The organism is Streptomyces sp. PKU-EA00015 (assembly GCF_013387495.1).
Classification (GTDB): Bacteria; Actinomycetota; Actinomycetes; order Streptomycetales; family Streptomycetaceae; genus Streptomyces.
In genome coordinates, this window is record NZ_JABZEE010000004.1 from 172,169 (window position 1) to 229,839 (window position 57,671).

49 protein-coding genes (2 of these 49 running past the window's edge) are annotated in these 57,671 nt (G+C 71.2%); 15 read left to right on the forward strand and 34 right to left on the reverse strand.

What is annotated here, in order from left to right; translation table 11 throughout:
• A protein-coding gene (locus HW130_RS04540) for a C45 family peptidase (RefSeq protein WP_177148083.1) crosses the window boundary here: on the forward strand, nucleotides 1-777 show its 3' portion. The gene continues 306 nt to the left of window position 1, outside the view; the window shows 777 of its 1,083 coding nt (coding positions 307-1,083); its start codon lies beyond the left edge, outside the window; the stop codon is at nucleotides 775-777.
• Nucleotides 778-963: 186 nt separating this feature from the next.
• Here the strand turns inward: HW130_RS04540 and HW130_RS04545 are convergent, their stop codons facing one another.
• From HW130_RS04545 to HW130_RS04550, 3 genes are all read right to left on the reverse strand, one after another.
• On the reverse strand, nucleotides 964-1,791 hold the full coding sequence (locus HW130_RS04545) for an SDR family NAD(P)-dependent oxidoreductase (protein WP_177148084.1): 828 nt from the start codon (nucleotides 1,789-1,791) through the stop codon (nucleotides 964-966).
• 208 nt (nucleotides 1,792-1,999) lie between these two features.
• Nucleotides 2,000-2,134, reverse strand: coding sequence for a hypothetical protein (locus HW130_RS35645; RefSeq protein WP_256355848.1), 135 nt, complete (start codon nucleotides 2,132-2,134; stop codon nucleotides 2,000-2,002).
• Nucleotides 2,135-2,183: 49 nt separating this feature from the next.
• A complete protein-coding gene (locus tag HW130_RS04550; RefSeq protein ID WP_177148085.1) occupies nucleotides 2,184-3,413 on the reverse strand; it encodes an MFS transporter in 1,230 nt (409 codons plus the stop codon).
• A gap of 248 nt (nucleotides 3,414-3,661) precedes the next feature.
• Between HW130_RS04550 and HW130_RS04555 the strand changes: the two genes are divergently transcribed.
• Together HW130_RS04555 and pip are read left to right on the forward strand one after the other, a co-directional pair.
• Nucleotides 3,662-3,997, forward strand: a complete 336-nt coding sequence (locus HW130_RS04555) for a hypothetical protein (protein ID WP_256355849.1) — start codon at nucleotides 3,662-3,664, stop codon at nucleotides 3,995-3,997.
• Nucleotides 3,998-4,363: 366 nt separating this feature from the next.
• Nucleotides 4,364-5,329, forward strand: a complete 966-nt coding sequence (gene pip / locus HW130_RS04560) for a prolyl aminopeptidase (RefSeq protein ID WP_177148086.1) — start codon at nucleotides 4,364-4,366, stop codon at nucleotides 5,327-5,329.
• Nucleotides 5,330-5,391: 62 nt separating this feature from the next.
• Here pip and HW130_RS04565 read toward each other — a convergent pair whose 3' ends face one another.
• Genes HW130_RS04565 through HW130_RS04575 form a run of 3 tightly spaced genes read right to left on the reverse strand, consistent with a single transcriptional unit; the run spans nucleotide 5,392 to nucleotide 9,059 of the window.
• Nucleotides 5,392-6,432, reverse strand: a complete 1,041-nt coding sequence (locus HW130_RS04565) for an ABC transporter ATP-binding protein (protein ID WP_177148087.1) — start codon at nucleotides 6,430-6,432, stop codon at nucleotides 5,392-5,394.
• Nucleotides 6,429-8,033 carry an iron ABC transporter permease gene (locus HW130_RS04570; protein WP_177148088.1) on the reverse strand — a complete coding sequence of 535 codons (1,605 nt, stop codon included), beginning with the start codon at nucleotides 8,031-8,033 and terminating at the stop codon, nucleotides 6,429-6,431. Before HW130_RS04570 ends, HW130_RS04565 begins: the two co-directional genes overlap by 4 nt.
• Nucleotides 8,034-8,039: 6 nt before the next feature.
• A complete protein-coding gene (locus HW130_RS04575) occupies nucleotides 8,040-9,059 on the reverse strand; it encodes an iron ABC transporter substrate-binding protein (RefSeq protein WP_177148089.1) in 1,020 nt (339 codons plus the stop codon).
• Between the two features lie 277 nt (nucleotides 9,060-9,336).
• Between HW130_RS04575 and HW130_RS04580 the strand changes: the two genes are divergently transcribed.
• Nucleotides 9,337-11,880, forward strand: coding sequence for an AMP-binding protein (locus HW130_RS04580; protein ID WP_177148090.1), 2,544 nt, complete (start codon nucleotides 9,337-9,339; stop codon nucleotides 11,878-11,880).
• Nucleotides 11,881-12,014: 134 nt separating this feature from the next.
• Here the strand turns inward: HW130_RS04580 and HW130_RS04585 are convergent, their stop codons facing one another.
• The 5 genes from HW130_RS04585 to HW130_RS36945 form a co-directional block, all read right to left on the reverse strand.
• Nucleotides 12,015-12,608: a DinB family protein gene (locus HW130_RS04585; RefSeq protein ID WP_177148091.1), complete on the reverse strand. Its 594-nt coding sequence runs from the start codon at nucleotides 12,606-12,608 to the stop codon at nucleotides 12,015-12,017.
• Nucleotides 12,609-12,676: 68 nt separating this feature from the next.
• Nucleotides 12,677-12,811, reverse strand: a complete 135-nt coding sequence (locus HW130_RS35650; protein ID WP_256355850.1) for a hypothetical protein — start codon at nucleotides 12,809-12,811, stop codon at nucleotides 12,677-12,679.
• A gap of 20 nt (nucleotides 12,812-12,831) precedes the next feature.
• Nucleotides 12,832-13,089 carry a WhiB family transcriptional regulator gene (locus tag HW130_RS04595; RefSeq protein WP_309140319.1) on the reverse strand — a complete coding sequence of 86 codons (258 nt, stop codon included), beginning with the start codon at nucleotides 13,087-13,089 and terminating at the stop codon, nucleotides 12,832-12,834.
• A gap of 350 nt (nucleotides 13,090-13,439) precedes the next feature.
• Nucleotides 13,440-14,135, reverse strand: coding sequence for an NAD(P)-dependent oxidoreductase (locus tag HW130_RS04600; RefSeq protein WP_177148092.1), 696 nt, complete (start codon nucleotides 14,133-14,135; stop codon nucleotides 13,440-13,442).
• Nucleotides 14,136-14,280: 145 nt separating this feature from the next.
• Nucleotides 14,281-14,559 (reverse strand): hypothetical protein, encoded by a 279-nt coding sequence (locus tag HW130_RS36945; RefSeq protein ID WP_177148093.1) that lies wholly within the window; start codon nucleotides 14,557-14,559, stop codon nucleotides 14,281-14,283.
• Between the two features lie 467 nt (nucleotides 14,560-15,026).
• Here HW130_RS36945 and HW130_RS04610 point away from each other — a divergent pair, with 467 nt between their 5' ends.
• Nucleotides 15,027-18,401 carry a pyruvate carboxylase gene (locus tag HW130_RS04610; protein WP_218183135.1) on the forward strand — a complete coding sequence of 1,125 codons (3,375 nt, stop codon included), beginning with the start codon at nucleotides 15,027-15,029 and terminating at the stop codon, nucleotides 18,399-18,401.
• Between the two features lie 234 nt (nucleotides 18,402-18,635).
• Here HW130_RS04610 and HW130_RS04615 read toward each other — a convergent pair whose 3' ends face one another.
• Complete coding sequence (locus HW130_RS04615; RefSeq protein ID WP_177148094.1) at nucleotides 18,636-18,917, reverse strand: GlsB/YeaQ/YmgE family stress response membrane protein; 282 nt, start codon at nucleotides 18,915-18,917, stop codon at nucleotides 18,636-18,638.
• Between the two features lie 332 nt (nucleotides 18,918-19,249).
• Between HW130_RS04615 and HW130_RS04620 the strand changes: the two genes are divergently transcribed.
• The 4 genes from HW130_RS04620 to HW130_RS04635 all read left to right on the forward strand — a co-directional run bounded on the left by HW130_RS04620 (nucleotide 19,250) and on the right by HW130_RS04635 (nucleotide 22,232).
• On the forward strand, nucleotides 19,250-19,711 hold the full coding sequence (locus HW130_RS04620) for a hypothetical protein (RefSeq protein ID WP_177148095.1): 462 nt from the start codon (nucleotides 19,250-19,252) through the stop codon (nucleotides 19,709-19,711).
• Between the two features lie 254 nt (nucleotides 19,712-19,965).
• Entirely contained in the window at nucleotides 19,966-20,235 is a 270-nt protein-coding gene (locus HW130_RS04625; protein WP_177148096.1) for a hypothetical protein, read from the forward strand.
• A 97-nt stretch (nucleotides 20,236-20,332) separates the two neighbouring features.
• Complete coding sequence (locus HW130_RS04630; protein WP_177148097.1) at nucleotides 20,333-21,163, forward strand: PP2C family protein-serine/threonine phosphatase; 831 nt, start codon at nucleotides 20,333-20,335, stop codon at nucleotides 21,161-21,163.
• A 55-nt stretch (nucleotides 21,164-21,218) separates the two neighbouring features.
• Nucleotides 21,219-22,232, forward strand: coding sequence for an MASE1 domain-containing protein (locus tag HW130_RS04635; RefSeq protein ID WP_309140320.1), 1,014 nt, complete (start codon nucleotides 21,219-21,221; stop codon nucleotides 22,230-22,232).
• Nucleotides 22,233-22,332: 100 nt separating this feature from the next.
• On the opposite strand, the gene HW130_RS04640 is transcribed toward HW130_RS04635, so the two are convergent.
• Nucleotides 22,333-23,358, reverse strand: a complete 1,026-nt coding sequence (locus tag HW130_RS04640; RefSeq protein ID WP_177148098.1) for an STAS domain-containing protein — start codon at nucleotides 23,356-23,358, stop codon at nucleotides 22,333-22,335.
• 125 nt (nucleotides 23,359-23,483) lie between these two features.
• Here HW130_RS04640 and HW130_RS04645 point away from each other — a divergent pair, with 125 nt between their 5' ends.
• Complete coding sequence (locus HW130_RS04645; RefSeq protein WP_177148099.1) at nucleotides 23,484-23,843, forward strand: winged helix-turn-helix domain-containing protein; 360 nt, start codon at nucleotides 23,484-23,486, stop codon at nucleotides 23,841-23,843.
• A gap of 2 nt (nucleotides 23,844-23,845) precedes the next feature.
• On the opposite strand, the gene HW130_RS04650 is transcribed toward HW130_RS04645, so the two are convergent.
• From HW130_RS04650 to katG, 13 genes are all read right to left on the reverse strand, one after another.
• Nucleotides 23,846-24,175 carry a DUF427 domain-containing protein gene (locus tag HW130_RS04650; protein WP_177148100.1) on the reverse strand — a complete coding sequence of 110 codons (330 nt, stop codon included), beginning with the start codon at nucleotides 24,173-24,175 and terminating at the stop codon, nucleotides 23,846-23,848.
• 639 nt (nucleotides 24,176-24,814) lie between these two features.
• Entirely contained in the window at nucleotides 24,815-26,638 is a 1,824-nt protein-coding gene (locus HW130_RS04655) for a glycoside hydrolase family 15 protein (RefSeq protein ID WP_177148101.1), read from the reverse strand.
• A 110-nt stretch (nucleotides 26,639-26,748) separates the two neighbouring features.
• Nucleotides 26,749-28,698: a hypothetical protein gene (locus HW130_RS04660; RefSeq protein ID WP_177148102.1), complete on the reverse strand. Its 1,950-nt coding sequence runs from the start codon at nucleotides 28,696-28,698 to the stop codon at nucleotides 26,749-26,751.
• Nucleotides 28,699-28,722: 24 nt separating this feature from the next.
• Entirely contained in the window at nucleotides 28,723-30,102 is a 1,380-nt protein-coding gene (locus HW130_RS04665) for a glycoside hydrolase family 5 protein (RefSeq protein WP_218183108.1), read from the reverse strand.
• Between the two features lie 2 nt (nucleotides 30,103-30,104).
• Entirely contained in the window at nucleotides 30,105-30,977 is an 873-nt protein-coding gene (locus HW130_RS04670; RefSeq protein ID WP_177148103.1) for a carbohydrate ABC transporter permease, read from the reverse strand.
• Nucleotides 30,967-31,947, reverse strand: coding sequence for a sugar ABC transporter permease (locus tag HW130_RS04675; protein WP_309140321.1), 981 nt, complete (start codon nucleotides 31,945-31,947; stop codon nucleotides 30,967-30,969). The genes HW130_RS04670 and HW130_RS04675 overlap by 11 nt, the downstream gene beginning before the upstream one ends.
• Nucleotides 31,944-32,804, reverse strand: a complete 861-nt coding sequence (locus tag HW130_RS04680) for an extracellular solute-binding protein (RefSeq protein WP_177148149.1) — start codon at nucleotides 32,802-32,804, stop codon at nucleotides 31,944-31,946. Before HW130_RS04680 ends, HW130_RS04675 begins: the two co-directional genes overlap by 4 nt.
• Nucleotides 32,805-32,819: 15 nt before the next feature.
• The gene (locus tag HW130_RS04685; RefSeq protein ID WP_177148104.1) at nucleotides 32,820-33,239 is read right to left on the reverse strand and encodes an extracellular solute-binding protein; all 420 of its coding nucleotides are present in this window, start codon (nucleotides 33,237-33,239) and stop codon (nucleotides 32,820-32,822) included.
• A 25-nt stretch (nucleotides 33,240-33,264) separates the two neighbouring features.
• Nucleotides 33,265-34,860: an FAD-dependent oxidoreductase gene (locus tag HW130_RS04690; RefSeq protein WP_177148105.1), complete on the reverse strand. Its 1,596-nt coding sequence runs from the start codon at nucleotides 34,858-34,860 to the stop codon at nucleotides 33,265-33,267.
• Between the two features lie 84 nt (nucleotides 34,861-34,944).
• Nucleotides 34,945-35,997, reverse strand: coding sequence for a LacI family DNA-binding transcriptional regulator (locus HW130_RS04695; protein WP_309140322.1), 1,053 nt, complete (start codon nucleotides 35,995-35,997; stop codon nucleotides 34,945-34,947).
• Nucleotides 35,998-36,170: 173 nt separating this feature from the next.
• Nucleotides 36,171-37,247: a lactonase family protein gene (locus HW130_RS04700; protein WP_177148106.1), complete on the reverse strand. Its 1,077-nt coding sequence runs from the start codon at nucleotides 37,245-37,247 to the stop codon at nucleotides 36,171-36,173.
• A gap of 156 nt (nucleotides 37,248-37,403) precedes the next feature.
• Entirely contained in the window at nucleotides 37,404-37,982 is a 579-nt protein-coding gene (locus HW130_RS04705) for a Dps family protein (RefSeq protein WP_177148107.1), read from the reverse strand.
• Between the two features lie 273 nt (nucleotides 37,983-38,255).
• On the reverse strand, nucleotides 38,256-40,487 hold the full coding sequence (gene katG / locus HW130_RS04710; RefSeq protein WP_177148108.1) for a catalase/peroxidase HPI: 2,232 nt from the start codon (nucleotides 40,485-40,487) through the stop codon (nucleotides 38,256-38,258).
• A 311-nt stretch (nucleotides 40,488-40,798) separates the two neighbouring features.
• Here katG and HW130_RS04715 point away from each other — a divergent pair, with 311 nt between their 5' ends.
• A complete protein-coding gene (locus HW130_RS04715; RefSeq protein WP_177148109.1) occupies nucleotides 40,799-41,209 on the forward strand; it encodes a Fur family transcriptional regulator in 411 nt (136 codons plus the stop codon).
• A 46-nt stretch (nucleotides 41,210-41,255) separates the two neighbouring features.
• Here HW130_RS04715 and HW130_RS04720 read toward each other — a convergent pair whose 3' ends face one another.
• The 6 genes from HW130_RS04720 to HW130_RS04745 form a co-directional block, all read right to left on the reverse strand.
• A complete protein-coding gene (locus HW130_RS04720) occupies nucleotides 41,256-41,828 on the reverse strand; it encodes a GNAT family N-acetyltransferase (RefSeq protein ID WP_177148110.1) in 573 nt (190 codons plus the stop codon).
• Nucleotides 41,829-42,189: 361 nt separating this feature from the next.
• Nucleotides 42,190-45,210, reverse strand: a complete 3,021-nt coding sequence (locus HW130_RS04725) for a hypothetical protein (RefSeq protein ID WP_177148111.1) — start codon at nucleotides 45,208-45,210, stop codon at nucleotides 42,190-42,192.
• Nucleotides 45,210-47,072: an HSP90 family protein gene (locus HW130_RS04730; protein WP_177148112.1), complete on the reverse strand. Its 1,863-nt coding sequence runs from the start codon at nucleotides 47,070-47,072 to the stop codon at nucleotides 45,210-45,212. The genes HW130_RS04725 and HW130_RS04730 overlap by 1 nt, the downstream gene beginning before the upstream one ends.
• Before the next feature lie 293 nt (nucleotides 47,073-47,365).
• Entirely contained in the window at nucleotides 47,366-48,343 is a 978-nt protein-coding gene (locus HW130_RS04735; protein ID WP_256355851.1) for a hypothetical protein, read from the reverse strand.
• A 379-nt stretch (nucleotides 48,344-48,722) separates the two neighbouring features.
• Complete coding sequence (locus HW130_RS04740) at nucleotides 48,723-49,031, reverse strand: hypothetical protein (RefSeq protein ID WP_177148113.1); 309 nt, start codon at nucleotides 49,029-49,031, stop codon at nucleotides 48,723-48,725.
• Between the two features lie 130 nt (nucleotides 49,032-49,161).
• Complete coding sequence (locus HW130_RS04745; RefSeq protein WP_177148114.1) at nucleotides 49,162-49,584, reverse strand: thioesterase family protein; 423 nt, start codon at nucleotides 49,582-49,584, stop codon at nucleotides 49,162-49,164.
• A gap of 195 nt (nucleotides 49,585-49,779) precedes the next feature.
• Between HW130_RS04745 and HW130_RS04750 the strand changes: the two genes are divergently transcribed.
• Nucleotides 49,780-50,886 (forward strand): serine hydrolase, encoded by a 1,107-nt coding sequence (locus tag HW130_RS04750; RefSeq protein WP_218183111.1) that lies wholly within the window; start codon nucleotides 49,780-49,782, stop codon nucleotides 50,884-50,886.
• Nucleotides 50,887-51,040: 154 nt separating this feature from the next.
• A complete protein-coding gene (locus HW130_RS04755) occupies nucleotides 51,041-51,994 on the forward strand; it encodes an adenosine kinase (RefSeq protein WP_177148116.1) in 954 nt (317 codons plus the stop codon).
• 52 nt (nucleotides 51,995-52,046) lie between these two features.
• Here HW130_RS04755 and HW130_RS04760 read toward each other — a convergent pair whose 3' ends face one another.
• Nucleotides 52,047-53,258: a glycosyltransferase gene (locus HW130_RS04760; protein ID WP_177148117.1), complete on the reverse strand. Its 1,212-nt coding sequence runs from the start codon at nucleotides 53,256-53,258 to the stop codon at nucleotides 52,047-52,049.
• Nucleotides 53,259-54,061: 803 nt separating this feature from the next.
• Here HW130_RS04760 and helR point away from each other — a divergent pair.
• Nucleotides 54,062-56,209: an RNA polymerase recycling motor ATPase HelR gene (gene helR / locus HW130_RS04765; protein ID WP_177148118.1), complete on the forward strand. Its 2,148-nt coding sequence runs from the start codon at nucleotides 54,062-54,064 to the stop codon at nucleotides 56,207-56,209.
• 260 nt (nucleotides 56,210-56,469) lie between these two features.
• Here helR and HW130_RS04770 read toward each other — a convergent pair whose 3' ends face one another.
• Nucleotides 56,470-57,069, reverse strand: a complete 600-nt coding sequence (locus HW130_RS04770; RefSeq protein ID WP_177148119.1) for a TetR/AcrR family transcriptional regulator — start codon at nucleotides 57,067-57,069, stop codon at nucleotides 56,470-56,472.
• A 90-nt stretch (nucleotides 57,070-57,159) separates the two neighbouring features.
• On the opposite strand from HW130_RS04770, the gene HW130_RS04775 reads away from it, so the two are divergent.
• Nucleotides 57,160-57,671 carry the 5' portion of a DUF2867 domain-containing protein gene (locus HW130_RS04775; protein WP_177148120.1) on the forward strand. It continues 109 nt past the right edge of the window, so 512 of the gene's 621 nt are visible here — the first part of the coding sequence; it begins with the start codon at nucleotides 57,160-57,162; the stop codon falls past the right edge of the window.

Sequence of the window (57,671 nt, forward strand, 5' to 3'; positions counted from 1 at the left end):
GGCGCGCCCCGCGCCGGTGAATGCTCCACGCTGGTCCGCACCGGCACCCGGACCACCGGCGGCCAGTGCTGGGACTGGCACGAGGAACTCGCCGACGCCTGGCACATCCAGACCGTCAGCGGCGGCACCCGGAACTTCGCGGGCATCACCGAGCACGGCATCCTCGCGAAGATCGGTGTCAACGACGCCGGGGTGGGCGTGCTGTTCAACATCCTCGGTCACCGGGACGACGCGGCCACCGGCGTGCCCGTCCACCTCGTGGCCCGCCATGTCCTCGGCACCGCAGGGTCGTTCGAGGAGGCCGTCGGCATCCTCACCGGAGCTCCGGTCTCCGCCTCGACGGTCATGACCGTCGTGACCGCCGACCGCGCGGCGTCCGTCGAGACGAGCCCGGCGGGCTCCGCGGTGATCACGCCGGACGACCGAGGGTGGCTCGTGCGCACCAACCACTTCCTCGATCCCGCCCTCGCCACCGGTGAACTGCGCGGGCGGCGCGCGCCGGAGACCTACGACCGGCACCGCCTGCTCACGGCGCGGGTGCTCGGCCGTCCGGGTCCCGACGGGCCCGACGACCTCGCCCGACTGCTCACGGCCCACCGGGACGACGGCGCCGAGGTGTGCTGCCACGCACCGGAGGGAGGCGCGCTGGGCACCCGATGGGCGACGCTGGCCACCGTCGCGGTGGACCCGGCAGAACGGCGGCTCCAGGTGCACGAGGGCGGTCCGTGCTCGGCACGGCCGTCGGCGTGGACACCGGTCACCGCGCCGATGCCCTGAGCCGGCCGCACGCGAAGGAGCCGGTCCGCGGTGGCCCCGCGGCCCGGCTCGCCGGTGTGTCCGGGTCGGTGAGCGCCCCGGTCGGGTCCGGCACGCCATCGCGGCCCGTGTCCCGCCGCGAAACGAGTGATCGCGGCGAGCGTGGCCGGACGGGCGGACTTCGAGACCACCCGGGGGCCTCGGTGCTCACTCGGGCACGGACTGTCCGACCAGAGCGCGGGTCAGCTCCATGAGGCGACGCCGAGCAGAGCCGTCGTAGGCCTGCTCGTGCGCCCGGGCGTCCGTGAACTGGTCGAAGTAGCGGCCGGTCGTGGATTGCAGAGCCGGATCGGTGATCAGCCGGACGGTCGGCCGTACCCCCTCCTCGACGCCGGTCACAGGCGTGAGGCCGTATGCGCGTACGCCCTCGGTGTCCATCAGATGCGCCGGGTGAAGGGCGTTCACCGTGACACCGGTGCCGGCGAGTTCGGCCGCCAGCTCGAAGGTCGCCATGATCATCGCGAGCTTGCTGCGGCAATAGGCGCGCAGCCCCTCGTACCCGTGCTCCAGCATCACGTCGTCGAAGTCGACGGCCTCCTGGCCGATCGAGGCCACGTTCACCACGCAGGCCGGCGCGGACGCGGTGAGCAGCGGCAGCAGTTCGCGGGTGAGAGCGTACGGGGCGAGGTGGTTCACGGCGAAGCGCAGCTCGTGCCCCTGCCTGCTCACCTCGCGCCGCAGGGGCTCGGAACCGCCGCCGGCCACCGCGTTGTTGACCAGGGCGTCGAGCCGTGGCTCCCGCTCCCGCACGCCGGCGGCCATCGCGCGCACCTGGTCGAGGTCGGACAGATCCGCGAGGTAGATGCGGACGGGGGCGTCGGGGACGGTGGCGCGTATCTCGGCCGCGACGGCGTCGAGGCGGGCGCGGTCGCGGCCGTGGAGCAGGACGGTGTGTGCCTGAGCGGCGAGGTGGAGTGCGATGCCGCGGCCCAGCCCCTGGGTCGCGCCGGTGATCAGGACGGTGCGTCGGTTCATGGCGGCAGCCTGACAGGCGCGTGCGGGGCCCGGGAGTGTGTGCTGAGCCTGGTGTCGCCACCACCAGGCACGGCTGCCGGGCACCCGACGCACGCGGTCCGCTCGCTCCGGTCTTCGCCCAACTGCTGCGCGACGAAGGGCAGCGCACCCTGTTCACGGACGCACGTGCCATCGGCGCCCCGGTTCACAGAACCGGGGCGCCGACGGCTCAGGCGTCACCGTTGCGGCGACGGTCGAGGACGCGGCGCTCGGCCTCCTCCACGACGAGGCGTGCGGCCGGGTCCTCGTCGTGGGCCCGGACCGACGCCCGGACCAGCGCAGTTGGAACAGCGCGGGGGCGCACGGCGCCCGGAGGGGCTGCACGGGCTCCGGATCGGCCGGCGCGAACGCGTTCACGTGCCCGTCCCCTCCCCACCGACGGTGCGGGCGCGGGCCACGAACGGGCGCGACACGACGGTGATCGCCAGCGACACCGCGGCGAGGGCGGTGATCGCGGTGCCGGGGGCGACGTGGTGGGCGACGCCGCCGGCGACCGCCGCACCGAGACCCTGGCAGGTCATCCGGCCGGCGGACTCGACGCCCTGAACCTGACCGCGGACCGGGCCGGGCGTCAGCTCGAGGAGCTGCTCCTGCAGAGGCAGGGTGGCGGCGAAGCCGACGCCGGCGGCGAACACGGCCGCTGCCGCGACGGGCACCGGCGGATACGTCACGAACAGCAGGAACGGGGCGGCGAGCAGCAGCCGCAGGGGGAAGGCGCAGCGGCGTCGCCGGTCGGCGGTGAGCAGACGGCCCACGGTCAGGTCCCCGAGCAGCATGCCTGCCGATCCGGCGGCCAGGAGAGGGCCGGCACCGCGGGGGTCGTAGGAGATGAACAGGGCCTCGCAACCGACGATCAGCCCGTTGGGAACCCACAGGTTCAGCAGGAGCGCCCGTCGGCCGGAGTGGGAGAAGAGCGCGATGTTCGTGCTCCAAGTACGGCGCAGTCCGGGGCGCTTGGTGAGACGGATCGAGTGCTCCCTGACGGTGGCCGCCACCACGACGAGCCCGAGACCGTTCAGGACCGCGGCGACGGTGAAGAGTCCTTGGGGGCCGACGTGTCGCAGCAGCACGGCGCCGAGGGCGTAGCCGAGGATCGCCGTGCCGCCGGAGGTGATGTTCATGAGCGAACGCGCCGGAGTGTACGCGGAGGCCGGCACGACCTCCGCGAGCAGCCCCAGCCGTGTGCCGGTCGCCAGCGACTGGAAGAACCCCAGCACCAGCAGCAGTCCGAACCGGACGGTCAGTGGCAGGCCCGGAACCGCCTGCGCGGCGACGCCCGCGACCGAGGCGAACTGGAGCGCGACGACGGTCCGTCGCGGCCGCCTCCCGTCCGCGACCGACATCAGGGTCAGCGCTCCGAGCACCGTCGCGAACGTGGCGCCGTACATGCTCACGGCCGTCAGGAAGGGCGAACCTGTCTCGTGGTCGACCAGGGTGCCGAGTGCGAAGCCCGACAGGGTGCTCGCGGCGACCGACAAGGTGAAGCTGGAGCAGAGGCCGGTGAACTCGCTGTTGCGCAGCAGTTCGCGATAGCCGGTGGTGGGCACGGAGGGCGACGTGGGAGCGGGGGCGTCAGAGGGCATGAAAAAACCTCCGGACGCGTGCACTGCCGCGCCGAAGGCCAACTCACGTGATTCTAGCAGGCCGTTGGGGCGGTGGGTGGGTTCACACCGGGGGCGTGGCGAGCCGTTTGCGCCTCGCACACATATGTTTGTCTCTCATGTGACGAGATGTCATAGGGGGCATTCGGGTGGTAAACGGCCCGCACCGCAACTGCGCGAACCAGTCCGGCAGTCCTCCTCATCAGTTGCACGACACCGAGGAGGTACGCATGAACAGCGGACAGGCATCCACCATCGCTCCGGTCGCGAGCTCGGCGTTCGACCACTACCGCTTCCCCGGAGCCCTCGTCGACGACCCCGGGACGTCGCACATCTCCTACGACGGCCTGGATTCCGGCGACTACGTGCTGCCCGCCCCCGACCCCGGCCGGCGCGTCTCCCTGCCACTGGAGCCGGCGGACCGGCGTCGCCTGGACCTGCACGCCGCGCTGACCACCGCGGGCATCGCGCCGCTTCCGGGCGATCTGGCGGCGATCGAGGCACTGTGCACGCTGGACGACACCACCCACGCCGCACTCCAGCGGTGGATCACCCGCTGCCTGTGATCCGCAGGCGGGCATCCGCGCCGGACAGTGGGCGGACCAGGGCGCTGCGGGCCGGATCACCCTCCATGATCCGGCCCCGACGACCGGCAGCCGTTGCCGGCGGCCACGGCGCGAGTCCACACGACCGGCAGGCCCCCTCAGGCGGCGGTGGCCACGAGTTGCGCGGCCGACGGGCCTGATGCGCGACGGGACATGGACCGTCTGAGCGCTGTCGCCCGTCGCCCGTCGCCCGTCGCCCGCCGCCCGGCGAGCGACGCGCGACGCGCGACGCGCGACGCCGGCAATCTCCGTACCGTCGGCCAGTGGTCGGCTTGTAGTGTGGTCGGCTTGTGCCTGTCGACGCACGCGACGAAGGAGAGCCACGCCATGGCCGCGCCGTACCCGCCGATCGAACCCTACGACCGCGGCATGCTCGACACCGGCGACGGGAACCTCGTCTACTGGGAAGTGTGCGGCAACCCGGCGGGCAAGCCCGCCCTCGTCGTCCACGGCGGACCCGGTTCGGGGTGCACGGAGGGCTCGCGCAGGTCGTTCGACCCGGAGCGGTACCGGATCATCCTCTTCGATCAGCGCGGATGCGGACGCAGCACACCCCACGCGAGCGACCCCGCCACGGACATGGGGCTCAACACCACCGAGCACCTGATCGCCGACATGGAGCGGCTGCGGGAACACCTGGGCGTCGAGCGGTGGTTGCTCTTCGGTGGCTCGTGGGGGTCCACGCTCGGTCTCGCGTACGCCGAGCGGTATCCCGAGCGGGTGTCCGAGATCGTCCTCGTCGCCGTCACCAGCACCCGGCGGTACGAGATCGACTGGCTCTACCGGGGAGTGGGCCGGTTCTTCCCCGAGGCGTGGGAGCGGTTCCGGGACGGAGTTCCCGAGGCCGACCGGGACGGCGATCTCGTCGGGGCCTACGCGCGCCTCATGGAGAACCCCGACCCGGACGTGCGCGCCAAGGCGGCGGCGGACTGGTGCGCCTGGGAGGACGCGGTCGTCTCGGCGGAGCCCCAGGGCCGGCCCAACCCGTACGGCGACAGGCCGTCCCCGGCCAGGCTGGCGTTCGTGCGGATCTGTTCGCACTACTTCGCCCACGGGGCCTGGCTGGAGGAAGGCAGGCTGATCCGGGACGCGGGGCGTCTGGCGGGCATCCCCGGCGTCCTGATCCACGGCCGCCTCGACATGAGCGGGCCGCTCGACACGGCCTGGGAACTCGCCGGCGCCTGGCCCGGTGCGGAGTTGGTGGTCGTCGAGGACTCCGGACACCTGGGCAGTGCCGCGATGCGCACGGCGATGTACGGGGCGTTCGAGCGGTTCGCGCAGCCGGAGCGCTGAGCAGCCGCCCCGCGAACCACTGCCCGTTCCCTCGGGCCACCGCGCCGGCGGGGGCGACCGGGTCACGTGTGCAGGCTTGCCTCGCCCGTGACACGGACGCCCGTACGGTCCCCGGGACGCACGGCCACCGGCCCCGACACGCGTACCTCCACCGGCTCGTCGAGGCCGTCCACGTCCACGGTGACCATGGCGTCGTGGCCGTAGAAGTCGACCTGCGACACCGTGCCCCGGGCCGCTGCCGACTCCGGTGCGGTGAGTCGCAGTTGCTCCGGACGCAGCACCACGGTGCCGGCCGGCGCGCCGGGCGTGCGGGAGAGGGGGAGGCGCCCGAGCGGCGTCTCGGCGCAGCCGTCGTCCGCCGTGCCCGGCAGCAGCACGGCGTCGCCGACGAAGCCGGCCACCCAGGGGTCCGCCGGACTGCGGTAGAGCTCCTGGGGGGTGTCGCACTGGGCGACCCTGCCGCCCCGTACGACGGCCACGAGATCGGCCGTGGAGAGGGCTTCCTGCTGGTCGTGGGTGACCAGGAGCGCGGTGGCGCCGGTCGCCCGCAGGGCGGCGCGGACATCCGTCCGGACACCGGCCCGCAGGGCACTGTCGAGGGCGTTGAACGGCTCGTCGAGCAGGACCAGTTCCGGTTCCGGCGCCAGTGCGCGGGCGAGCGCGACGCGCTGCTGCTGGCCGCCGGAGAGCTCGTGCGGCATGCGGTCGCCGTATCCGCCGAGGCCGACCAGGTCCAGCATCTCCTCCGTACGCCGCCTCCGGGCCGTGCGGTCCAGCCCGGGCAGGCCGAAGGCGACGTTGCGTGCCACGGTCAGGTGCGGGAACAGGGCGCCCTCCTGCGGGACGATGCCGACCCGGCGGTGCTCCGGCGGCACATGAGTGCCCGGTGCCGTGAGGATGCGTCCACCGACCGTGACGGTCCCCGCGTCGGCGCGCAGGAACCCGGCGACGATCCTCAGCAACGTGGTCTTCCCGCAGCCCGAGGGCCCGAGTACGGCCGCGAACGCGCCACCCGGGACGGTGAGGTCCAGGCCGTCGAGGACAGGCGCACCGGCTTCCCGGTCGTACGCCTTGGACACACCGGTGATCTGAAGGCCGGTCATGTGCGGTGCCTCCCGAGGAGGTAGGAGGGGACGGCAGCCAGCAGAATCAGCGTGGCGGCGTAAGGGGCGGCCGCGGCGAAGGAGCCGGTCCCGGTCTCCGTCCAGAGCCGGGTGGCCAGGGTGTCCATGCCGGTGGGACGCAGCAGCAGGGTGGCGGGCAGTTCCTTCATACAGACCACGAAGGTCAGGGCGGCTCCCGCCGCGACGCCGGGAGCGGCCAGCGGCACGGTGACCTCGCGCAGGACCCGGAGGGGGCCGCGGCCGAGCGAGCGGGCCACGTCCTCCAGAACCGGCGGGGCCTGGAGCACCGCGGCGCGGGTGGCCGCCACCGCGACCGGCAGGAACAGCACGGCGTACGCGCCGACCAGCAGCGGCAGTTCCTGGTAGAGGGGCTCGGCGTAGCGGACGGCGAAGAAGACCAGCGACAGGGCGACGGTGATGCCCGGCAGGGCGTGGCCCGCGTACGCGGACTGTTCGAGCAGAGACGCGGTCCGGCCCCGGTGGCGGGCGGCGACGACCCCGACCGGCACGGCGAGCAGGGTCGTGAGTGCCGCTCCCGCGGCGCCGACCGCCAGCGTCGTGCCGGCGGTGTCGAGCAGGCCCGTGGGATCCCAGGTCGCGGAGTTGCCGACGGCCAGCCAGTAGGCGAGTGTCGCCAGCGGAATGACGACGGTGACCGCGGTGACCGCGGCGCACCAGGCGAGCGCGGGCGCCCGCCAGGGACCGAGCGGCACGGGGACGGCCGGACGCGCCGTGCCGGTGCCGGTCCTGGCATGACCGGCGCGTCCTCGGCTGCGTGCCTCCGCGGCGACGAGCGCGACCGTCATGATCACGAGGACCGCACTCAGCGCGGCGGCCGGGGTGCGGTCGAAGCTGGCCCGGTAGGACGTGTAGATGCCACGGGTGAAGGTGTCGTACCGCATGAGCGAGACGGCACCGAAGTCGGACAGCACGTACAGGGCGACCAGCACCGAGCCACCCGCCGCCGCGGGGCGCATCTGCGGCAGTGTGACCCGCACAAAGGTGCGCAGCGGCCCGGTCCCGAGCGAGCGGGCCACCTCCTCCTGCGCGGGATCGATGCCGCGCAGAGCGGCGGTGACGGGCAGGTAGACGTACGGGAAGCTCACCAGTGTGAGGGCCAGTGCGGAGCCCGTGAACCCGGAGAGTGCGGGGAACGCGGACAGCCAGGCGAACGCCGCGACGTAACTGGGCACCGCCAGCGGCAGGGTCACCAGCACCGACCAGGCCCTGGCACCCGGCAGCCGTGTGCGCACGGTCAGCCACGCCAGGGACACGCCCAGCACCAGACACACTGTCACGACGACGGCGGCGAGTCCCAGACTGCGGCCGAGCAGAAGCGCTGTGCGCGGGTCGGCGACGACGTCCCAGGCGAAGGCCGGTCCGCGGTCGAGTGCGCGCACCGCGAGGTAGCCGAGTGGCAGGAGCGCGAACAGCGCTGCGACGGCGGCCGGGACGACGAGGGCGGCGGGCGGTCTGCGCCCGGGGCCGGCCGCGGCACGCGGGCGTCGCCCGGCCGGCCGGAGAGGACCGGCCGGGCGGGCGACGGAATCCGTCGGAACGGAAGGTTCCGTGGTGTGCACGTCGACTCAGACCATCCCGACGTCCTGCAGCATCTTCAGGGTCTCCTGAAGCGACTCCAGCTGGCCGAGGTCGATCTTCGGCGACTCCAGTGACTTCAGGGGAGGCAGGCCCTTCACCGTGCTGGTGACCCCGGCGGCCAGCGGGTACTCCTTGGTCTCCTCGGCGAAGTAGGTCTGCGCCTGCTTCGAGAGGAGGAAGTCCACCGCCTTCTGCGCGACCGGTGCCTGCTTGCTGCCCTTGAGGATGCCGACGCCCGCCGCGTTGACGAGCGCGCCCGGGTCGCCGCCCGGAAGGAAGTGGATCTTCGCGCCGACCTTGTCCTCGCCCTTCTCGGCGACCTGCTCGTACCAGTAGTAGTGGTTGACCAGGCCGAGGGAGACCTCACCCTCGCCGACGGCCTCGAGCACCTTGAGGTTGTTCTCGTACACCTTGGCGTCGTTGGCCTTGAGTCCCTTGAGCCACGTACGGGTGGCGTCGTCGCCCTCCAGGACGCGCATCCCGGTCACGAAGGACTGGAACGAGGCGTTGGTGGGGACGTATCCGATCTTGCCCTTCCACTCGGGCTTCGTCAGTTCGTGGACGCTGTCCGGGGCCTTGGCCACCTTGCCCGGGTTGTACGCGATGACGCGCACGCGCCCGGACGTGCCCACCCAGTCGCCGTTGCCACCGCGGAACGCCGCCTCGACCCGGTCGAGCGACGCCTGCGGCAGCTTCTGCAGCCGTCCCTGCGTGGAGAGGGCTCCGAGAGCGCCGGCGTCCTGGGAGAAGAACAGACCCGCCTTGGTCTTCTCGCCCTCTTCCAGGATCTGCGCGGACAGTTCGGCACTGTCGCCGTAGCGGACGGCGACAGTGGTGCCGATGGCCTTCTCCAGGTCCTCGAGCAGCGGCTTCACGAGCTTCTCGTTGCGACCGGAGTAGATCACGAGCCCGGCGTCGTCTTCGTCACTGCCGCAGCCCGCGACCAGGGAAGCGAGTACGGCTGCCGCGGCGACCGCGGCGAGACGTCGGACCAAGGGGCGTCGCATGGGATGCCTTCCTGCATGGCTCGCTTCCGCCGCCGCGCGTCGCGTCGTCAGGGAGCGAGCGGCGTAGCGGTGCCGCGGAGGAACCTGTGAACGACCTATGAATAAGGTAAAGCTAACCTAAACGTCAAGAGGGGTGTTGTCTCGTTTCGGACGCGTCTTCTGACGTGATGTCAACTTGTGCGCCGGGAGGGCCAGATGTGTCCCGTGTGGCCCCTGTGGATCACCTGTGATGTTTCTGTGACTGTCAAAGAAAGTAAGGCTTTCCTAAGATGCGCACGTGACAGCCCCTCCCCACCTGCTCCCAGGCACCAGAACCGTCCCCTTCGCCGCCGGTCTCGCGGCGCACGGCGACCGAACCGCGGTCATCACCGCCGACGGCACGGTGTCCTACCGCGAACTCGCGGCCCGGGTGGAGACCACCGTCCGGCGGCTCGGCCCGTCCAGACGCCTGATCCTCCTCGTCGGCGCCAACACCCTCGACGCCCTCGTCGTCCATCTCGCCGCACTGTCGGCCGGACACCCGGTGCTCCTGGTCCCCGGCGACCACACCGCCGCCGTTCAGTCGCTGATCGACGCGTACGACCCCGATGTCGTCGCCCGCCCCGACGCGGGCGAGTGGGTCCTCGACGAGCGGCGCACCCACTCCGCGCACTCCCTGCACCCCGAGCTGGCGCTGCTGCTGAGCACCTCCGGTTCGACCGGATCGCCCAAGCTCGTCCGGCTGTCGCACGAGAACATCCAGTCCAACGCCGAGGCCATCGCCGGATACCTGGGTATCCGGGACACCGATCGCGCGGCGACGACCCTGCCCTTGCACTACTGCTACGGGCTCTCCGTCGTCCACAGCCACCTCCTGCGCGGTGCCGGCCTGATCCTGACCGACCTGTCCGTCGCCGACTCCTGCTTCTGGAAGCTGTTCCGCGACGGCCGGGGGTCGACGCTCGCCGGCGTCCCGTACACCTTCGACCTGCTCGACCGCGTCGGCTTCGCCACCATGGAGCTGCCCCACCTCCGCTACGTCACCCAGGCCGGCGGTCGGATGGCGCCCGAGCGGGTCGCGCGCTACGCGGCCCTCGGCCGGGCCGCCGGCTGGGACCTGTTCGTCATGTACGGCCAGACCGAGGCGACCGCCCGCATGGCCTACCTCCCGCCGGAACTCGCCGTCTCACGTCCCGAGGCCGCCGGTGTCCCCATACCCGGTGGCTCCATCCGGCTGGAGCCGCGGCCGGAATGGCCCGAGGACGACACCGGAGAGCTCGTGTATTCCGGGCCGAACGTCATGCTCGGCTACGCCGAAGGCCCCGAGGACCTCGCACTCGGCCGGACCGTCGAGGACCTCCACACCGGTGACATCGCACGGCGGGCGCCCGACGGACTGTACGAACTCGTCGGGCGCCGCAGCCGGTTCGCGAAGATCCTCGGCCTGCGGATCGACCCCCAGCAGGTCGAGACCATGCTCGCCGGGCACGGCGTCACAGCATGCTGCGCGGGTGACGACGACCGGCTGGTGGTGGCCGTAGTGGGGGAGGGCGCTGTCGACACCGGCCGCGTACGGCGCCTGGTGACCGGCGCCTGCGGCCTTCCGGCCCGAGCCGTACGCGTCGCCGTCCTCGCCGAACTGCCCCGGCTCACCACCGGCAAGATCGACTACCGGACCGTGCGCGAACTGGCCGTGCCGGAGACGGCCGCGCCGGTTCCGCCGACGGACGAGCCCGTCGACCTGTGCCGCCTCTACGCGACGGTCCTCGACCGGGACGACGTCACGGAGGACAGCACGTTCGTCGGCCTGGGCGGGGACTCCCTCTCCTACGTCGAGATGTCGCTCAACCTCGAGGAAGCGCTCGGCCGCCTGCCCGACGACTGGCACATCCTCCCCATCCGCGAACTCCGGCAGCAGTCCGGGCGGGCCGAGAAGACCCCCAGCCGCATGCGCACCCTGGAGACCGGAGTCGCTCTGCGCGCCCTCGCCATCGTGCTCATCGTCGGTTCGCACATCCACCTCTTCATGGTCAAGGGCGGCGCCCATGTGCTGCTGGGTGTGGCCGGGTACAACTTCGCCCGCTTCCACCTCACCGAGGCCCACCGCCCTGAACGCCTGCGGAACACGGCGCGGAGCATCGCCCGGATCGCCCTCCCGTGCATGGCCTGGCTCGCGCTGGTGGCGCTCCTCACCGGGGACTACGGGCCCACCAACGTCCTGCTGCTCACCAGCCTCCTCGGGACGCACGACGGCTTCTGGTTCATCGAGGCCCTTCTCTACACACTGGTCGTCGTGGCGGCGGTGCTCGCCCTCCCACAGGCGGACCGCGCCGAGAGACGGTACCCGTTCGCCGTTCCGATGGCCCTGACGGCACTCGGACTCGTCGGCCGCTACGACCTGTTGGGCCTCGACGCCCGAGGCCACGTCCCCCTGGCGGTCACCGTCTTCTGGCTGTTCGCCATGGGCTGGGCGGCGGCGAAGGCGACCACGGCGTGGCAGCGCCTGCTGGTGACAGCGGCGGTGCTTGCCACAGTTCCCGGCTTCTTCGGGCAGCCCGCCCGCGAGGCGGTCGTCATGGCCGGCCTGGTGCTGCTGGTGTGGGTCCGCCAACTGCCGAGCCCGGCCTATGTCAACCGTGTCGCGGGTGTCCTGGCGGGCAGTTCGCTCTACATCTACGTGACGCACTGGCAGGTCTTCACGCGCCTGGAGGACCAGTTCGCCGTCGTGGCGTTCGGCGCCTCACTCCTGTTCGGCATCGGCTACGCGGCGGTGGCAACCCGGCTGATGCGCCGGCGCCCCTCGCTCCGCCTGCGGCGTACGGCCCGGGCCGGCGCGGAGTAGCCGCCGAGGCTCCGACGAGCGGCGATTGACGTGACGCCGGTCAGGCGGGAAGGCGCCCAGGCGCGCTTCGCAACCGTAAGCGGCCGGCCGTCGAGGCGTGCAGGCGCGGGGGTCCCGGTCGGTCCGGTCCGGATCTACGCATCGCGGCCGGCTTCCCGAGCTGCGCGCTCCAGTCGGTCGCGATAGTTCTCCCACCACGCCGAGTCACCCGGCGGCATGCTGTCGTTGCCCTTGTTCATCCCCACGGCGCCATCGAGTTGTTCCCGGATGATGTCGGCGTGCCCGGCGTGCCGGTGAGTGTCAGCGATCACACGCACCACGGCATGATGCAACGTCACCTCGTCCCTGCCGCTGGGCCACCACGGCACTGTGCCGATCGTGTCCAGAGCCAGCGCGTCGATCGTCGCGTCCGCGTGCGCCCACGCCCGGCGGTAGAGCTCCACTATGTACTCGCGTGACTCGGCGGCGGTGGCCCACATGTCCGCGTTGGGCTCGGCACCGTCTTCGAGCCAGGGCAGCGGCTCGCCGGACGGCCGGCCGAAGGTGTCGCCGAGATAGCCCAGTTCCACGCCGGCCGCGTGTTTCACCATGCCCAGGAGGTTGGTGCCCGTCGGCGTCATGGGGCGGCGGATGTCGTACTCCGAGAGCCCTTCGAGCTTCCACAACAGGGCGTCGCGGGCGGACTGCAGGTAGAAGTGAAGGTCGGGCTTGGGATCCGATGCGGTCATGGGGCCAGTCTGCCGCTCGCGCGATCATTGTCCACCGTCTTTTCCTACGTGGGGGAGCTCGCGCCCGCTCACCCCTCCTCGAGGAACGCCAGGGTGCGCTGGAGCAGCAGTGAGGCGGCCTCCGCGTCGTAGGAGGGCAACGAGCTGTCGGCGAAATTGCGGTACGAGGCCGGCACACACGCCGAGACGAGCTGAGAACACATGCTCGTAGCGCAGGACTCGTTCACGCCGCGTGCCGGTCTCCACGGCGGGACCGGCGACGCTTGAGGGAACGGCGCTCGTCCTCGTTCAGCCCGCCCCAGACGCCGGACTCCTGGTTGTTCTCCATGGCCCACTCGAGGCACCGTTCCCGTACCGGGCACCGCGCGCAGACCTGCTTGGCGGCTTCCGCCTGCACAAGGGCCGGTGCGCCGGTGCCGATGGGGAAGAACAGGTCGGGATCCTCGTTCCTGCATGCCGCGTACTCACGCCAGTTCAGCACGTGCGTCTCTCCCTTCCGGGCTCGGGTGGCGCGGCGTTCCTCGCCGCGCCTCCTGTTGCGGGTGACCGGACTGGTCGGCCGCGAAACACGTCGGTACGCTTCGGCGGCCTGGAGGGTGACCCGGCCTCGTCAGCGTGAACTGCCAACCCCGGAAAGGGACTTCACACCGAGCCCTATGAGATGACCGCCGGCGGGTGTTGGGGCGCCGGTGGTGGGGTAGATGACAGCGCGGAGCCCCGCCGCGTTCCCCCGTCGCGGCGGGGCCCGTGCTGCCGTCGCCGCCCCTGTGGCGCGGTCTGGGGTACCTGCGCGCCTCAGGCACGGGCTGCCGGCGCCGGAACCGGACCCGCTCACGACTTTCCGAGTACTTCCTTCCGTAGGAGGGCGACAGGACTCGGGGTGTTCTCGGTGGTGCGTACGTCGATACACGCGCGTAGGTGTCCGGCTCCGGTCGCCTGGCGGAGCAGGGCGTCGCCGAGGTCCGCGCGGGAGGTGCAGCGGCCGGGGAGGCGTGCGGTGGACGTCCGGTAGTGGCTGACGGTGTGGGCGTCGAAGAGGCCGGCGGGGCGGACGACGGTCCATTCGTGGTCGCTGTCGCGCACGATCCGCTCCATGCGCCGCATGTCCTCGTAGACGGTGCGGCCGATGGAGCGCACGACGAGCGGCTCGACGACCTTGCGGAAGAGGAGGCTCTCGCCGGGTGCCTCCGTGTCGAAGAGGACCGTGGAGGTCACCCAGACCAGGCGCCGGACCTCCTGCCTGTTCATGGCCCCGACGATGTGGCTGAGGCCACGGGAGCAGACGGTGACGGGGCGGCGGGTGTACGGCACGCCGAGGGCCGAGATCACGGCGTCCTGGCCGGCCACGGCCTGTTCGACCGCGGCGGAGTCGTACACGTCCGCGCCGATCACCCGCAGGCGCGGGCCGTCGAGGGGAAAGGCGTCGGGGCGGCGTGTGACGGCGGTGACCGTGTGCCCTTCGGCGATGGCCTGCGCGGTGGTCCAGCGCCCCGTCGGTCCGTTGGCTCCGAGGACGACGAGCCTCACGCGCTGTCCCTCCTGTGGTGGTGGACCCTGGCCATGGCATCGATGGCGGCACGGCCGGGTCGTCACGACGGTCTTGCTGCCGGCTGTCATGGGCGGGCAGCAGCGGCCGCCGGTCCTCGGCGGCGGAGATCGGGAATCCGCGCGCCTATCTGGTGCGCATCGCGGTGAACCACGCGCTGGCCTGGCGGGCGAGGATCAGCCGTCGGCGCGAGACCTGCATCGGGCCGTGGCTGCCCGAACCGCTGATCACCCCCGATGCCGCGGGCCCGCGCGACGACACCACCGACACGGCCGAGCGGGCGCTGCGCACCGAGGCGGTGTCGATGGCGCTGCTGGTCGTGATGGAGATCCTCAGCCCTCTCGAACGGGCGGTGTTCGTCCTCCACGAGGCGTTCGGGTTCGCCCACACCGAGATCGCGGACATCCTCGGCGCCCGAAGCGGCCCCGCGAGCGAGGGACGAGGACGGGACGGCGGGGCCTTCGGGCGCCGGCTGATGCGCGGACCCCGAGGAGCGGGCAGTGTCCGAGCGGCGTGCCGGGCACGGCCGGCGCTCGAGAAGGACCGGGCGGCACGCGTCGGGGCGCCCGTCCCGTCACACCGCAACCGGACGGAGTCGACGGCGACGACATCGCCGTGGACCAGCCTGTCGGGCACCGGCAGGACGGAGCACCGTCGGGCGTCGGCCGATGATCCGATCACGGCCGATGTGATCCGCTCGACGGGCCCTGGCCCTTCAGAAAACCCCCGTCCCACCCGTAGCGTTGCGGCCGGGTCGAGCGCTCGGGCATCCCGCCCGGCGTGGTCCGCGGGAGCGGCCGGGACCCGTGTGGCACGACAGAGACGTCGCCGACACCATGGTGTTCGTCACCGGCAGGCTGAAGGGATCCGGAATGTTCCGCAAGGTGCTGGTCGCCAACCGTGGAGAGATCGCGATTCGCGCGTTCCGCGCCAGTTACGAACTGGGTGCGCGCACGGTCGCCGTCTTCCCGCACGAGGACCGCAACTCGCTGCACCGGCTCAAGGCCGACGAGGCATACGAGATCGGCGAGCCGGGCCACCCGGTGCGGGCCTACCTGTCCGTGGAGGAGATCATCCGGGCGGCACGTCTGGCCGGTGCGGACGCGGTCTACCCGGGCTACGGGTTCCTGTCCGAGAACCCGGAACTGGCCCGTGCCTGCGAGGAGGCGGGCATCACGTTCGTGGGGCCGGACATGCGGACCCTGGAGCTGACCGGGAACAAGGCACGTGCCGTGGCCGCCGCCCGCGAGGCCGGCGTACCCGTGCTCGGCTCGTCGGAGCCCTCCACCGACGTGGACGAACTGGTCGCGGCCGCCGAGGGCATCGGCTTCCCGGTGTTCGTCAAGGCGGTCGCCGGCGGCGGCGGGCGCGGCATGCGGCGCGTCGAGGACCCCTCGACGCTGCGTGAGTCCATCGAGGCGGCGGCCCGTGAGGCCGCGTCCGCGTTCGGCGACCCCACCGTCTTCCTGGAGAAGGCCGTCGTCGACCCCCGGCACATCGAGGTGCAGATCCTCGCCGACGGGCAGGGCGACGTCATCCACCTCTTCGAGCGCGACTGCTCGGTGCAGCGCCGCCACCAGAAGGTGATCGAACTCGCGCCCGCCCCGAACCTCGACCCGGCACTGCGCGAGCGCATCTGCGACGACGCCGTCAAGTTCGCCCGCCGGATCGGCTACCGCAACGCGGGCACCGTGGAATTCCTCCTCGACCGCGACGGCAACCACGTCTTCATCGAGATGAACCCGCGCATCCAGGTCGAGCACACGGTGACCGAGGAGGTGACCGACGTCGACCTGGTGCAGGCCCAGCTGCGCATCGCCGCCGGCGAGACGCTGGCCGACCTCGGCCTGACGCAGGACGCCGTCGTCCTGCGCGGCGCCGCGCTGCAGTGCCGGATCACCACCGAGGACCCGGCCAACGGCTTCCGCCCGGACACCGGCATGATCAGCGCGTACCGCTCGCCGGGCGGTTCGGGCATCCGCCTCGACGGCGGCACCACCCACGCCGGTACGGAGGTCAGCGCCCACTTCGACTCGATGCTGGTCAAGCTGACCTGCCGGGGAAGGGACTTCAGGACCGCGGTCAGCCGTGCCCGGCGCGCGGTGGCCGAGTTCCGCATCAGGGGCGTGTCCACGAACATCCCGTTCCTGCAAGCCGTGCTCGACGACCCGGACTTCCGGGCCGGGCACGTCACGACCTCCTTCATCGAGCAGCGGCCGCACCTGCTCACCGCGCGCCACTCCGCCGACCGCGGCACGAAGCTGCTCACCTACCTCGCCGACGTCACGGTGAACAAGCCCCACGGCCCGCGGCCCGACCTGATCGCGCCGACCACCAAGCTGCCACTGCTGCCCGCCACCGAGCCGCCCGCCGGCTCCCGGCAGCAGCTCACCGCGCTCGGCCCGGAGGGCTTCGCACGCCGGCTGCGCGAGTCGCCGACCATCGGCGTCACCGACACCACCTTCCGGGACGCCCACCAGTCGCTGCTCGCCACCCGGGTCCGGACCAAGGACCTGCTCGCCGTCGCCCCTGTGGTGGCGCGCACCCTGCCGCAGCTGCTGTCCCTGGAGTGCTGGGGCGGTGCCACCTACGACGTCGCCCTGCGCTTCCTCGCGGAGGACCCCTGGGAGCGCCTGGCCGCGCTGCGCGAAGCCGTACCGAACATCTGCCTCCAGATGTTGCTGCGCGGCCGCAACACCGTGGGCTACACCCCGTACCCGACCGAGGTGACGGACGCCTTCGTGCAGGAGGCGGCCGCCACCGGAATCGACATCTTCCGTATCTTCGACGCGCTCAACGACGTCGGACAGATGCGGCCCGCCATCGACGCCGTACGCGAGACCGGGTCGGCGGTCGCCGAGGTGGCGCTGTGCTACACCGGCGACCTGTCCGATCCGTCGGAACGGCTCTACACCCTGGACTACTACCTCCGGCTGGCCGAGGAGATCGTGGCCGCGGGTGCCCACGTCCTGGCCGTCAAGGACATGGCCGGGCTGCTCCGCGCCCCGGCCGCCGCCACGCTGGTGTCCGCGCTGCGCAGGGAGTTCGACCTGCCGGTGCACCTGCACACGCACGACACCGCGGGCGGCCAGCTCGCCACCTACCTCGCGGCGGTCCAGGCCGGTGCGGACGCCGTGGACGGGGCGGTGGCCTCCATGGCGGGCACCACCTCGCAGCCGTCGCTGTCGGCGATCGTCGCCGCGACCGACCACACCGAGCGGCCGACGGGACTCGACCTCCAGGCGGTCGGCGACCTGGAGCCGTACTGGGAGAGCGTCCGCAGGATCTACGCACCGTTCGAGGCCGGTCTCGCCTCGCCGACCGGGCGCGTGTACCACCACGAGATCCCCGGCGGCCAGCTCTCCAACCTCCGCACCCAGGCGATCGCACTCGGACTCGGCGACCGCTTCGAGGAGGTCGAGGCGATGTACGCCGCCGCGGACAGGATGCTCGGCCGGCTGGTGAAGGTCACCCCGTCCTCGAAGGTGGTCGGCGATCTCGCGCTGCACCTCGTGGGCGCCGCCGTGTCCCCGGAGGACTTCGAGGCGGAGCCCGGCAGGTTCGACATCCCGGACTCGGTCATCGGCTTCCTGCGCGGTGAGTTGGGCAATCCGCCGGGCGGCTGGCCCGAGCCGTTCCGCAGCAAGGCGCTGGCGGGCCGCGCCGAGCCCAAGCCGGTGCGGGAGCTGACCGCGGAAGACCGCACCGGCCTCGAGAAGGACCGGCGGACGACGCTCAACCGGCTGCTGTTCCCCGGACCGGCGAAGGAGTTCGAGACACACCGTCAGACCTACGGCGACACCAGCGTGCTCGACAGCAAGGACTTCTTCTACGGGCTGCGCCCCGGAAAGGAGTACGCCGTCGACCTCGGACCGGGCGTGCGGCTGCTCATCGAGCTGGAGGCCATCGGCGAGGCCGACGAACGGGGCATGCGCACCGTGATGTCCACCCTGAACGGCCAACTGCGGCCGATCCAGGTACGCGACAACGCGGTGGCCGCCGACGTACCCGCGACCGAGAAGGCCGACAGGGGCAACCCGGGGCACGTCGCCGCGCCGTTCGCCGGCGTGGTGACGCTCGCGGTCGCCGAGGGCGACGAGGTGGAAGCCGGTGGGACGGTGGCCACCATCGAGGCGATGAAGATGGAGGCGGCGATCACCGCCCCGAAGGGCGGGAGGGTGACCAGGCTGGCCATCAACCGCATCCAACAGGTGGAGGGCGGCGACCTCCTCGTCGAGATCGCGTGAGCCGTCCATCGGGGCCGTCACCGGTACGCGGTCCTCGGGTCCGGCGGGCAACCGGCCGGCCGGGCGGGCGGTCGACGACGCCCTGGACCTGGTCGGGGCCGCCCGCGCCGTGACTCCGTCAGGGGGACGGCGTGGCCCCGGTACGCGCCGCTGGAGCGGTGACTACCGGGGCGCGGGCGGCAGCCGGGGGAGGACGACCGCCGGCCGGCGTCCTCACGCCTGCGGCCGCCGGAGTCACCTCGTGCGGCGGCGTGCGCTTCCTGCCAACGCCCGGTCGAGCGCGGCCACTCCGAGCGCTGCCAGGGCCACCTGGACGAGGCATTCGAGCCAGTCGATCCCTCGGGTGTCGGCGACACCGAGGGCGGATGCCACCAGCGAGCCGACGAGAGCCGCGGCCGTACCGACGACGAGCGTCCACAGGACCCCGATGTGCTGACGGCCGGGCAGAACGAGCCGTCCCAGCAGCCCGATCGTCGTGCCGATGACGAGAGCGGTGAAGAGTCCGGAGATCTCCATGGCAGACGGCCTCCTTCGACGTCGCGGCCTTCGCCTCGGGTACCCGCGCGGCCCGTGGGGATTCGTCGACGGGCATGCGGGGCCCGCCGCTCATGGCGGCGAGGCAGCGGATGAGGGTCTGTCACCGAGGCATGGAGCAGGGATCGCACGGAAGTGGGCGGCGGCTTTCCGCCGCCGGATCCGGCACACCGCGACGTCACGCATACGTCCGGTTCGTACGGGCAGGCGAACCGGCGTCATGCAGTGCGGAAGAGCGTTCGGCGAGAGATCTTCCCCGGGCGCTCGGACCCTGACAGCCAACTGACAGGCAACTGACAGGCAAGGAGAACGTCATGACCGCTGAAGGCAACGGCTCCAGGAACTCCGGTGCCGCGAAGGCCAGGAAGACCACAGGCACCCGGTCCGCCGCCTCCCATGGGAAGCAGGCTGCCGCGACCACCGGCAAGCAGGCCGGGTCCGAGGCGAAGACCGCCGCCGCCGGAGCCGAGTCCGCGGCGCAGGATGCCAGGAAGTCCGCTTCGGCCACCGTGCGAGCGGCAGGCGAAGCCACCAGGCGTGTGGGGCGCGCCGCCGCCGCGGGTCTCCAGACCGGGCAGCAGGCGGTGACCGCCAACGCCGCGCAGGCCGCCACTGCCGCAGGTACCGCCTGGGAGGCCGTCAAGCACAGGAAGGCGATCGCCGCCGGGGCGGCGGCGGGCGTCGCGGGTGTCGCCGGGGCCGCCTTCGCCCTGGGACGATCCACGGCGAAGCCCCCGACCGGCCCGTTGACGCGTCTGGCCCGCGGCCGGATCTGACCGCCGTCGCGCGCTCGACGAGCGTTCTCGCGCCGGTCCGAGCCCGCAGGGGACCGATGTTCCCCTGCCGGGTGGCCAGGTCCCGCCACCGGCCGCTGGAGCCCTGGGCCACGCCGGTCCTCGGTCCGACGGATCACGGACGACGCGGGGGAGTGGTGCCGGACCCGGGGGAGTGGTGCGGACCCCGCCACGCCCGCAGTCGTTCCGGCGGCTGGGCGGCTCGCTGTGTCAGTGGCGGCTGAGAAGCTTCCGGCATGGACGAGCAGATCATGCGAGGGCGGGTCTACGGGGCCGACCACGACGATCCCGACGCCGGCAGGCGGCCCGGGCGCGTCTATGTCGACCTGGTCGGCGGTCCGCTGGACGGCCTGTTCCTGGACGTCACCGGATGGACAGCCGAGCGGCTCCGGCAAGGCGCGGCACTGACCACCGAGCTCGGCCGCTACGGGCCCGGCGGGCGGGCCCTGTACGGGCCGCGTCCCGGTGATCCCCAGCGGTTCGACTGGGAGGGCGACAGCCCGTGACGGCCCGGGCCGCCGCGTCGCCCCGCGTCCGCCGAGAGCGCGGGTGGGGCTGGGTCTAGGGTGAGGTGAGAAGCCCGCGGGAGCACCCGGAGCTGTGATGCACCGACATCGCCCCGACCCGCCCGACAGTGCGCAGCAACTCCTGGTCACTCTCGGGCAGCTCGTCGATCAGGCCCTGGAACGGATCAAGTTCCAGCGGGCCCGCGTCGAGCTGGCCATGGCTCTGCAGCGTCACATGCTCCCGCCCGGGCTGCCGGAGCTGCCGGGGCTGCACCTCGCCGCCAGATACACGCCGTCACGGGACGGTCTCGACGTGGGAGGCGACTGGTACGACGCCTTCGTGATGAAGGACGGGTCACTGGCGCTCGCGATCGGTGATGTGCAGGGACACGACGTGGAGGCCATCGCCTTCATGGGGCAGGTGCGCACCAGCCTGCGAGCCGTCGCCGAGGCGACCAGCGACACCCGCGAGGTGCTGAGCCGCGCCAACGACGTGCTGATCTCGATGGGGTGCGGCCTGTTCGCCACCTGCTGTTTCCTGCGTTTCGACCCGGTCAGCCGTGACCTGACGGTGTCCCGGGCCGGCCACGTCCCGATGGTCTGGGCGACGTCGGGGGGCGACTCCGGCGTAGCCCTCGACCGCGGTGGGCCGCCGCTCGGCATCGTGCCGGGCGAGCGCTATCCGGTGACGCGTCGGCGTCTGACGGAGGCGGGGGTGCTCGTCCTGCTCACCGACGGAGTGGTGGAAGGCCCCGGCTATCCGATCGAGGCCGGCTTGGACGAGGTGGCCAAGCTGGTACGCGCCGGGTTCGACGCCGACCCCGAGGTACTGGCCTCGGCCGTCGTCAAGGTGGCCGACCTGACCGGCCACCGTGACGATGCGGCGGTCCTCGTCGTGCGTTACGACGGCCCGCCGGGGCCCGGCTGACCTCGTCGCTCCGCCAGGGGTCGCCGGGGAGCCGGGACGAGCGCAGACTGCTGTCGTGCGCAGTGCGGACATCGGTCGCTACGGGTCTGCTGCTCTGCGGATCCTTCTTGTCGCGGCCGTCTACTACGGGGCCGCGCGGATCGGGCTTCTTCAGCAGCTGGTACGCGACCAGGTCACCCCCCTGTGGCCGCCGACCGGCGTCGCGCTGGCCGCGCTGCTCGTCCTGGGCATGCGCGTCTGGCCGGGCGTCGCGCTCGGTGCGTTCCTGGTGAATGTGTCCCTCGGACCCTCCGCGGCAGCGGTGCTCGCCATCACCGCGGGCAACACCCTGGCGCCGGTCTGCGCCTGTCTGATGCTGCGCAAAGCCCGGTTCCGGGTCGAGCTGGACCGTCTGCGCGATGTACTGGCCCTGGTCTTCCTCGGCGCTCTCGCCGGGATGCTGATCAGTTCGACCATCGGCAGTGGCGCATTGGTCGTCTCCGGGGCGCTGGAGCCGGGCGAGTTCTGGCCGACGTGGTCGGTGTGGTGGACCGGCGACGCGATGGGGGTCCTTGTCGTCGCGCCGTTCCTGCTCGTGCTGCGCGGAGCACGGTGGCCGCGGCGGGCAGGGCCCGGCCGATGGGCCGAGGGGGCGGCGCTGGTGGCCGCGACGGTCTTCGTCACGAGTCTGGCCACGCGCACGCCGCACACGACCCTGCTCTTCCTCGTCTTCCCCGTGCTGATCTGGGCGGCCCTCCGCTTCCAGCTGGCCGGCGCCGCACCGTGCGCGCTGGCGGCGTCCACGCAGGCGATTCTGGCCGCGGCCGGGGAAAGCGGGCCGTTCGCCGGTCAGGACCTGTTCTCCAGCATGGTCACCCTGCAGGCGTTCAACGGCACGACAGCGCTCACAGCCCTCCTCCTCGCAGCCGTCATCACCGACCGCAACAGGACATACGAGGAGATCAAACAGGTCTGCATACGGTTCGCCGACATGGTGGCCGAGATGGAGCCGCGCCCCGAGTCGTACGAGTCCCCGCCCGAGCCGCGCCCCGGATCGTACGAATTCCCGCCCCGCCGACTCCCGCCGTGAGCCGTTCCGGGCCCGGCAGTGAGCCGTTCCCGCCCCCATCAGCGCGGCGCAGCTGACGCCCCGGGCGACGAGGGGCGCCGGCAGGACCGGCCGCTCGGCGTCACACCGGTGCGCCGGGGGCCCCGTCGACGTCAGGCTCGGTGACGCCCTGCTGGAGCGCCTCGCGCAGGTCCGCGGAGATCTCGCCCGTCGCGGCCCAGCGGATGACGAGTTCCGCCACATGGGGCACGGGAGCGTCCATGCGGCGCGACGCGTCGACGAGAGCGGCCCGCCCGTCGGCCGCGTCCACCTTCGACGTGGCGGCGATGATGCCGCTCGCTTCGGCGATCATGGCGTCGGTACCGACGGCGTCCCTGACCCGGCCGAGGACGGTTGCAGCCTCGCCGTTGCTCCCCGGCGTCTCGTCGGTGCCGCCGGCAGCATCCTGCGCGTGGTCGGCCGGGCCGGGGCGCCCGACGGGCTCCCGGTGGCCGGTGACGACGATCCGGCGCTGCCCCTGCTGCTCCTCCACCATGAACCCGGCGTGCGTGAGCGCCGCGGTCACCGCGGTGTGCAGCGCACGGAGTATGCCCTCCAGCCTGGGCGGCCCCTCACGCCGGTGGCCGCGGACCAACTCGCCGCGGGCGCGCAGGTCGAGGGGATCGGCCCAGCTCACGACGACGCCGCCGGGGCCAGGCCGTACGGTGAGGCCCGAGGTGTCCGTCCGGTCGGGCGCGCAGATGTCGAACCCCTCGGCGGCCAGGGCGTCGCACACCGCGGCCAGCAGGTCGTCGGGGCCGCCGTCGGACTCGTCCTCCGGAGCCCGTTGTTCCAACAGGCCCGTAGCGCCCCGCAGTTCCAGCTGGCCGGCGACCGGCGGCGACACCGCGACCACGGCGAGCGTCCGTCCGGCGTCACGGGCGCGCACGAAAGCCTCCGTGAGCACGTGCACCGTGGAGGCGTCGCAGGAGGAGACGCCGCTGAGATCGACGTCGAGGCCGGTGCCGGCGTCCAGCGCGGCGGTCAGCGTCTCGCGGAACGTGTCGGCGGCTTCGGAGCCGACCTCGCCCGTGACGGTGGCGAGGGAGCGGCCTGGTCCGCTTCCGGTCACCGTCACCGCGAAGCGGGAACTGTCACGAGTGGTCATGCGCAGTTCCTCTCCGGGCGGAGCACCTGCACTCCCATGCTCGGACGCGCCCGTACGGCCGTCAAGACACCTGAAACGTATTTCCGGTTTTTGGATGCCTGTATGGAAGGTCGTACGATCGATGCATGGAGACGTCCGACCCCTCACGCAGTACCTGGACTTTCGTCACCAATCACACCCGTGTCCTCACGGCGGTCGCCCGCAACCCCTGGATTCGCATCCGCGACCTGGCGTCGGCGCTCGACCTGACCGAACGGACCGTGCAGGCGCTGCTCTCCGACCTCGAGCAGGCCGGCTACCTGACCCGCACGCGCGAGGGCAGGCGGAACAGGTACCAGATCGACGCCGGAGGAAAGTTCCGCCATCCCGCGGAGGGCGACCGGCCGATCGCCCCGCTCCTGGAGCTGCTGACGGACGCGCCCGGTCCCTTGCCCCACCGCACCGGCGACGACGAGCCGGGCGAGCGGGACCGGAGTGCCGACTGACGTCAGCCGGTCACGATCTCGGTGTCGTAGAAGCAGAAGTGCCCCTTGATCGAGGCGACATCGGGCTTGGGGTCGAGGTACGCCCAGACGAGATCGGCCGCCCCCGGCCGGGACCAGTAGGAGGCGTCCCCCTTGTACGGGCAGTGGGTGCGCGAATCCGACGGCGTCAGCAGCGCGGTGTTCACGTCGTCGGGCGGCAGGTAGTAGCGCACCGGCAGGCCGGTCTCGTGAAGGAGCAGCGGCCGGCGGCTCTCGGCCAGGACCGTACCGTCGTGAACCACACGGACATGCTGCGTGCCCTGCTCGATCGTGATGCGATGACCCGGCGACATGTGCTCTCCTTCGGCTGCGCGGTACCGAACGGCGGTGCTGTGGAAGGTCTTCGCAATGTCAACCTCGCTGAGGCCGCAGGTGTTCCCGGCGGGTGCCGATTGCGGCGGCAGATCGCCGGACCTGGCCTGAACAGGAGAGGATCATGCCTGCCTCGGCGCATGTTTCCCCAGGCCCGATGCGCCGCGAGGAGCCGTGGCGACGCCCGCCGCCGGGCTGCTGCGGCAGCGGTGGGTGTGGTGGCTGCCGGTCGTCGCCGTCGTGGCCGATCCCGTCGTGGAGTTCGCCCTGCACGGGCGTGAGCCCGTCAGCTTCCTCGTCGTCGGCGTCCCGCCGCTCGCGGCCGCGACACGCGGCCCGCGCGGCACCGCGCTGTCGGGTGTCGTCGCGTCCCGAACACCAGCCGTCCGGCGTACGGACGAGACGGTGGAATCCCCGCCGTCGGTCCGACCGCACTGCCGCAGCCGGAGCCCTGCGGGTCGGACGAGTGCCAGGCAGCACCGGCCGTGGGGCCCGTCCCGGCCTCATCGTCGCCGACGACGCCGACCACGAGCGGGTCGGGGAGCGAGGGCCGCCGCACGCGGTGGCGAGCGCGGGGCGCCGCCGGCGTCGGGCCGCGCCCCGTCGGGCGACAAGCCGGATCACCTCTCCGTACGGTCCAGCTCCTCGTCGAGGGCCAATGCCGCGTTGATGAGCGCGAGATGGGTGAAGGCCTGGGGGAAGTTGCCCAGTTGTTCGCCGGTCGGGCCTATCTCCTCGGCGAAGAGGCCGACGTGGTTGGCGTAGGTGAGCATCTTGTCGAAGGCGTAGCGGGCCACTCCCAGGCGACCGGCGCGGGCCAGAGCTTCCACGTACAGGAAACTGCACAGGGAGAAGGTCCCTTCGCTGCCGCGCAGTCCGTCGGGTGAGGCGGCCGGGTTGTAGCGGTGGACGAGGCTGTCCGAGACCAGTTCCCGCTCCATGGCGTCCAGGGTCGACAGCCAGCGGTGGTCCTTCGGGGAGAGAAAACCGACGGAGGGCAGCAACAGCAGTGCCGCGTCGAGGACTTCGGCTCCGTAGTGCTGGACGAACGCACCGCGACGAGTGCTGTAACCCCGGTCCATCACCTGCTCGAAGATCGCATCGCGCGCGGCGGTCCAGCCGGCGACATCGGCCGGCCGTGCCACCTGCGCTGCCAGGCGGATACCGCGGTCGAAGGCCACCCAGGACATCACCCGGCTCAAGGTGAAGTCCTTGCGGCCGCCGCGGGTTTCCCAGATGCCCTCGTCGGGACGGTCCCAGGTGTGCGCCAGCCAGTCGAGCAGCGCGCGCAGGCGCTGCCAGCCGTTGTACCCGGCCAGCTGAGCGATGTCGGGTGCACGGGTGAGAGCGAAGACCACTTCGCCGTAGATGTCGAGCTGGAGCTGGCCGGCCGCACCGTTGCCGATCCGGACCGGCGCCGAGCCACCGTAACCTTCCAGATGGCCGAGGACCTCCTCGTCGAGGTGCGGGTCGCCGTCCACCCGGTACATGACCTGGAGCGGCTCACCGGTCACCGTCGGGCCTGCCGGTATCCGGGCGCCGAGCCAGCGCCGGAAGGCATCCGCCTCTGCCTCGAACCCGAGGTCCAGCAGCGCCTTCACCGACAGCGCCGCGTCACGCACCCAGGTGTACCGGTAGTCCCAGTTGCGTTCGCCGCCCAGCTGCTCCGGCAGGCCCGCGGTGACCGCCGCGACGGGCGCACCCGTGGGTGCGTACGTCATCAGCTTGAGTGTGATCGCGGAGCGGTTGACCGACTGCTGCCAGCGGCCCCGGTACCGGCTGCGGTGAAGCCAACGGTGCCAGTAGTCGTAGGTGGAGCGGAACTCCCGCTGGATGCCTCCCTCGGTGAGTGGCGGGAGCGGTCCGGGAGGGCCGTCGCACACCGTCAGGACGGCTGCGGCCCGCTCGTCCTGCCGCAGCACCACGTCCGCCCGCACGTCCTGCCCGTCACTCTCGAGCGTCATCGGCCCTTCGACCTGGAGGCAGGCGGTCTGGTCGGGGCCGCGGAAGTACGCCACCCCCTGCTCCAGCACCAGCTTGTGTCCGGCGCGCCCGTAGTCGAACCGGGGCCGGCACGCCAGCCGGAAGCCGACCGTGCCACGGGTCACGCGCATGACGCGGACGATGCGGTGCCGGTCCGCCGGGGCCTCGGCCTCACCCAGCGGCATGAAGTCGATGACCTCCCCGACTCCGTCGGCGGTCATCAACCGTGTGACCAGGATTGCTGTGTCCGCCAGGTACAGCTGCCGTGTGGTGGCACCGGACGTCTGCGCGGTGATCGCGAAGTGACCGCCGCGGTCATGGTCGAGCAGCCCCGCGAACATGCTCGGTGAGTCGAATCGTGGAGTGCAGAACCAGTCGAGCACCCCCTCGGAGGTCACGAGTGCGGCCGTGCGCAGGTCCCCGATGAGCCCGTGATCCGCGACAGGCGGCCAACGAAGCATGGCGGTCCCTTCACGACGTCACCCGTTTCCTACGGTACGTCGGGACGTTTCGTCAGGCATGCGGGCGTCATCGGGAGGCGCTGCGACGCGGGCCGCGCCCACGCGGCGGTTCAGCCGAAGCCGACCGTCAGGTGGAGCGTGCCGTCATGCGGGATGCGCAGCAGATGGGCGCGCCGCGCGCCTCCGCGCAAGTACGTCGTCGGCATCGCGGTGAGGCTCGCGGTGCGCACGGCAGCCCACCGGATCTGGACCGTGGTGCGGCCCCGGCGCAGTGTGAGGCCGTCCGCGGTGGCCGTCGTGGCGGAGCCGTAGGACGCCGATGTGCCGTCGGTGAAGGTCACCCCGTCGGCCGGGTGCACGACGAGCGGGATCAGCTCGGTCGCCGCCGAGCCTGTGGTCACCACACGGCGCACCGTCTGCCGGGTGACGGTGACCTCGGTGGTGATCGCCGAGTCGGGGGTGCGGTACCGGACTCCGAACGGGGCGTCGGACGAAGGGTCTTCGCCGCTCCGCGGCCGCGCGTGTGCTCCGGCGACGTACTCGGCCGCCAGGTTGCCGTCGGCGTCGAGCCGTCCGTCGGCGAGCTGCGTGGCCCAGCAGCCGGCGTCGCCGTTCAGCGAGTACACGACCATGCCCGCGTCGGGGTGCCAGAGGAAGGACAGGCCGGAGCGGACCAGAGGCGTGGCCCGGTGACCGAAGAACGCTCCGAGATACAGACCCGGGCGCCGGACGAACAGGAACTCCTGGCCGCCGTCGCGGCGGAGTTCCACGAAGGTGTCCCGTTGCAGACAGGGCAGCTCGGCGATGGCGGCCTGCTTGTGTGCACGGGTGGGAAAGGCTTCGCCGTACGGCACGTGCGCGATGATGCGCGGTGAGGTGTTGCCGCGTTGCAGCGCGGGCACGGGCGCCGGATCCGCGGCCCAGGCGGCGCGTGCGGCGGCCCTGTCCTCACGGGTCGTGAAGAACGGCGCCAGTCCCGGCGCACCGGGCACGAAGAGCGAGCCCAGGTGGGTGCGGTCGGGCTCACGTATCTCGTCGTCGAGGGCGCGGATGCTGGTACGCGCGGACGCGGCGACGTTGGTGAACCAGCCCGAGCCGTCGGGTTCGCGGACGAGGTTGTAGCTCAGCCACGGCGCGAAGCCACGGGCCATGGAGAGCATGGCCGGCTCGTCCATGAGGTGATGGATCTCGGCCATGTCCGGCAGCATGACCTCGAAGTTGTAACCGACGTCCATCCCACGGGGCTCGTAGAAGAAGCCGTGCGGGCTCTGCCCGTGAGCGACGACGAAGGCGATGCGTTCCACCAGCCGTTCCCGCAGGGCGGGCTCCGGATCCAGGTCCAGGCACAGTGCCGCCCCGGCCAGGCCGGCGATGTGCTGGTTGGCGTACTTCAGGGGCGACTCCCAGACCGTGATGTTGCCGGGGTCGAGGAACCACTGCATCGCCTTGCGCAGAGCGGTCCGGATCTCGGCCTGCCGGGTGGGCAGCGCCCCGGTGGTGCGCAGATTCTGCAGTGTCTTGCTCAGGTAGCCGAGGCCGAAGCCGGTGGCGGCACGGGAGTGCTCGGTGGGCCGGTACTCGGGCCAGGAGCCGTCGTCGTGCTGCAGGCGCAGGTAGTGCTGGAGCGCCGCGTCGAGGCGGGCCAGCAGTGCCGGGTCGCCTGCGTACGGGTTCCACGGCCGGGGATGCGCGTGGAACCAGCTCAGTGTGTACACGTGCTCCTGGATGCGGGCGTTGTACGGCACGTTCGGCGTGCGCCACCAGCCGCCGGTGAACCAGCCGTAGGTGGCGGGGTCGGTGTCCTCGATCTCGTTGGCCATCGGGGCGAGGATCACGAGATACGGCGCGAACCGCTGCTCCTCGGGAGCGAACAGTGTGCGGTCGGGGGCGCCTTTCGGCAACGGTTCGAGGAGCGGCAGTCCCGTCCTCGTCAGGCCGGCCGCCTCGGCGGGCGGCGCGGCGAGCAGCGCGGTGCCGCCGACGGCGCCGAGCAGGGCGCGACGGCTGAGGCCGGGGAGGCCGGGGCCTGGGGGAGGGCACGGGTCTGTCGGGTGACGCACTGTTGTCTCCTTCAGAAGAGGGCCTCAGTCGCGGGTGAACTCCGCGAGCAGGTAGAGGAGTTGCGAGCGCCGTACGCAGGAGTCCAGGCGGAACGAGCCGGCGAGGTCCTCGATCCCGGCGTCGTCGAGGCGGGAGAAGAGGGCGGCGAACTCCTCGAGCATGGGCTCGCCGAGAAGAAGTTCTCGGACCAGCCGGCGCACGTACCAGCGCCGGCCGAACGGGGGCGGGTCGAAGCCGGGGTACTCGGCGGCGAGCAGTTCGTCCAGCGGGGCGAGGACGTGGGCGATGCCGTCCTCGCCGGTGGACCAGGGCTCGGTGCCCAGCCGCTCCTTCTTCTCCCTGATCGGTCGCAGCAGCCGGGACCAGGGCGAGTCGGGGTCGAGTGTCACCAGGCCGGACAGGTGGGTGTCCTTGTACGTCCAGATCGACCAGCTCGCGCCGTGCTCCTGGTAGATCTCCAGCTGGTCGCGGAGGACCGCGTAGCGGTGTTTGTCGACCGCGGGGTCGCCGGAGTACACCGGGCCGAACTCGCCGACCCACACCGGTGTCCCGGTACGGCGGGAGTGCGCGGTCCGCTCCAGGAAGCGCTCCTTGAGGACGGCACGGTCGACGTACCGGCCGCGTACGTCGCCGGGATACGTCGTCGCGTCGCGGATCCCGGCGAGGGCGTAGTCGTGCACCGAGTAGACGGTGTTGTCGTACGAGTCGCCGATGACGTCGAAGTCGTTGGCGTAGCGGTTGCCGTCGAGGAAGATCACATGGTCGGGGTCGACGGCTCGCACTGCGGTGGTGAGCCGCTGGTAGAACGGTCCGACCACGTCACCCGTGGGGTCGCCGGGTTCGTTCAGCAGGTTGTACCCCGCGATCTCGGGACGGCCGCGGAAGTGGTCGGCAAGGGCCTCCCAGATGGCCACGAGCCGGTCCTGGAAGTGGCGATGGCGCCACAGCCACGCATGGTGGGTCGGGTTGTCGCTGTGTTCCGACTGGTTCTGGAATCCGGGCGCGGCATGCAGGTCGATGACGGTGTAGAGGCCGTGCCGGGCGCAGGCGTCGACGGCGGCGGTCAGGCGCCGCATGCCCTCCTGCCTGATGTCGAAGGGGTGGGAGTCGTCGGCGAGGTGGCGGTAGTTGACGGCGATGCGTACGCAGTTGAGACCGGTGCGGGCGATGAGCGCGGCGTCGGCGTCGGTGAAGAACTCGTCGAGGATGCGGTCGAAGAGCCGGTCGGCCCGCCCCGCGCCCATGGTGCGGCGCAGGGCGTCCCGCGCCTGGTGCTCGGTGCCCGGGAAGCCGTTGAGGAAGTTCTCCATCATCATCCAGCCGCCGAGCCCGACACCTCGCAGCGTCACCGGTTCCCCGGAGGAAGTGGTGAGGCGGTCGCCGGTCGCTTTCAACATTCTCATCGCTAGCCCTTCAGGCCGCTGTTGACAATGGACTTGATGAACCACCGCTGGGCCACCATGAACACGGCCAGCACGGGGATGACGGTGAGCGTGCCGGCCGCCAGCTGCACGTTCCAGACGGGGCTTCCCTGGGCGTCCACGATCTGGGTGAGGGCGAGCGGCAGTGTGAACAGCTCCGGGGTGCGCAGGAACACCAGCGGTTCGAGGAACGAGTTCCAGCTGTGCAGGAAGGACAGCAGCGCCACGGCCGACAGCGACGGTCCGGCGAGCGGCAGCGCGATCTTGAAGAACAGCCCGAAACGTCCCAGCCCGTCGAGCCGTCCGCTCTCCTCCAGTTCGGCGGGCAGACCGAGGAAGAACTGCCGCATGATGAACGTGCCGAAGACAGCGTTGCCGCCGAAGACCGCCGGCAGGATCAGCGGCCAGTGGGTGTCGGTCCAGCCGATCTCGGAGAACAGCCGGAACAGCGGGACGATGACGACCTCGCTCGGCATCAGCAGGGCGGTGAGCAGCAGGACGAACATGATGCTCCGGCCGGCGAAGCGGATCCGGGCGAAGGCGTAGCCGGCCATGGCCGAGACCATGACGCTGCCCGCGGAGACCAGGGCCGCGATGTAGACACTGTTGAAGTACTGCTGACCGAAGGGCTGGTAGTCGGCGATGCGGGCGTAGTTGTCCCAACGCCACTCCCCGGGCAGCAGGGACGGCGGGTAGGCGAAGATCTCCGAGATCGGTTTGAGCGAGCTGCTCGCCATCCACAGGAGCGGCAGCACGAACGGCACGGCGAGGGCCAGCATCAGCGCGTAGAGCAGGGACCGGCGTACGACCGGTCCCCACGGGCGGCGCCGTGGGATACCCAGGGTTTCACTGCTCATGGAACACCCACTTCTTGCGCAGCCACCACTGCACGGCGGTGAGGATCAGAACGGCGACGAACAGCACCACCGCCAGCGCGCTCGCGTAGCCGAGGTCGAAGAACTTGAATGCCTGCAGGTAGATGTAATAGGCGAGCACGGTCGTGGAGTTGCCCGGACCGCCGACTGTCAGCACCAGGATCTGGCCGAAGACCTGGAGCGAGCCGATCACGGTGACGATCGCGGTCAGCAGCATCGTCGCGCTGATCATCGGCAGCGTGATCCGGCGGAAGACGGTCCAGGGGGAGGCGCCGTCGACGATCGCCGCCTCTCGCATCTCCGTGGGGACGGCCTGCAGGGCGGCCAGGAAGAGGACCATGTTCACGCCCACACCCTTGAGCACCTGCACCAGGATCACCGAGAACATCGCGGTGTCCGGCTCCCGCAGCCAGTTGGGCCCCTCGATGCCCACCGTGCGCAGCAGCAGGTTGACGCCGCCGTCGTTGCTGAGCAGGAAACCCCACACCACCGTCCAGGCGATGATCGACACGACCGTCGGCGAGAAGAAGATCGCGCGGAACACGACGGTGCCGCGCAGGCCTTGGTCCAGCAGTACGGCGAGGACCAGAGCGAGGCAGATGTTGAACGGCACCAGGCCCAGGGAGAACACGGCCGTGTTCCTCGCCACCTCGACCGCGAGCGGGTCGTCGAGCAGCCGCTGGTAGTTCTCACCGCCGACGAAACCCATCTCACCCGTGAGGTTGTTGTACGTGGTGAGGCTGTAGTAGACGACGGCGACCAGCGGACCCAGCACGAAGGCGGCGAATCCCAGCATCTGCGGGGCGACCAGCACGTACCCGGCGAGCATGTCCCACCGGCGCCACCGCGGTGTCCGGCGCCTGCCGCCGTCCTTGCGCGCCGGCGCGCCCCCGGTGGGGGCAGGGGCGGGCCGGGACGGTGGCGCGGGGGCCTTGCGAACGAGGAGACTCACGACCCGGTCCGCAGGATCGGCTGGATGGAGGTGCACAGGTCACGCAGGACCTTGCGGGTGTCGGCCTTCGGCTTCCAGGCGGCGTCGAGGCCGGCCCGCGTCTGCTCCGAGAGCTGGGCGTACCCCGTATGTCCGGGGCGCACGGTGCCGGACTTCAGCGAGTCGACGATGACCTCCTGGAGCTGATCCTTGCTGAGTAGCGGGTTCGTCTCGGCGAGGGTTTCGGCCGTCAGCAGCGAGGCGCGCGGCGGCGGGAAGAACCGGGCGAGTTTCGCGGCGTTCTCCGTGTTGGTGGAGTACAGGAAGAACTCCTTGGCCAGGTCCAGGTTCCTGCCCTTGGCGAAGACCCCGAGACCCGCCTGCCCGATCACCTGGCGGTCGCCGGCCGGTCCTGACGGCAGGGGCACCGTGCCCCACTTCCAGTTCACGTCGGCGAGCGGACCGATCTTGCTGACCTGGAAGATGACCATGGCGCTCTCACCGGAGAAGAAGTCCGCCTGCTCCCCGGGAGCCGGCGTGGACCGGTCCGTGAACGCCATGGACCGCAGGAAGTCGATCGCATCCGTCATCTTGGGATCGGAGAACCCGCAGGCGTCGTCGGGCGTCCACGGCGCGGCGCCGTACGCGCCCATGATCGGGTAGAGCCGGTCCCACTGCTTGTACTCGAACTCGTGGATCACCAGTCCGAACCGTGCCGCCTTGGCGTCGGTGACCTTCTTCGCCGCCTCCGCCAGGGCGTCCCAGGTCCAGGCGCCGTCCGCGACCAGCTCGGCCGGGTCGGCCGCCCCGGCCTTCGCCAGGACGTCCGCGTTGTAGAAGACGGCGAAGGGAGAGCTCGAGAACGGGTACGCGTACAGCGACGTGCCGCGCCGTCACTGGTTCAGCAGAGCCGGTTCCAGGTCGTTGTAGCGGTAGTCGCCGTCGGCCTTCATGTCCGGCGCCATGTCGACGAGGGTCTCGGCCTCGATGAAGTCGGCCGCGTTCGTCTCCAGGATCCAGCCCAGGTCGGGCGGGTTGCCCGAGGCGAGCTGGGTGGTCAGGGCCGTGGTGTAGTCGGCGGGGTTGAGCGACTCGAAGGTGACGCTCCTGACCTCGGGTCGGTCGGCTTTGAACGCCGCCCCGATGCTGTTGAGCAGGGCGAGGTGGTCCTTGTTCGCCGTCCACACCGAGATGCGGAGGTTGCCGTCGCCGGCGACCGTCCCTGTGCCGCTCCCACCGCCCGAGCAGCCGGCGGCGAGAGCGGCCACGCCGGCAGCGCCGGCCGCGATGACGGAGCGTCTCGTCGGATTCATGTCCAGACTCCTTGCGGTTCGCGGTTCAGTAAGCGGCTATCTCGGGCCAGCGCAGTTCGACGCCTTCGTCCGTCAGGCGCTTTTGGAAGTCGGCCAGCAGATCCGGTGCGTTGCGCACGGAGCGCGGGGAGGTTCCGCGCTCCAGGCAGAAGGCGGCCAGTGCGCCGGCCACCTCGCCGACGTTCCACTCGACGGGGTGCAGGCGATAGCAGCCGTTGGTGATGTGCGTGGTGCCGATGTTCTTGCCCGCGGGGAGCAGGTTCTCCATCCGCTCGGGCAGCAGCGCCCCGAGCGGGATCTGGAACGGGCAGGACGCCACGTCCAGGTAGTGGTCGCCGCCGGTGGAGGGGTGCAGATCGATGCGGTACATGCCGATGCCCACCGAGTCCGGGTACTCCACCGCACCGGCGTCGCCCCGCACCGCGAGGGACAGGTCCTGTTCCACGACGGTGCGTTCGGCGCGGATGCGCCGCGACTCGCGGATGTACGGGGCCTGCGCGAGACCGTCCGCCGAGCCCATGACGTCGCCGCGCAGCCGCAGCCCGGGGTAGCCGGTGCCGCCGTCGGGCCGCGGGGCCTCCGTCTGCAGCCAGTACAGGAACGAGTAGGACAACTCACGGGCGGCCGTGAGGTGCTCGGCGGCGTCGGGCACGTCGAAGACCGGGCCGGGCAGGTAGTCGATCATCGGCCAGTTGACCAGCGTGATGTCGCTCTCGTAGGCGCCGTCGGCGAAGTTGCGCCGCGCCGCGATGCGCCGAAAGGTCCACAGGTTGCTGTCCCCGGGGCTGAGGCGCTGGTCCGCGACGACGGCCAGCGGGTCGTCGTCCGGGTTCGGTGTGAACTCGCGCTCGACGATCTCCTTCGTTCTCGGATGAGGAGCGCTCAGCGAGAACAGGGGACCGCCCCAGAAGTCCGGCTGGTACGTGCGCCAGAAGCCGTACCGGGCCGGCTTGTCGACGGTGTGATCACCGTCCACGTGGTCCAGCGCGAAACACACCGACGCGGCTTGCATGTTCAGCGGCTGTGCCACGTCCGGGGCGCTGGGCTCGCCGGTCTCGGACTGCGCCTCGAAACCGGTGACGTACTCGGTACCCGTCAGCGGCAGCAACTCGCCCGTCTCGGTGGCGTCGAGGACGTACGGCGCGGTGACCGTGATCTCGTCGTCCCCGTCCCGGTGGGCCACCGTCACGGCGCTGACCCGGTCGCCGTCGGTCTCGGCGGACACCGGGCGGTACGGCTGCAGCACACGCAGCCGTCCGCTGCCCCGGTACGGAGCGAGCATCGCCTCCAGGACCGCCACGGCCACGCGCGGCTCGTGACAGAGCCGACTGACGTGCCCGGCACCGGGGTTGAGGTGACGCCACGCCCGGGAGCGTTCGGTGAGCGGGAAGTGGCGGCGGTAGTAGTCGCGTATCCCCTCCCGCACGGTCCGGTAGCTCGCGGTCGCGCCGAACTGCTCGACCCAGCTGTTCTCGTCCGGGGGCACGGCCTGGCTCGTGAGCTGGCCGCCCAGCCAGTCGAACTCCTCGGTCAGCACCACCTTCCGGCCGGCGCGGAGCGCGGCCAGCGCCGCTGCCACTCCGCCGAGCCCTCCGCCGATGACGAGGACTTCCGCCTCCATGCATGCTCCTTCCACCGTTGCGTCCCATCGCCTGTCGCGCCGGATGTCTCACGGCTCGGTTGATAGGCCCGTCCCAGGGCTTGTTCACGGGGTGCGGGGCGGCGCCAGAGTGGCGCCGGTCACGAGTGCGCAGGGGAGGAGCCGCTGTGGCGTGTCCTCCGCTCCTTCGAGGAGTGCGGTCAGCAACGCGACGGCCTGTCGGCCCATTTCCTCCCGCGGGATGCGGAATCCCGTGAAGTCGACGTCCGTCGGTACCGGAGTCGTCGGATCTCCCAGTGTCACGACCGACAGGTCGGCGGGTACCGTCAGGCCGCGGCGCTGTGCGGCCGCGACCAGTCCCACGGCGGTGGCGAAGTGCTCGACCAGGACCACCGTGGCCTCAGCGGCGAGCAGCGCCGCGAGCAACTCGTCGGGTTCGCGCCCGGGGGACAGCACGTCGAACGCGACGACGACACCGTCCTTCTGCGCCGCCTCGGTGGCCCGCAGGAAGCCGGTCCGCCGGTCCGCGGAGGACTCCACGTCGGCCGGCAGCCCCAGGTACGCCACGCGCCGGTGCCCGCGGGTCACTGCCAGCCGTACCAACTCGCCGACGCCGCTCGCGTAGTCGGCTCCCACGTACGGCACCGGACCACCGGCGTCGTCGCGCCGGCCGACCGTCACGAACGGGTACGCGTCGGCGACCATCCGCGTGAGGTCGTCGCGGTCGAGCGACCGGCCGAGCAGCAGGCAGCCGTCCGCGAGGCGGAGCCGGTTGTCGCCGCCGAAGATGCGCCGCCGCCCACCGGTCACCGAAGCGCTCGTCAGCAGGAGCAGATCACAGCCGACCCGCTCGGCGGCCTCCTCGATGCCGACCAGGAACGGGTGGTAGAAATCGCTGGTGTCGCTGGGGAACACCGCTTCGTAGGTGAAGACACCGAGGATCCGGTTGTGCTTCGCGGCCAGCCGCCTGGCCACCGGGTCGGGCGCGTAGCCGTACTCCTGGATCACCCGCAGCACGCGCTCACGGGTCTCCTGCGGAATGCGGATGTCCGCGTCGGTACGGCCGTTGAGCACCAGGGAGACGGTCGGCTGACTGACCCCGGCCAGGCGGGCGATGTCCCGCTGCGTTATCCGCCGCGCTGGGCGACCAGTCGTCACGTACGCCTCCGATAATGCGGATTATCTCTCCGTCGGAGTTCAGTGTCAGGGCCGTGTTTCGGACACGTCAACCCTTGTGACGCTTGATAATGCGAATTATCAACGCACGTTGCGGGCAAGCCACTTGGCGGTCACGAAGCGCCGGCCCCTACCTGCGGCAGCACCCCTGTACGTCAGGAGAAGACCACGCAGGCGGCGGCCGGCACCGACACCGCGCCGGCACGGCGCAGTCGCCCGCTCTGCGCGTCCACGTCGAACCAGGTGACGTCCCCGGACCACTCGTTGGCGACGTAGAGCCGGCGTCCCGTCGGGTCGGCCACGAGGTCGCGCGGCCAGCTGCCGCCGCTCTCCACGCAGTCCGTGATCCGTGGCTTGTCGGCTCCATCGGTCAGGGACAGGGTGACAAGTGTGTTGCTGCCGCGCACCGCCGCCCAGAGGAAGCGCTCGTCGGACGCCACGCAGACGACCGAGGGATACGCACGCACCCCGTCCGGAAGGTCGTCCGAGAGGATGGGCACCTCGGAGAGCGGTTCGAGGCGGCCGGACGCGGGGTCCCAGCGGCAGACGGTCAGCTGCGGCTCCAGTTCGTGCAGTACGTAGACCGTCTCGCCGTCCGGGTGGAATGCGAGATGACGGGGTCCGGATCCGGCGCGCAACGCGGTCTCGCCATGGCCCCGCAGCTCCCCGGTGGCGTGGTCCGGCGCCCAGACCCGTACCGAATCGGTGCCCAGGTCGACACTGAGCACCCAGTGGCCGCTGGGGTCGGGCAGTACCTGATGGGCGTGCGGTCCTGCCTGCCTGTCGGGATCGGGGCCGGAGCCGTGGTGCGCGAAGACAGAGGCCGGCCCCGACAGGCTGCCGTCGGAGGCAACCGGCAGGCTGCTGACGCTGCCCGAGGTGTAGTTGGCGGTCAGCAGGCGGTTCCCGGCCACACTGAGGTGAGCGGGACCGGAGGCGCCCACCTCGACCACCGGGCCGAGCGCGGTCAGACCCTCGGGGCCGGGCCGGAAGGCACCCACCGCACCCTGTTCTGCCTCGCTCACCGCGTAGAGCACTCCGCCGTCAGGGGCGAGAGTGAGCCAGGAGGGGTTGACGAACGGCGCGATCGCCGAGTGCGGCGTCAGCGCTCCGGTCGCCGGATCCACGGCTGCGACGGTGATGCCGTGGCCGCCGCCCGAGGTGAACGAGCCGATGTACGCGAGGTGTTCGCCGCCTCCGTCCGCCCGGTTGCTCTGCTGCCTGCCGCTCACAAGGTGCCCTCTGTTCTCGAATCGCCGGGATGTCCCATGATCGGCCGGTGACCGCCGTCACCGCGCCGTTGCGCCACCGCACGCCCGGGCCGCGAGCGCACGGTGCCGGTCGTCCGCTTCCCGCGCAGCCGCCTGCCAGGTTCGCGGACTAGTCCGTCAGGGCTGCTTCTGCGCCTGAGCGGCGGCCGCGCTCGCGGCGTCCTTCTCGGTGGCCGCGCCGGCGGTGCTGAGCTTGCCGCCGCTGGATTCGAGGTGCGCACGGACGAACCACTGGAACAGTTCGAGACTGCGCAGTTGCTCGATGAGCATGTCCTGCGTGACGGGGTCGGTCTCCTCGGTGGCGCGCATGGCCTCGCGGTGGTCCTCGATCACGGAGGTGTAGACGAGGTCGAGAGCACCCAGGTGCTCGATGGCTTCGGCCCGGCCGATGGAGTAGTCGTCCCAGCCGCGGTCGGCGACCAGGGCACCGGGTGTCCCCTTCGGCTCGCCGCCCAGGGTGGAGATGCGCTCGGCCAGGTCGTCCGTCATGGCGCGGACCTGCTCCACCTGCGGGTCCAGCATCTCGTGGACGGCGATGAAGTGCGGCCCCACCACGTTCCAGTGGATGTGTTTGAGCGTCAGTGCGACGTCGTTCAGCGAGTGCAGGCGCATCTGCAGCAGCCCGATGATGTCGCTGCTGGTCTCACGGCTGATGCCGGGGACGGTGTACGACGGCTCGGAAGGCTGTGACGGCATGGTGTGCTCCCTGTCGGCGGCTTGCTCGGGGCCTTCAGGCAAACACCCGAGTCGTCGCTTACCCGGTCAGGGGAGGGCAGTGGCGTGGTTTTTCACCGGTCCGGTCGCACCGATGGCCGTGGCGGTGGCCCGGCATCGGGAGACCGCGGCGTGCCCCGGGGACGCTGTGGCGGCAACGGGATCTCGCCCCGGACGTGGTCCAGGGACTGCCGGCGGGCGGATCCGGGAGCGTCCAGGCCGGCCGGGCGGGCCGGCCGGCCTGGACGTCGTGCGTCAGACGAGGTCGAACCGGTCCAGGTTCATCACCTTGTCCCACGCCGCGACGAAGTCGTTCACGAACTTCTCCTTCGCGTCGTCGCTCGCGTAGACCTCCGCGAGCGCGCGCAGCTCGGAGTTCGAACCGAAGACGAGGTCGGCACGGGTGCCGGTCCACCTGACCTCGCCCGTGGCGGCGTCGCGCCCCTCGAACGTGTTCTGGTCCTCTGACGTCGCCTTCCACGTCGTGCCCAGGTCGAGCAGGTTGACGAAGAAGTCGTTGGTCAAAGACCCGGGCGCCGCGGTGAAGACGCCGAGCTGCGACTGCTGGTGGTTCGCCCCCAGCACGCGAAGGCCACCGACGAGCACCGTCATCTCGGGCGCGCTCAGGGTCAGCAGGTTCGCGCGGTCGAGCAGCAGGTACTCGGCCGGCAGCCGGTTGCCCTTCCCGAGGTAGTTGCGGAACCCGTCGGCCGTCGGCTCGAGCGCGGCGAACGACTCCACGTCGGTCTGCTCCTGCGACGCGTCCACGCGACCCGGTGTGAAGGGGACCTGGACGTCGAAGCCGGCCTCCTGGGCGGCCCGCTCGACCGCCGCACCGCCGGCGAGCACGATCAGGTCGGCGAGCGAGACCTGCTTGCCGCCGGCCCGGTCCGCGTTGAAGGACTGCTGGATTCCCTCCAGGGTGCGCAGTACGGTCGCGAGCTGGTCGGGGTCGTTGACCTCCCAGCCGCGCTGCGGCTCGAGGCGGATGCGCGCACCGTTGGCGCCGCCGCGCTTGTCGCTGCCGCGGAAGGACGAGGCCGACGCCCACGCGGTGGACACGAGCTGGGACACCGTGAGGCCCGAGTCGAGAACCTGGGCCTTGAGGGCGGTGACGTCCTCGGCGTCGATCGGCTCGTGCGTCCTCGCGGGCAGCGGGTCCTGCCACACCAGCGTCTCGGAGGGGACCTCGGGGCCGAGGTAGCGCGCGACGGGGCCCATGTCGCGGTGGGTCAGCTTGAACCACGCGCGGGCGAAGGCGTCCGCGAACTCGTCGGGGTTCTCCAGGAAGCGCCGCGAGATCTGCTCGTAGACCGGGTCGAAACGGAGCGAGAGGTCGGTCGTCAGCATCGTCGGGGCGTGCGTCTTCGACGGGTCGTGGGCGTCCGGCACGGTTCCGGCGCCGGCGCCGTCCTTCGGCCGCCACTGGTGCGCGCCGGCGGGGCTCTTGAACAGCTCCCACTCGTAGCCGAACAGGATGGTGAAGAAGCTGTTGTCCCACGTGGTCGGGGTGTCGGTCCAGATCCCCTCGAGGCCGCTGGTGATCGCGTCACCGCCCTTGCCGGTGCCGAAGGAGTTCCTCCAGCCCATGCCCTGCTCCTCGATCGAGGCGGCCTCGGGGTCGGGGCCGACATGGTCCGCCGGGCCCGCGCCGTGCGTCTTGCCGAAGGTGTGACCGCCCGCGATCAGCGCGACCGTCTCCTCGTCGTTCATCGCCATCCGGCGGAACGTCTCACGGATGTCGCGGGCCGCGGCGATCGGGTCCGGATTGCCGTTCGGGCCCTCCGGGTTGACGTAGATGAGGCCCATCTGGACCGCGCCGAGGGGGCTCTCCAGCTCCCGGTCGCCGGTGTAGCGCTCGTCGCCGAGCCACGTCGACTCCGGACCCCAGTAGACGTCCTCCTCGGGCTCCCAGACGTCCTCACGGCCGCCCGCGAAGCCGAAGGTCTTGAAGCCCATCGACTCCAGGGCGACGTTCCCCGCGAGAATCATGAGGTCGGCCCACGAGAGGTTCTGGCCGTACTTCTTCTTCACCGGCCACAGCAGGCGGCGGGCCTTGTCGAGGTTCCCGTTGTCCGGCCAGCTGTTGAGCGGGGCGAAGCGCTGCTGGCCGGCCCCGGCGCCGCCGCGGCCGTCGCTGATCCGGTAGGTGCCCGCGCTGTGCCACGCCATGCGGATCATGAACGGGCCGTAGTGACCGAAGTCGGCGGGCCACCAGTCCTGCGAGGTCGTCAGCACCTCGGCGATGTCCCGCTTCACGGCCGGGAGGTCGAGGCTCTTGAACGCCTCGGCGTAGTCGAACTCCTCGCCCAGGGGGTTGGCCACGGCGGGGTTCTTGGCGAGGATCTTCAGGTTGAGCCGCTCCGACCACCACTGGCGGTTTCCACCACCCTGAGTCGGGTGCGGGGCGCGCCCGTGCGCGACCGGGCAGCCACCTCCCCCCTCCGTCTTCGCGTCGGTGACGATTGCGTCAGGGTTCTCAGCCATGGGAATCCTTCCGGACTATGCGGATCACGGTGCTCAGGAATTGCATGAGGTGGAACGACCGGGGCACAGGCCCCGGTGAACGGCCCCGGCCTCGTCGATCGAGAAGCCGCAGCCGTCGGACGCGGTCGGTCGAGGTCCTCGCCGACCGCGCGGTCGGCGTGGCGGTGGTCGCCCCCTTGGCTCTTGCCGGAACCGATCCTACGATGGACAGAGTCCAGGTCAAGAAGCTTGCCGATCCCATATCCCATCGGAATCCGGACATCTGTCAGTGAACTTGAGGTATACCACCGAGCCTGAACGGGTGAACCGACATGAGTGACCTGCTGGAGCGACTGCGAGGGCGTGGCTGGCGGCTGACCTCCCAGCGGCGTGTCGTGGCGGAGGTCCTCGAGGGCGACCACGTCCATCTCACGGCCGACGAGGTACTCGCCCGTGCGGTACAGCGGCTGCCGGAGATCTCCCGGGCGACCGTCTACAACACCCTGGGCGAGCTGGTCCTGCTCGGCGAGGTCATCGAGGTCTCCACGGACGGCCGCGCCAAGCGCTACGACCCCAACGCGCACCGCCCGCACCAGCACCTGGTCTGCTCCGGTTGCGGCACCATCCGGGACGTCCACCCGGCCGGCGATCCGCTGGCCGACCTCCCGGCCGGGGAACGGTTCGGATTCACGGTCTTTGAGGCCGACGTCACCTACCGCGGCCTGTGCCCCTCCTGCGCCTGACACGCCGTCATATCCGAAGCGCCCGAGTGATGCTGTTTTCCGGAGCTCAGGGCCGGGCAGTGCCGGTGAGCGGCGATCCGGGGCGGTTCAGCCGCCAGATCACGTCGGTCCCGCTGTCCCCGGGAGCCACGGGCGGCGACACCTGTTCGCGCCGGACCTCGGTGAAACCCAGGCGCCTGGGAACGGCCCCGCTGGCCGCGTTGGCCAGGTCGTGCACGATGTCCACGTACGCCACGTCCGGTAGCGACGCGAACGCCTCGGAGACCACGGCCGCTGCGGCCCGGGTCGCGATACCCCGCCCGACGGCGGCGGGGTGCAGCCAGTACCCCATGAAGCGGCCCTGGGGCTCGTCGGCACGGTAGAGGGAAATGCTGCCCACAAGCGCGTCGTTCGCGGTGATCGCGTAGTTGTACGCGTCGCCGCTCTGCCACTTCGGATCGCAGTCGGCGAGGAACTCCCGGGTGTGCTGCCGGCCGTGGCGGGCCACCCACGGCATCCACGGCCGCAGGTGGTCGAGCGATTCCTCGATCATCCGGAACAGGGCGTCGAAGTCGCTCTCCGCCCGCCAGCGCCGCAGGGCGAAGTCCTGACAGTCAATGGTCTCGCTCGGCTGCACCATGGCGGCATCGTCGGCCTCCGGAGGGGATCACCGCAATCGGATATCGGTGACGGTCGACTGCCTCGGAGCCCCGAACCCCCTGGGCGATCCAACGACCCCGTCAGAGCTGCGAGTTCGAGATCGGGTCCGGCGGGGCTCCGCTCCGAACCGCGGGCGGCCTCCATGGGGACCAGTCGGGGCGCCGGCACGCTGCAGTCGACACGGTCACCCCCGCCGCCCATCGTTCTGCCCCTCTGGTGATCTCCGACGGTCGGCGGGTGGAGCACAACGGCCGGACCACCCTCGGGCGCCCGCACCTACGGCGCGGTGCCGGTAGCCGCGGCCCCTGCCGTCTGTGACGCAGGGGCCGCGGTCGGCCCTCTCATCGCGTCAGGTAGTCCTCCCTCAGGGCGTTGAGTATCCGAGCAGCCTCCGGAAGGTCCGCCTTGCGGCAGCGCGCAGCGGCCGTCGTCAGCCGGGCGATCGCCTCATGGAACCGGCCCAGGCCGTTCCCCTCGATCAGGGCGGCGATCCGGACCGCTTCGGCGCGGGGCACCTCGCCTTGCTCACCGCCCTGTTCATGGGCGGCGATGGCGGCCTCCGCCTCGGCCAGGGCCTCCGGAAAGCGTTCCGCCTCCGCCAGGACACGGGCGCGGCGGTAGTGCACTTCGCCGCTCTCGTACCAGGCGACGAAGTTCTCGGTGCCCTCCGGCACATCGGCCCCGATCGCGTCGGCCTGCGCCAGGTGGCCGAGCGCCGTGTCCACGCCGTCTGCCTCCCGGGCCAGCATGGTCAGACGCGCGAACTCGCGCATCATGTGCGTGATCAAGGACGGGTTCGGCGCCTCGGCGTGCGACGCGACGGCGCGCTCGTACGCCGTGCCCGCCGCTTCCCAACGGTCGGCCATCGCCAGCGCGGTGGCCGCCTCCGCCGCCACCATCGTGTGGACCGCACGGTCGTCCTCCCACGCGGCGACCGTGTCCGCAAGCCGCAGGAACTCCTCGGCCGCGGCCAGGTACTCCTCCAGCTCCCGCAGCCCGCGCGCCAGAGTCAGCCGGGCCTGGGCGAGCAGTCGTTCGTCGAGGGAGGAGGCCGCCTCGTCGGACAGCACGGATTCCAGTACGGCGACGGCGTCGGCCTGCTGCCCGGTGCGAGCCAGGACGTCGGCGAGCTGAAGCCGTATGTCGGTGGCCTCGTTGTGCGCACCGTCCTGGTCGAACCGTGCGGCCGCCTCTGAGAGGTGGCGCACGGCGCCGCCGGAGTCCCCGAGATGCGAGGCGGCGTGGCCGAGCAGCGCGTAGGCGGGTGCCAGCGCGAACTCCGTGTCGTCGTAACGGACCGCGTCGGAGATCGCCCGGTGCAGCAGATCCACCGCCTCCGCCGGTTCGTCCTTGGACAGAAGGATCTGGGCGAGCAGGGCGCGCGGGCGCGAACCGCGCCAGGGCCGCCCGGAGGCGTCCACGTCCTTCAGAGCCGCGCGCAGCTCCGCCTCGGCGCGCACGGCGTCACCGCGGCGGCCGGCCATGTCCGCCAGGAACTGCCGTGCGTTGGCCACCTGGTGGGGAACGGACAGGCGCTCCGCTTCGGAGTGCAGTGTGCGGGCGAACCGCTCGAATCGCTCCATGGCCGAACCGGAGGCCTCCGGCAGTCGCCGCAGCGCCTCCTGATAGGCGGCGAAGGTACAGGAGTACAGCAGAGCGAGGTACTCCAGCACGCGCTCCGCCTCCCCGTCCACTCCGGACGCGGCCTCGCCCTCCCCGAGGGACCCGCCCGTGAACGGAGCCTCGGTCTTGAGACGCTCCGCCTCGCGCAGGGCCTCGTCGACGGCGGCACGGATCGCGTCCGCGTCCAGCCGCTCGGTGCCGTGGTCCGCTCCCCGGCCCTCCTGCGAGGCCACGTCGTCCGTGTGGTCGTCAAAGGCAGCCGACCATGCGAGCGCGCGCGTGCGTGCGGAGAGCGCGTGCCAGGGCATCCCGAGCCGCTCGAACAGATCGGCGGCCCGCCTCAGTTCGGTGATGCTCTCGGTGTCGCGGTCCTCCTGCGCGAGCCGGTACGCGCGCTGCTCGGCGAGCTCCGCGCGAAGAAGGTCCTCCGGTCCGATCCGGTCGTCGTGCGTGGCGGTGCCGTCGGCCAGGCGTTCGGCGACGCGGGTCCAGAGCCTGGTGCCTGCGGGATTCCCCACGGACGCCATTCGCCGTGCTTCGCGCACAAGGGAGACGAAGTCCTCGGGCACGTCCGGCCCGATGGGTGACGCGGGAACGGTCTCCGGCGCCCCCCGCGTCGCGGAAGAGCGGGTGGTGGACGTCCGCAGCCCGAGCGGCAGGGGCTCGTCGAGCAGCGGGCGCTGCGCGAGGCGCAGCCGGCGGCGGTCCCCGACGGCCGTGGTGCCGTTGCGCGCGTCGAACGCGGTGGTGAGCCGATCCGCCTCGGAGCGGACATGGGCGAGGAGTTCGCCCGCGGTCCAGTTGCGTCCGGGGGGACCGGCGACAGCGGTGTCGGTGTGCCCGTCCTCGACGAGACGGGCGAGCAGCGCCTCGGCGCCGGTGAGGAAGCCCAGGCGGGCCAGCGGGGCGCCGGTCGCGTCGAAGAGGGGGCGGTTCTCGGCGAGGATCTCCAGCCCGCGGCCCTCGTTGCGTGACAGGGCGCAGAACTCCAGGTGCATACCGACCTCGTCCTGCATGCCGGTGTTGCCGCGAACCCGCCGATAGCCGGTGAGATGGTGGGAGCGGGCCTCGTCCGTACGTCCGACACGCAGCAGCGGCAACAGGGCGCGCGCCTGGCTCATCTGCGGCTCCTCGCTGCAGCCCATGCTGCCGTCGAGGACCGGCCGCCACGTCTCGAGAGCTCCGGCGTCGTCGCCCGCCGTCACCTGGTGCCAGGCGACGTGCCGGGTCTCGCAGGCCTCGCAGTCACTGAGCTCCGTACGGGGCCGAGTGGCCCAGAGATCGTACGCGTCGGCGACGCCGGTGCCCGTGTGGTGCGCGACGTGGTAGCGCATCGCCGCCACCGGCTGCATGCCGTGATCGGCCGCCTCGTAGCGGGTGCGCATCTGCTCGATCCAGCCGTGGACGGTGGCACGGGGCACCTCGGGCACCTGCAGCAGGGACGTCGTCACCCACTTGAAGCGCCAGAAGACCTGGTGGGCCTCCCACTGGCTGAACGATTCGGGAGCGGTGTCCCACAGCTTGAGCAGCCGGGCGAACACGACGGGCGACTTGCGGTGTTCGCCGGTGAACTCGTACGCCGACATCAGCTCCAGCAGGGCGGTGACGAGGACGTCGGGCTTCTCGAAGGGCTCGGCCGCCTCGACGAGTTCCTCCGCGGTGATGGTGCGTTGCAGCCCGTGGGGGCGGTCGTTGTTCTCGCGCAGCGCCTCGACCACGGCCTCGGGGGTGTCCAGCATTACAGTTCCTTCCGGGGCTCGGAGCCGGGTGCCGCCGTGCCGGGGTGGTGCATGGCGTGGGTGAGCAGGCCGATGAAGGCCCGGTTGAGCAGGGCGCTCTCGCTCGCCCGGAGCGGGCGGCGGCTGAGCAGCAGGGCCTGACCGTAGAGGGCCTCGGCGGCCGTGACAGCCAGCCCGCGCTCGGTGATGGTGATCGCCTGGCGGACCAGCGGGTTGAGATGGTTCAGGACGAGCTGGGCGCGCGGGGTCTCGTGGCGCAGCGAGCCGAGGATGTCGGCCCACAGGCCGTCGCTGTCGGCTGCGAGGCTCGACCTGGTCCGCTCGTGGCGCGCCTCCCGGTTGTCGAGGAGCAGCGCGGGAGCGGTGACGGGCTGGAAGTCACGCAGGACGACGTCGCAGTCGTGGACGCCGATCGTCTCCCGGGCGACTGCGAGAAAGGCCGCCGCGCGCAGTTCGGCGGTCGGGTCCACGGCGTCCAGATGGGCGGTGACGGTGGCCGGGTCCAGGTCGGTGACCGCGGTGCCGGGGCGGATCTCGGGCAGCCGGTGCACGAGGTCGCGGTCGTAGGTGTAGCCACCGTTCACGACCCCCAGGCCGGCGGCCGAGGCGATGGGGGCGACCTGGCGGAACTCCTCGACACTGCGTGTGACCAGGAGGGTCGGGTGGGTCCGCGCGAACTCCTCCAGCGTGACGTTGCCGTCGGTGGTCTCGAACGGCAGCCACGGCAGCACGATGCGCAACAGCTCGTCGTCGTAACGGGCGAGCGCCTTGACCGCGAGGTGGTGTGTGTCGATGAAGCGGTGCAGCAGGGACGGATCGCTGGCGGCGAGTCCGGTGAGCCAGTCGCGGATCCGGTCGCCCAGGGCGTCCCGGACGGCGGACAAGGTGCCGTCCTCGTACAGCGCCTCCCGCGACGCGGTCGGCCGCAGGCTGGTGGTGTCGACCACACAGCGCACGAAGAACGCCCACTCCGGGAGCAGTTCGGGCGCCTGGTCCGTGAGCAGCATGCCCTTGAGATGCACGCGGTGCCCCGCGCGCTGCGCCGGGCTCACGGCGGTGGGAAGGACGTAGGCGACGCCGCGCAGCCCGGCCGCCGGAAGGTCCAGCTCGATGGTGTCGAGCGGGGTGAAGTCGAAGAGGCTGCGGCAGTACGCGGTCAGCGCCTCGCGGCGGGCCAGTGGGGAGCGGTGGGTCTGCTGCCACGGCGGTGTTTCGTTGACCTGGTGGGTCGCGCCCCGCGGCTCGACGACGGTGACCTCGTGCCGCAGAAGACCGCCGTAGTGCCGGGCCAGGGAGACGACCTGCTCCGGGCTCGTCCACTCGGCGTTGTCGGCGCGCGGGACGAGCCGAACGGTGGTGCCCGGCTCGGGCACGGCCGAGGCGGGCAGGGTGCGGATGGTGTAACGGCCGTCGGAGTGGCCGCGCCACTCGACGGCGGGCGCCGACGGGTCGGCCGCGGACCGGCTGAGCACCGTGATCTCGTCGGCCACGACGAAGCAGGCGAGCAGCCCGATACCGAACTGGCCGATGAACTCCCCGCGTGCGGCGTCGAGCCCGGCGCCGTCCAGGGCGCCTTCGGCGGTCCGCTTGGAGCTGCGCCCGATGGTGGCGAGGAACCGGTGGACGTCGGCCTCGGTCAGACCGATGCCGGTGTCGGTGACGGTGAGGGTGTCACCGGTGCGCACCGTGATGGCGCCGGGCGCGCCGGGTGCGACCGCCTCCCGGGCGGTGATGGCGTCCACGGCGTTCTGCAGCAGCTCACGCAGGTAGACGCGAGGGCTCGAGTAGAGGTGGTGGGAGAGCAGGTCGACCAAGCCGCGCAGGTCGACCTGGAAGGTGTGATCGGTTTCGGCGTGGGGCACTTGGCAAAGTCTTTCGGTGGGCTCGCCGCTCGGGGAGCGGCGGGCGGGGATGCGGACGGAAGAGTGGGGAAGGTGCAGGAGGACGAGGAACGGCCGGACCGGGGCAGCGGGACCGGCGGAGGCCGCGGGAGTCGCGGGCCTTCCCGGTCGGATCCGCCGTCCGGGGCACATCGCAGAGAGAGGGACCGTCGGGCAGGAAGCCGTCGACAGGCGGCCCGACGGTGAATCGGCGACCGACGCCGACACCGAAACGGTGACGCGACCGGACGCCTCGGTGCTCGTGGCCCCCCGGCTCAGCGTCCGGTGGAGGAACGCTGCTTCCGGTACGCCGCGGCGGGATCGGAACCGTTCAGGTAGTACCAGGGGAACTCGGTGACGCGGCCCCCGGTTGCCTGGAAGCAGTCTCGCGCGGCGGTGTTGTCCCCGGCCAGCGAGAAGGCCATGGCGAAGGTGTTGAGGACCTGGATCCACCCTCCCCGGCGGACGAAGTCCGGATGCCGGAACGAGTGGTCGGCGGCCTCCCGCAGGGACGCCGTCACCTCGGGCCGGCGCATGTACACGGCGTCCGGTCCGTCGTCGAGGGACAGCCACTCCTCGATGTGCGCGATCGCGACGAGCTGGCCCAGCGGCGTGCCGCCAGGAGCGCTGAAGGCGGATTCCCGTGCGAAGGCGTGCATCTCCTCATGCGAGCCACCCCATTTGTCGCACACCTGCTGCAACTGCTGCTGGTGCGCTCCCAGATGGTGCCGGTCGCGTCGCACCGTCGCCTCGAAACGGCGTCGCGCGGTGGTCTGGCCGACCTGGAGGCCGCGGCCGGTGATCTGGAGGCCGTACCAGGGCGAGGTCCACTGCGGCTCGCGCTCCGCCACCTCGTAAAGCCACTGCTCGGCCGTGCGCAGCCGCGAGTGGAACACCTCGAACTGCTCGCGTGAGACGTCCTTCGCCCGGGCCCCGGTCCGGGCCTCCCACCCCCAGCTGATGTGGCGGATCCCCGCCACAAGCCGGGGCAGTGTCGCCTCGGGTTCGGCTTCGAGGACTCCGGCGATCCACCGCTCCACGCCCGCTGTGTCGCCGACGGCCCACAGCAGTTCTGTCCGGTCCTCGCTCTCGGGACGCGCTTCGAGCACCTCCCGTACCGTGGTCCAGTCCGCCGCCGCGGCGGCCTCCCGCACGCGCCGCACGTCGGGATCGCCGGAATCCTTCTGTACCTGCGCGACCGGCCGGCCTGCCCATTTCCCCAGCGTGAGCCCCCATTCACGGAGCAACGCCATGTCCCCACCCCTTGTTGTGTTCGAACGGGGAGGCCAATGATCACCCCCCTCGTGGACGTAGTGACTATCACGCGTGACCGACAATCGCACACCCGCTTCCCCGTCCGGCGGCTGCGGCCCCGCAGTCCGCCGCAGGGGTTCGCCACCCGTGCGACCGGAGCAGAGGGCCGTCCGGCCGGCGTGCAGTCGGCGAAGGCCGCCGTGACCGCCCTCCGAGGCGCGGCCGAAGCCGGCGAACCCCAGTCGGCGAAGGCCGTGTTGTGGACACGAACACGCCGGCCACCTCCGCCGGTGTTCCAGCGCATAGAGGGCGCCTTCTGCCGCCACTACCCGGAGTTGTCCCCCCACCGAGCCCGGCCGTCCTTGCCCATGAAGCACTTCATGGGCCGCCCGTCGACGGTCGTCGCGGTGGCGCCCACGGGGGAGCAGTACGGCCCGAACTGGACACCGGGCCGGCTGCCGGTGCCGCCTCGGGGTCGCCGAGGGCGATGAGCCACAGGTCGACCTGTGTCCCGGCCGAGACCTCGGTGTCGGGTTCCGGCTGCTGCCGGCACACCTGCCAGTCGTCCAGGTCCCGCGATGCGATGAGTTCGCCGGACGTGTCGAGCCGCGAGCCCCAGACGCCGACGCGTCGCCGGACGCCGTGCGGGGGGCGCAGGACCGCCAGCGGTCTCGGAACCCGCGTCACCCGCGAAGCGGGATCGCCCCTCAGGAGGACGAGTGCGTCCTCGGTGAGCGCGGCGCCACCCGAGCCCCTCGTGGTAGAGGGCCGGCACCGTCTCTCTACGGCCTGACACCCGTGCGTCTGCCGGACGACCCTAGAGCCCGAAGACCTCCGGGGTCACGGCCAGCGCCCTGAAGTACTCGTGCGGATGGGCCACGAGCCTGCGTGCCTTCAGGTCCATCAGGCCGCCGACACCCGTCACCTCGGCCGCCACCGTGCCGTCGGACGTGCGGACCGTCTGCTCGATGCGGAAGGTCTTGCCCTCACCCCAGACGAAGGCGCACGTCACCTCCACCTCGTCGCCCGCCCGCAGTTCCCGCAGGTAGCGCACCGTGACCTCCAGGGCCACCGGGCCCACACCCTTGTCCAGAAGGTCCGTCTGCCGGATGCCCGCCTTCTGCAACAACGACCAGCGCGCGTGCTCCGCGTACTGGAGGTAGACGGCCTGGTTCAGGTGGCCCTGGGTGTCGGTCTCGTATCCGCGCACCACAACGGGTACCGAAAACGGCTCTGCCACGGCATTCCTCTCGACAACGGCACTCACTGAGCGGCTGCTCGTCCGAGGCAACCTCTCAGCGGCCCCCGGCATTCCACGCGCACGAAGACCATGCGCGTCACTGCGGTCAGGAGGAGCGAGAAAGCGTTTGCCCGCGGGCGGACGGCTGACCAGGATGAGCGTTGGCTGGTCAACCATCTCTGCGAGGGGTCTGCGGTGACGATCGTGACGAGGACCGACGGCTTCGATCCGGCTTCCCTGGAGGAGGCTGTCTCCGCAACGGCGGACAGGACGGGATTTTCCGGCACGGTCCGTGTCACGCGGAACGGAGAGCCGGTGTTCACCCGGGTGTTCGGGATGGCCTCACGCCGGTGGTCCGTACCCAACACGCACGCCACGCGATTCCGCGTGGCGTCGGTGTCCAAGATGTTCACAGCAGTGGCCGTCCTGCAGCTCGTCGAGCGGAAGCAGATACGCCTGGACGACGCACTGGTGGAGTTCGTGAAGGACCATGTGCCCGAGCTCGATCCGCGTGTCACGGTCCACCACGCCCTGACGATGACGGCGGGCATCGGCGACTGGTTCGAGGAGGGCAGCGACGACTGGGAGGCCGAATGGGCGGCCCTGACGTCCTCCCACCCGCTCTACCTCCTGCGGGACAACAAGGACTACCTGCCGCTGTTCGCAGGGAAGCAGCCCCACTTTCCTCCCGGGGAACGCCATCTCTACAACGGCGCCGGCTACATCCTGCTCGGCCTGCTCATCGAATCGGTGACCGGCCGCTCCTTCGAAGAGGAGATCGCGGAAGACGTCTTCGCCCGCGCCGGAATGAGTGCGTCCGGGTTTCCGGCCCTGGACGACCTGGGGCCGGACATCGCGGAGGGGTACCTCGCCACCGCTGACAGCGCAACGCCGTACCGGACCAATCACTATGCGACCACCCCTCGTGCCGCTGCCGACGGAGGGGCCACGTGTACCGCCGCGGATCTGACGGCCTTCGCCCACGCACTGCGCCACGGACGGCTGCTGAACGAGGAGACCACGCGTCTGGCACTGACCCCGCAGGTCGACGAGCGTGAGGAGAAGGTCCGCGGCTACCGGTGGATGTACGGCTTCGGCCTCACCCACATCCTCGACGACGAAGGAACCGTCGTCCGCTGGGGCCACACGGGCGAGGAGGACGGGGTCAGTGCCCGTCTCTACCACTACCCGCAGCAGGACTTGGACGTCGCCGTACTCGGCAACATCAGCTGGTGCGCCGGCGACATGGGGTGGGCCGTCCACGACGCCCTCGTCGGCAAGCGGGACAGCCGCGTGCCGTAGGACGCCGAGCAGCAGGCTCAACGCCCCGGGGGCCTGGCGGCTTCCGGGGTACGGCACCCGAGCCCGGCCAACACCCCTCCTGGACCCGCTTCCTGTCGGGGACGATGTGCTTCCGTGACGGACCCACGCGTCCCTTCATCCCGAGAGGAAGTCCATGAGTACGGACACCGATGTTCTCGTCCTGGGAGGCGCCGGCGTGGACACCATCGTGTACGTCCCCGAGTTGCCGCTCCCCTTCGCCGACAGCTACATGATCCGTCCCGGGATCGAGACGCGGGCGGGACAGACCGGGGACTTCGTCGCACTCGGGTTGAGCGCACTGGGCCTGCGCACCCATCACCTCGATGTGATCGGTGACGATCACGAAGGCGACCTGGTCCGTGCGGTTCACCGGGAGCGAGGCCTCGCGTTCACCGAGGTCGTGCTGCCAGGCGGCACCAAGCGCGCGGTCAATCTCGTCAGCCCTGACGGACGGCGGCTCTCCCTGTACGACGCCAGCCGCTCACAGGAGGGCGACCGGTTTCCGGAAGCGACGGTCAGGGCATTGGCCGCAGGGAGCCGCCACGCCCATGTCTGCATCACCCACCCCTGCGCCCATGCTCTTCCCGTCCTCCGCGAGACGGGCCTGACCGTCTCGACCGACCTGCACGACTGGGACGGCGTCAACTCCTACCACGAGCCGTTCGCGTACCAGGCGGATGTCGTCTTCCTGTCCACCACGGCCTTGGCCGACCCCGAGCGAACCATGCGGCAGATCACCGAGCGCGGCCGGGCCGAAGTCGTCGTCGCGACGGCCGGGGCCGAGGGCGCGTACCTGCTTGCCGACGACGACATCACCCACATTCCGGCCGTCCCGCTCCCCGCGCCGGCGGTGGACACCAACGGCGCGGGTGACGCCTTCGCGTCCGGCTTTCTCTACGGCTGGCTGGCCGGCCGATCACCGCACCGGTGCGGTCTGTACGGCGCGGTGACCGCGGCCCACGCCTGTACCGTGCCGTCGACGAGAACCGCGCCCCTCAGCCGCGACGAACTCCACTCGCGCGTGGCGCAGTTGGAGTCCGAGACGCCGGTGCATCCGGTGCCCGCCGACGCAGGCGGACGTGGGTGACCGAGGGGAGCGGGCCCCGAGTGGTTCCCACACGGACGCCGGCGGTGTTCCTTCAGCCGACCGCGTCGAGCAGCAGCTTCGCGGCCACCATTGCCCCGTCGGTGCGGATCGTGCCGGCCACGGCCCTCGCTCGTGCGCGGGTCTCGGGGGTCAGCGCCGTCCCGAGCGCGGTCGACAGGGACTCGAAGGTCGGAGTCGGACCGTCGTGTGCCGCGCCGATTCCCAACTCGGCCACCCGGCCGGCCCAGTAGGGCTGGTCCACGAATTGGGGGACGACCACCTGGGGCGCGCCGGCCCGGGCGGCCGTCGTCGTGGTGCCTGCGCCGCCGTGGTGCACGACGGCGGCCACCCGGCCGAACAGCGCCTGATGGTTGACCTCGCCGACGACGAAGCAGTCGTCCCGGTCGTCGATCAGGGCCAGGTCGGCCCAGCCTCGCCCGACGAGTGCGCGGCGGCCCTGCGCGCGGATCGCCTCGACGGCCACCCGGGCGACGTCCGTCGAGGCGCGCATGGGCATGCTGCCGAAGCCCACGTACACCGGTGGAGTGCCGGCGTCCAGGAACGCCACCAGCTCGGCCGGGAGCGGGCGGTCGTCCGGGAGGATCCACGCGCCGGTCTGCACGATGTCGAGGTCCGCCCACTCCTGCCACGTGCCCAGGCTCGGGTCGGCCGCCAGCCACGGCTGGTCGGTGAAGACGTGGTCGCGGACGTTGTCCACCGGTGGCAGACCGATCGACGCCCGGTGGCTGTTGAGCGCCTCGCCGTACAGCGCGTTCACGCGCTCGGCGTCCAGTTCCCACAGCACCAGGTTGTCGGTCACCTCCGGTGGGAACGGCCGGCCCGGCCGCGGCGGCGGCGGGTAGTGCGGCGACGGCAGTTCGAACGGATGGAAGCAGGCGTACACGTAGCGGATGCCCAGTTTCTCGGCCACCGACCGTGCGCCCGCCGGCATCAAGCCGGTCGCCACCAGCGCGTCGCATCCCTCGGCCGCCGCGGCAAGCGTGTCGAACCGTGCGGCGACCAACTCGGCCGCGATCCGGAACGCGTCCGCCGCCGTCGGCGGCGTCACGCCGGTCACCAGCGCCCGCACCGCCGGGCCGAACGGCACCAGCGGCACGCCGACAGCGGCCAGCAGTTCCGCGAACTCCTCGTCCGGCGGCGCGCACACCCTCACCTCCGCGCCGAGTTCCCGTAGTTGCACTGCGAGTCCCACCACCGGTTCGACGTCCCCGCGCGACCCATACGTCGACAACACCACACGCACTTCGCGACTCCCATGTTCCGCAGATTCTGACCTCGGCCGGCGATTCTGCGGTACGGCACGGGTCTTGCCGCAAGCCCCCCAGCGCGCTATACGTTAAACATGGCAAGGAGTGGCTGTTTCCCTTGCCATGTCGTCCGCCGCGCACAACGTCCTCCTCGCGAAGCGGCGGTGCGCCGCGTACGGCGGTACGTCGGCCCAGGAGGATCTCTCGCCGCGCTGACGAAGAACCGTGCCGCAGCAGTCCTTGACGAGTCGTTGTGACAGCCGTCTCCCGGTGGGCGCAGTCGGCGAGCGTCGCCATCTCCGCCATCGCGCCGTTCTCCTCGGCGCTCCATGACGACATCCGGGCAAGTGGCTCGCCCCGAGAGCGACCGCTTCCGCGGACGTCGCCGCCTCGCCGAGGCGTTCCGCGTGGTCGGATGCGCACATCTCGTACGGCGGTGCGTCCTACAGGATGAAGGGAAAGCCGTCGTGGTCAGGTGGTGCGTCGCCGCTTCGAAGGGCTTGTCCGTCCACAGTGGGAGATCGAGGCAAAGAGGAGTACCCACTCCTCGCCACTCTCAACTTATAGCGCACCGGGGGGCTTGCGGCAAGGCCCCGGTCATGCCGCAGAATCGCTGACCGAGGCCAGAACCTGGGGAAATGGGAGATTCGCGAAGTGCGTGTGTTGTTGTCAGTTCATGGGTGGTGCGGTGACGTCGGGCCGGTGGTGGAACCCGCGCTGCCATTGCGGGAATTCGACGCCGAGGCGCGAGTGTGCGCGCCGAACTTCGCGAGTGCGACCTCACATCGGAGCGGATGACATGAACCCACTGACCACCAGCGCTTTCGACCTTCCCGATCACCTCTCGCCCAAGGCCGATCCGACGCTGATCGCCGGCGACGAGGAGCACTTCGCGGCCATCGCGGAGAACCTCGAGCAGGCGATCGCAGAACTTTCCGACAGCCTCGATGCCGAGCGCAGGGCGCCCGGCGGCATCGGCCGGCAGGCGATGGAGCGGGACGCGGAGATCCACTGGCTGACCGGTCGCCTGCGCGCCCTGCGTCGCTTCGGTCTGGACCTGTGCCTCGGACACATCGTCAGCGCAGACGACCCCGAGCCCGTGTACATCGGACGGCTCGGCCTCACCGACAGCGCGGGGCGCCGGCTGCTGCTCGACTGGCGCTCGCCCGCCGCTGAGCCGTTCTTCGCGGCGACCCACGCCAACCCGATGGGTCTGGCAAGCCGCCGCAGATATCGCTGGACCCGCGGCCGGATCAGCGACTACTGGGACGAAGTGTTCACCGCCGAGGGGCTTGAAGGGCACGCCGCGCTCGACGACCAGTCCGCCTTCATCGCCAGCCTCGGCAGCAACCGGTCGGCCCGGATGCGAGACGTGCTCTCCACCATCCAGGCCGACCAGGACGCCATCATCCGGGCGGGGTCCCGTGGCGCTCTCGTCGTCGACGGCGGTCCGGGTACCGGGAAGACCGTCGTCGCTCTGCACCGCTCCGCCCACCTCCTCTACTCCGACCCCCGCCTCGGTCACCGTCGGGGCGGCGTGCTGTTCGTCGGTCCGCACCGGCCCTACCTGGCCTACGTCGCCGACGTCCTCCCCAGCCTCGGAGAGGAGGGCGTGCAGACCTGCACCCTGCGGGACCTCGTCGCCGAGGGAGCCGGAGCAGCGATCGAGACCGACCCGGACACGGCCCTCCTGAAGTCGTCCGCGAACATGGTGAAGGCGATCGAGACGGCCGTCAGGTTCTACGAAGAGCCCCCCACCGAGGGGATGACCGTCACGACCTCCTGGTCCGACATCCGGCTGGGCGCCGACGACTGGGCCGAGGCGTTCGAAGCAGCAGAACCAGGTACTCCGCACAACGAGGCGCGCGAGCAGATCCGGGAGGAACTGGTCACCATCCTCACGGACAAGCACAGCGGCGACGTCCCGCCCGAGGTGTTCCGGAAGTCGCTGCTGCACGACAAGGAGCTGGTCGAGACCCTCAACCGCGCCTGGCCGCTGCTCGAGGCGGCCGACCTCGTCGGAGACCTGTGGTCGGTACCCGCCTACCTGCGGATGTGCGCGCCCTGGCTCAGCCCCGACGACGTGCGGAAGCTGCAGCGCGAGGTCGCGCAGGCATGGACGGTGTCCGACCTGCCGCTCCTGGACGCGGCACGGCAGCGGCTCGGCGATCCGGAGGCGGCGCGTCGTAAGCGTCGGCACGAGGCCGCTGTCGCCGCCGAACGCGCGCGCATGGCCGATGTCATCGACAACGTGCTCGCGGCCGATGACGACGGTGAGGGTGCGGTGACGATGCTGCGCGGACGGGACCTGCAGGGCAGCCTGATCGACGAAACCACGTCGGCCGGCGCTGAACCGGACCTGCTCGCCGGCCCGTTCGCGCACGTCGTCGTGGACGAGGCTCAGGAACTGACCGACGCGGAGTGGCAGATGCTGCTGCTCCGGTGCCCGTCTCGGAGCTTCACCATCGTCGGGGACCGTGCCCAGGCCAGGCACGGGTTCACGGAGTCGTGGCAGGAACGGCTCGAGCGGATCGGCCTCGACCGGATCAACGTGGCCTCCCTGAGCATCAACTACCGGACGCCGGAAGAAATCATGGTGGAAGCCGAGCCGGTCATCCGGGCCGTGCTCCCGGACGCCAATGTGCCGACCTCCATCCGCAGCAGCGGCGTCCCCGTCGTCCACGGATCTGTCGCGGATCTGGACTCGATCCTCGACACCTGGCTCGCCGCGCATGCCGACGGGATCGCCTGCGTCATCGGCGATCCCACCTTCCGGGCGACGCCCCGCGTCCGGTCGCTGACCCCGGAGCTGTCGAAGGGCCTCGAGTTCGACCTGGTCGTCCTCATCGACCCACAGACGTTCGGCAAGGGGATCGAAGGAGCTGTCGACCGCTATGTCGCGATGACCCGAGCGACCCGGCAACTCGTCATCCTCACGAGCTCCTGACGTCGGCCAGGACGACGTGATCGCCGCCCGGCGATCGCGTCCGCCGCCGCCAAGAGCGGCGGCCGGTGGAGCGCACTGTTCGCATGTGTGCAGCGAACTTCGTTCTCCAGATGCGGCATTCACGTCCCGAAAGGCTGAGCGTCGACCCGGCCGGTTCCGGCGGCTCCCACCGCCGTCGGGACGGTATCCGGTTCCTCTTCGATCGTCACAAGCCGCCCGCGCCCGTAGCGCCCGGCCCGCCGTGGTGGGGGCATGGCGGTTCAGGCCTCGGTCTGCCCGTCACCGCCCTGGTCCCGGCTCTCCGTGGCTTTCTGCGCGGACGGGCGCAAGAGGTGTTCTCCGGCGAGTTGGACCGCTTCGCGCCTGGTGTACCCGGGGTGGTCCGCGACGATGAAGTGGCGGCCGATGGCGAGTGCGAACGTCAGGATGCTGCGCGCCTCGATCTCGTCGGGGTCGGTGAGGAAGGCGCCGAACATCCTCCGCAGGAACTCCATGCGTTCGTTGTCGATGCGCCGCAGGCGCTTCGCGACGGACGGGTCGTGGCGGGCCCAGACCCGCACCGCGAGATCGATCCGGTGGAGGTCTTCGGAGAAGGTCAGTTGACCGGCGCGCCGGATCCTCTCGGCGGCGTCGCCGCCCTCGGCGTCGACCTGGGCGATGACCTCTCCGGTGCAGCGGCGTTCCCACTCGTCGAGCATCTCCGTGAGCAACGCGGGACGGCCGTCGAAGTACCCGTAGAAGCCGCCCTTCGTCACGCCCAGTTCGGCGGCGAGCGTCTCGACACGAACCGCGTCGGGTCCTCCACGGGCGAGTGCTGCGAGGCCCGCCTCGATCCAGCGGCCTCGTGGTGTGCGAGCCACGGCAGTGGGCCACCTCCATTGATCGCGTCGGAGTTGTACGTTACCGTACACATGGAATTGTACGGTGCCGTATAAACGAGAGGCCCAACTGTGCCGCGACTCGCAGAGACCGCCTACACCGAGCAGCCGTGGCGCATCCACGAACTCACGAAAGACTTCTCCGTCGAGGACGTGTGGTCGTTCCGCACTCCAGGAGCCGGGCCCGACGACTTCCCGACGATGCTGGCGGCGATGCGAGCAGCCGGCGGCCCCGCGAAGCAGCCCTGGCCGGTGAGGCTCTTGTTCACCGTTCGGTGGAAGCTCGGCGCAGTCCTCGGCTGGGACAGGCCGTCGGCGGGCGTCGGCGGGCGGGTCGCCTCGCTGCGCGACCGCCTGCCCGGCGACCTCCGCGACGCTCCGCGTGGACCGGACGACGAGGCCATGCCCCTCACGGCGGTCTACGAGCTCGGCAGGGAATCCGCTCGGGAGCTGGCGAACAAGACCGTGCACACCGTGATGCATCTCGGCTGGGTCCAAGGAGCGAACGGCGCATACGAACTGCGGATGGCCGTCCTCGTCAAACCCAACGGACGGTTCGGGCGGCTCTACATGGCCGCCATCGC

Coding starts and splice junctions, on each gene's coding strand:
- HW130_RS04585 (WP_177148091.1), bottom strand. CDS start 12,608: ATGACCGCATCGGATCCCAAGCCCGACCTTCACTTCTACCTGCAGTCC.
- HW130_RS04720 (WP_177148110.1), bottom strand. CDS start 41,828: ATGGTGCAGCCGAGCGAGACCATTGACTGTCAGGACTTCGCCCTGCGG.
- HW130_RS35650 (WP_256355850.1), bottom strand. CDS start 12,811: ATGTGTTCTCAGCTCGTCTCGGCGTGTGTGCCGGCCTCGTACCGCAAT.
- helR (WP_177148118.1), top strand. CDS start 54,062: ATGAACCCACTGACCACCAGCGCTTTCGACCTTCCCGATCACCTCTCG.
- HW130_RS04625 (WP_177148096.1), top strand. CDS start 19,966: ATGGACGAGCAGATCATGCGAGGGCGGGTCTACGGGGCCGACCACGAC.
- HW130_RS04755 (WP_177148116.1), top strand. CDS start 51,041: ATGAGTACGGACACCGATGTTCTCGTCCTGGGAGGCGCCGGCGTGGAC.
- HW130_RS04705 (WP_177148107.1), bottom strand. CDS start 37,982: ATGCCGTCACAGCCTTCCGAGCCGTCGTACACCGTCCCCGGCATCAGC.
- HW130_RS04575 (WP_177148089.1), bottom strand. CDS start 9,059: ATGCGACGCCCCTTGGTCCGACGTCTCGCCGCGGTCGCCGCGGCAGCC.
- HW130_RS04565 (WP_177148087.1), bottom strand. CDS start 6,432: ATGACCGGCCTTCAGATCACCGGTGTGTCCAAGGCGTACGACCGGGAA.
- HW130_RS04665 (WP_218183108.1), bottom strand. CDS start 30,102: ATGAGAATGTTGAAAGCGACCGGCGACCGCCTCACCACTTCCTCCGGG.
- HW130_RS04615 (WP_177148094.1), bottom strand. CDS start 18,917: ATGGAGATCTCCGGACTCTTCACCGCTCTCGTCATCGGCACGACGATC.
- HW130_RS04735 (WP_256355851.1), bottom strand. CDS start 48,343: ATGGCGTTGCTCCGTGAATGGGGGCTCACGCTGGGGAAATGGGCAGGC.
- HW130_RS04640 (WP_177148098.1), bottom strand. CDS start 23,358: ATGACCACTCGTGACAGTTCCCGCTTCGCGGTGACGGTGACCGGAAGC.
- HW130_RS04685 (WP_177148104.1), bottom strand. CDS start 33,239: ATGAATCCGACGAGACGCTCCGTCATCGCGGCCGGCGCTGCCGGCGTG.
- HW130_RS04610 (WP_218183135.1), top strand. CDS start 15,027: ATGTTCCGCAAGGTGCTGGTCGCCAACCGTGGAGAGATCGCGATTCGC.
- pip (WP_177148086.1), top strand. CDS start 4,364: ATGGCCGCGCCGTACCCGCCGATCGAACCCTACGACCGCGGCATGCTC.
- HW130_RS04650 (WP_177148100.1), bottom strand. CDS start 24,175: ATGTCGCCGGGTCATCGCATCACGATCGAGCAGGGCACGCAGCATGTC.
- HW130_RS04545 (WP_177148084.1), bottom strand. CDS start 1,791: ATGAACCGACGCACCGTCCTGATCACCGGCGCGACCCAGGGGCTGGGC.
- HW130_RS04555 (WP_256355849.1), top strand. CDS start 3,662: ATGAACAGCGGACAGGCATCCACCATCGCTCCGGTCGCGAGCTCGGCG.
- katG (WP_177148108.1), bottom strand. CDS start 40,487: ATGGCTGAGAACCCTGACGCAATCGTCACCGACGCGAAGACGGAGGGG.
- HW130_RS04670 (WP_177148103.1), bottom strand. CDS start 30,977: ATGAGCAGTGAAACCCTGGGTATCCCACGGCGCCGCCCGTGGGGACCG.
- HW130_RS04725 (WP_177148111.1), bottom strand. CDS start 45,210: ATGCTGGACACCCCCGAGGCCGTGGTCGAGGCGCTGCGCGAGAACAAC.
- HW130_RS04550 (WP_177148085.1), bottom strand. CDS start 3,413: ATGCCCTCTGACGCCCCCGCTCCCACGTCGCCCTCCGTGCCCACCACC.
- HW130_RS04655 (WP_177148101.1), bottom strand. CDS start 26,638: ATGCTTCGTTGGCCGCCTGTCGCGGATCACGGGCTCATCGGGGACCTG.
- HW130_RS04630 (WP_177148097.1), top strand. CDS start 20,333: ATGCACCGACATCGCCCCGACCCGCCCGACAGTGCGCAGCAACTCCTG.
- HW130_RS04645 (WP_177148099.1), top strand. CDS start 23,484: ATGGAGACGTCCGACCCCTCACGCAGTACCTGGACTTTCGTCACCAAT.
- HW130_RS04620 (WP_177148095.1), top strand. CDS start 19,250: ATGACCGCTGAAGGCAACGGCTCCAGGAACTCCGGTGCCGCGAAGGCC.
- HW130_RS04690 (WP_177148105.1), bottom strand. CDS start 34,860: ATGGAGGCGGAAGTCCTCGTCATCGGCGGAGGGCTCGGCGGAGTGGCA.
- HW130_RS36945 (WP_177148093.1), bottom strand. CDS start 14,559: ATGTCCGCGATCTCGGTGTGGGCGAACCCGAACGCCTCGTGGAGGACG.
- HW130_RS04715 (WP_177148109.1), top strand. CDS start 40,799: ATGAGTGACCTGCTGGAGCGACTGCGAGGGCGTGGCTGGCGGCTGACC.